Genomic DNA, 53,629 nt, shown 5'->3' with positions numbered 1-53,629 from the left:
GCCCTCGGACCTCGATTTTCTCATCGCCGAGATGGCCGCGCCCGTGAACCCCGAGGCGCTGGCTGCCGAAACCCCCGACGGGATGCAGCGCGAGGTCTATGCCGCGGCGCTGATGGCCATCGACCTCGATCATCCGGCAGAGCGGGCGCATCTGGCCCGCCTTGGCGCGGCGCTGAACCTGACCGCGGCCGACATGGCCGAGATCGAGGGGCAGGCGCTGCCCATGGCCTGACCTGGGATCAGGTAAAGCGGTTGTCGCGCGGGAAACCGTGCGGCGGCGCCTTGCCGATGGCGCCACGGCGGCCGATCCACGGGGACATATCCTTCTCCGTCCGGGTCGAGCCGCCGCCCTGCTTCCAGCTCAGCCCCTCGGCCAGCATGAAGGTCGCGGCATCGGCCAGCCCGCCATCCAGCTCCAGCCCGCCCTGACGGCCGCGCGCCATGCCGTATTTCTGCAGGCGAACGCCCTTGCCGCGGGCCATTTCCGGCACCTCAGTCAGCGGGAAGGCCAGGAACTTGCGGTTCTGCGAGACGACGGCCAGATGGTCGCCCGCCACCTTGCGGCACAGCTTCGCCTTCACGCCCTCGGCCACGTTCAGAACCTGCTTGCCTGCGCGGGTTTGCGCTACCATCTCATCGGCGGGCACCACGAACCCGTCGCCCTCGGTCGAGGCGACAAGGAATTTCTCGCCGGGCCGGAAGATCAGCATGTCGACCACCTCCGCCTCGTTCGGCAGATCCACCATCAGCCGCAGCGGCTCACCCATGCCGCGCCCGCCGGGCAGGTTGGCCCCGATCAGCGTGTAGAAGCGGCCATTGGTGCCGAAGACCAGAATGCGGTCGGTGGTCTCGGCGTGGAACACGAAACGCCCCTCGTCGCCATCCTTGAATTTCGCCTCGGCCTCCAGCGGCTGATGGCCCTTCAGCGCGCGGATCCAGCCCATCTTGGAGCAGATCACCGTGATCGGCTCGCGCTCGATCATCGCCTCGATCGGCACTTCCTCTACCACGCCCGCCTCGGCAAAGCCGGTGCGCCGCGCGCCGCCGGGGGCATCGCGGCCAAAGGCCTTCTGCACAGCCTTCAGCTCTGACGAGATCGTCTTCCATTGCAACTTGTCGCTGGCCAGCAGGTCGATCAGCCCGGCGCGTTCCTTGGTCAGCGCCTCATGCTCGCGCTTCAGCTCCATCTCTTCCAGCCGCCGCAGCGACCGCAGCCGCATGTTCAGGATCGCCTCGGCCTGCACATCGGTCAGATACACGCCCACCGGATCGCTTGGCGCCCAGTTCTCGGCCATCATCACCGCCTTGGCCTCATCCTCGGTGCGGATGATCTGGATCACCCGGTCAAGGTTCAGGAAGGCGATGATATAGCCTTCCAGCACTTCCAGCCGCGCGTCGATCTTCTCGACCCGGTGCTGGCTGCGCCGCTGCAGCACGTCGCGCCGGTGGTCCAGGAACGCCCGCAGCACCTCGCGCAGGCTGCAGACCTTCGGCACCTTGCCGTCGATCAGAACGTTCATGTTCAGGCTGAAGCGGATTTCCAGATCCGAGTTGCGGAACAGCATCCCCATCAGCATCTCGGGGTCCACCGTCCGTGCCCGCGGCTCCAGCACGATGCGCACATCCTCGGCGGATTCGTCGCGCACATCGGCCAGCGCCGGCACCTTGCGGGTCTGGATCACCTCGGCCAGCCGCTCGATCAGCCGGGATTTCTGCACCTGATAGGGGATTTCCGTGACCACGATCTGCCAGGTGCCGCGGCCCAGATCCTCGACCGACCAGCGCGCGCGCAGACGGAAGCTGCCGCGGCCGGTGCGGTAGGCTTCCATCACATTGCCCGCAGGCTCTACCAGCACGCCGCCGGTCGGGAAGTCGGGCCCCGGCACCAGATCGACGATATCCTCATCCGAGGCGTCGGGCTTCTGGATCATCAGCTGGCAGGCGTCGATCAGCTCATGCAGGTTGTGCGGCGGAATGTTGGTCGCCATGCCGACCGCGATGCCGCTGGACCCGTTGGCCAGCAGGTTCGGGAAGGCCGCCGGCATCACGATGGGCTCTTCCAGCGTGCCATCGTAATTCGGGCGGAAGTCCACTGCGTTCTCGGCCAGACCTTCCATCAGCGTTTCCGCAATGGCCGTCAGGCGGGCCTCGGTGTAGCGGCTGGCGGCGGGGTTGTCGCCGTCGATATTGCCGAAGTTGCCCTGCCCGTCGACCAGCGGGTAGCGGACGTTGAAATCCTGCGCCAGCCGCGCCATCGCATCATAGATCGCGGCATCGCCATGCGGGTGATAGTTGCCCATCACATCGCCGGCGATCTTGGCCGATTTGCGGAAGCCCCCGGTCGCCGTCAGCCGCAATTCCCGCATCGCATAGAGGATGCGGCGATGCACCGGCTTCAGCCCATCGCGCGCATCGGGCAGGGCCCGGTGCATGATCGTCGACAGCGCATAGGTCAGATACCGCTCGCTGATCGCCCGGCTGAGCGGTTCGGACGAGGTGGCGCCTCCGGGCGCTTCGGCGGGGATGTCGTCATCGGTGGTATCGGTCATGGTCCCCGTGTAGATCGGGGCGCAACGCAGGTCCAGATGCAACAAGGGCGCGAGGGTGCAGATGCCAAAGACGATCCTGATCACCGGCTGTTCATCCGGCATCGGCCATGACGCCGCGCATGGGTTGGCCCGCGCCGGCTGGCGCGTCTTCGCTACCTGCCGCCAGCAGAACGACTGCGACCGGCTGGTGGCCGAGGGGTTGGAGAGCTTCGTGCTCGACTACGCCAATGAGGACAGCATCGCCGCCGGTCTGGCAGAGGCGCTGTCGCGCAGCGGCGGCACACTCGATGCGCTCTACAACAACGGCGCCTTCGCCTGCCCCGGCGCGGTCGAGGATCTGCCCCGCGGCGCGCTGCGCGAGATTTTCGAGACCAACCTCTTTGGCGTGCATGACCTGACGCGCCGGGTGATCCCGGTGATGCGCGCGCAAGGCCATGGCCGGATCATCAACTGCTCATCCGTGCTGGGGCTGGTCGGCATCCGCTGGCGCGGCGCCTATGTGGCGACCAAGTTCGCCATGGAAGGGCTGACCGACGTGCTGCGGCTGGAAATGGCGGACACGCCGATCAAGGTGATCCTGATCGAGCCGGGGCCGGTGACATCCGACATCCGCCAGAACTCCGTCCCGCATTTCGAGCGCTGGATCGACTGGCGCAATTCGGCCCGGCGCGGGCAATACGAATCCGGGCTGCTGCAACGGCTGTACAAGGACCGCGGCAAGCCCGACCGGTTCGAGCTGCCGCCTTCCGCCGTGACCGCCAAGCTGCTGCGCGCGCTGACCGCCCCCAATCCGGCGCCGCGCTATTATGTCACGACGCCGACCTTTATGATGGGGCTGGCACGGCGCATCCTGCCCACGCGGGCGCTGGACTGGGTGGCAGGTAAGGGCTGATGCAGCGCCCTCACGGATTTTCGGTTCGCTTTTTGCCGAGACACCGCTAGATGCGGGGAAACCCGAAAGGATGCATCATGCTTGCCAAAGACCCGCTGTTCCTTGTCGTTGCCTTTGCCACGCTGGTGGTGCTGGCGATCCTGATGGTCGGGATCGGCGGCTTTGCCAAGGGCGGCGAGTTCAACCGCAAGCACGCCAACCGCATCATGCGCTACCGGATCAGCGCGCAGGCGGTGGCCATCGTGCTGATCCTGCTCTTCGTCTGGTTCCGGCAGGGGAGCGTCTGATGGTCGTCCTCAACCGCATCTACACCCGCACCGGCGACGCCGGCGACACCGCGCTTGGCAATGGCGCCCGCGTCGCCAAGCATTCGATGCGCGTCACCGCCTATGGCACGGTGGACGAGGCCAATTCCACGCTCGGCCTCGCCCGCCTTCATGCGACCGGCGAGCTCGACCGCCTTCTGGCGCTGATCCAGAATGACCTCTTCGACCTTGGCGCCGACCTCTGCCGCCCGGAAATGGAGCGCGACGCCGAAGCCCCCTATCCGGTGCTGCGCATGGTCGAGGCGCAGGTGGACTGGCTGGAGCGCGAGATCGACGCGATGAACGCCCGCCTGCAGCCGCTGCGCAGTTTTATCCTGCCCGGCGGCAGCCCGCTCGCCGCACACCTGCACCTCTGCCGCACCATCACCCGGCGGGCAGAGCGTTGCGTGGTGGAGCTTGCCACGATGGAATCGGTGAACGATGCCGCAGTGAAATACCTCAACCGCTTGTCCGACTGGTTCTTCGTCGCCGCCCGGATCGCCAATGACGAGGGCCGCGCCGACGTGCTTTGGGTGCCGGGCGCCAACCGCTGAGCCAAACGTGACGTTGCGGTGCTGCAGCGCGTCGATTTTATTCTGTCCTTGCACAGGCCGGCGGGATAACAAAACTGCGACATGGATGAATGGCCCCCTTCCCGGGGGCCGCAGACCTAGGGAGATACACGCCGATGAAGGTATTGGTGCCTGTCAAACGGGTGATCGACTACAACGTGAAGGTTCGCGTCAAGGCGGACGGATCCGGTGTCGATCTGGCGAACGTGAAGATGTCGATGAACCCCTTCGACGAGATTGCCGTCGAAGAGGCGATCCGTCTGAAGGAAAAGGGCGCGGCGACCGAGGTTGTCGTTGTCTCGATCGGCGTCAAGCAGGCGTCCGAAACGCTGCGCACGGCGCTGGCGATGGGCGCGGACCGGGCGATCTTGATCGTGGCCTCGGAAGACGTGAACCAGGATATCGAGCCGCTGGCAGTTGCCAAGCTGCTGGCCGCCGTGGTGGCCGAAGAGCAGCCGGGCATTGTGCTGGCCGGCAAGCAGGCCATCGACAACGACATGAACGCCACCGGGCAGATGCTGTCGGCCCTGCTGGGCTGGAGCCAGGCGACCTTTGCCAGCGCGCTGACCATCGAGGGCGAGATGGCGACCGTCACCCGCGAAGTGGATGGCGGGCTGCAGACCATCACCGTCAAGCTGCCGACGATCGTGACCGTCGACCTGCGTCTGAACGAGCCGCGCTATGCCAGCCTTCCCAACATCATGAAGGCCAAGAAGAAGCCGCTCGAGGAAAAGACCGCCGCCGATTACGGCGTCGATGTGACCCCGCGCCTGACAGTGGTGAAAACGGTGGAGCCTGCGGGCCGCAAGGCCGGCGTCAAGCTGGGTTCGGTCGATGAGCTGGTGTCGAAGCTGAAGAACGAAGCGGGGGTGATCTGATGGCGGTTCTTCTTCTGGGTGAGGTCACCGACGGCGCGCTGGCGCTGGATGCGACCGCGAAGGCCGTGACCGCCGCGCAGGCGCTTGGCGAAGTGACGGTGCTTTGCGCCGGTGCCTCGGCAGCGGCTGCCGGTGCCGAGGCCGCGCAGATCGCCGGCGTGGCGAAGGTGCTGGTGGCCGAGGATCCGACGCTTGGCCACCGCCTTGCAGAGCCCACCGCGGCGCTGATCGTCAGCCTCGCCTCTGGCTACAGCCACATCGTCGCCCCGGCGACGACCGATGCCAAGAACATCCTGCCGCGCGTTGCCGCGCTGCTGGACGTGATGGTGATGTCCGACGTGACCGCCGTGATCGACGCCGACACGTTCGAGCGTCCGGTCTATGCCGGCAACGCCGTGCAGACGGTGAAATCGACCGATGCGACCAAGGTGATGACCGTCCGCACCTCGACCTTCGAGGCGGCCGGCATGGGCAACTCTGCCCCGGTCGAAAGCATCTCGGCCGCCGCCGATCCGGGCCTGTCGTCCTGGATCGAGGACAAGGTGGCGGCCAGCGACCGGCCGGACCTGACCTCGGCCAAGATCGTGGTCTCGGGCGGGCGTGGCCTTGGGTCGGAAGAGAACTTCAAGATCATCGCGGATCTTGCCGACAAGCTGGGCGCCGCCGTGGGTGCCAGCCGCGCTGCAGTGGACTCGGGCTATGCCCCGAACGACTGGCAGGTCGGCCAGACCGGCAAGGTCGTGGCGCCGGACCTCTATATCGCCGTTGGCATCTCGGGTGCGATCCAGCACCTTGCCGGGATGAAGGACAGCAAGATCATCGTCGCCATCAACAAGGACGAAGAGGCGCCGATCTTCCAGGTGGCCGATTACGGCCTTGTGGGCGACCTGTTCACGCTGGTGCCGGAACTGACCGGCAAGCTGTAAGCTGAGCCGCAGAATTGGAAAGGCCCGCCGGTTTGGCGGGCCTTTTCGTTTGCGGCATTAGTCGAGCGACATCTGCGCCGCTCCCGTTTCGGGATCGATGGCGGCCGAGCAATGCTCATGCGTGATCCGCCACTGGCCACCCTGCCGCCGCAGCCCCAGCGTCCAGCGGGCCCAAAGCGCGTGATCTGCATCTTGCCGTGTGCCAGTGAAGCGGATCAAGGCATGGCAGAACGCGATTTTTCCGGCGGCATGGACCGTCAGGTCACGCGTGTCAAAGGCGAAGGGGCCGGTCCAGCCAGCAAACCACTCGTCCAGCCCAGCCTCATCCAGCGCATCGCGGCCGGTGGTGACGAGGGGCGCGGCGATGTCAAAGCGCACCAAGGCGGGATCGTAGAAGGCAATGACCGCGTGGGCGTCCTGCGCCCGCATCGCATTGGCATAGGCGGCAACGAGGCTTCGGATCTCGTTCTCGGGATCGCGCGGCATGTCTTCGCCGTCATCGTCCGCCGTCAGGTCTACGGCGAGCTCGGCAATCTGGTCTCTGTCGGGGGGTGTCTCGTGGCTGGGCATGGGGAGGTCTCCTTTTCAAGCCCAACGCACCAACGCCGCATTCGTTCACCGTCCCGTGCCAGTTCGCTCAGATCAGCCGCTCCAGCGCCGGCCGCAGGTCTGCCGCCACCTGCGCATGAACCGACGGGCCCGCCATCAGCCGTGCCACGGGTTCGTCCAGCGGCGCAAACACCATGCCTTCGGTCCCGGCATCGCGGGCCGCCGGTGCAGGATCGACGCGCACCAGATCGGTGGCGAAGGGCCGGATGGTCGCAACCATGTCCTCGTCTACCAGATGCGGCGCGGGGCCGAGCGGGTCGGGGGCAGAGCCATCCGTCCGGTGGTCCGTAAGCCACAGCAGCACGGTCTTCCCCTCGATCCGGTCCAGCAACAGCTTCATCCGCGCCACCCAGGCGGCCTTCAACTCCTGCTCGACGAGGTCGAACTTGTCGGGGGACACCGCCTTCAGTGCGGTCAGCATATGCCCGGTGAAGTGAAATTCGGCAAAGTCCACCTCGCGGAACAGCGTCTTCATCAGCGCCGAGGCGCGAAGGAACCGGTCATTGCGGCGCGGATGCACGGCATAGAAGCGGTTCGACAGGTTCTGCGCGCTGGTCAGTTGAATCACTGTCGCGCGCGCCCGTCCGGCCGCGTCGATCAGCGCGTGTTCGTTGATGAAGACATCCGGCCCGGCATTGGGGTACCCGAAATTCACCACCGGCAGGCCAAGCTGCTGCTCCAGCTGGTCGGGCCAGGGATGCGGGACAAATTTGCCATAGGTCTCGCTGCCGCCAAGCGCGGCAATGTAGCTGCCCTCCAGCTTGCGGCGCGGGCCGCGGAACAGCAGCTTGGACTTGCCATATCGGCACGGTCCATAGTCGAGCGCCCCGGCGCCCGGATTTTCAAAACTCATGATGCCCACCCAACCATTCGACTCACCCATCGCAACCATGCAGCGGGCGCCTTTCGAAATGCCTAAGGCGCAATCGCTGCGACGGCTTCGCCCTTGCCCGGCAGCGGTGCCCCGCCTAAGGTCTGGCCGTGCAGCAAACGGGGGCAGGCGATGGAAATCCAGAGCGTAGGAATTGTCGGCGCGGGGCAGATGGGCAACGGCATCGCCCATGTATTTGCGCTGGCCGGCTTCGACGTGCTGATGACCGACATCTCGCGCGAAAGCCTTGATGCCGCCGTCGCCCTGATCGACCGCAACCTGGAACGCCAGGTAACCCGCGGCAAGATCACCGCCGAGACGAAGGCCGCCGCGATGGCGCGGATCTCCACCACCATGACGCTGACCGACCTGGGCCAGACCGATCTGGTGATCGAAGCCGCGACCGAGCGCGAAACCGTCAAGCAGGCGATCTTCGAGGATCTGCAGCCGCATCTGAAGCCGACGACGATCCTGACGTCGAACACCTCGTCTATCTCGATCACGCGCCTTGCCAGCCGCACCGACCGGCCGGAAAAGTTCATGGGTTTCCACTTCATGAACCCGGTGCCGGTGATGCAGCTGGTGGAGCTGATCCGCGGCATCGCGACCGATGAGCCGACCTATCGCACCATGCTTGCCGTGGTCGAAAGGCTGGGCAAGACCGCCGCCAGCGCCGAGGATTTCCCGGCCTTCATCGTCAACCGCATCCTGATGCCGATGATCAACGAGGCGGTCTATACGCTCTACGAAGGCGTCGGCAACGTCCGCTCCATCGACGAGTCGCTGAAGCTGGGCGCGAACCATCCGATGGGCCCGCTGGAGCTGGCGGATTTCATCGGGCTCGATACCTGCCTTGCGATCATGAACGTGCTGCATGACGGGCTAGCCGATACCAAGTACCGCCCCTGCCCGCTGCTGACCAAATATGTCGAGGCCGGGTGGCTGGGCCGCAAGACCGGCCGCGGCTTCTACGACTACCGCGGCGAGGTTCCGGTTCCGACCCGTTAAGGCTGCAGCGTCAGCGTCCGCTCGCGCAGCCAGGCGAGGAAGCCGCGCGGGTTGCCCGACCAGCCTTCGATCTCGGCCGGCAGGATCGGCGCGCCGATCACCGGGCGCTGCGGTTTGTTCAACGCGGCGCGGATCTCATGCAGCAGCAACCCTTGGCGCAGCGTCGCCGACAGCTTGTTGGCGATCTGGTAGGTGCGGGTGTTCTGGCCCAGAAAGCGGATCGGCAGCACGGTGGCGCCCGACCGCATCACCATCTTGGCGGTGAAGGGGTTCCACTCCGCCTCGACCGCCGGGCCGAACCAGGTTTCCGAGGAAGCGACCTTGCCGGCCGGGAACAGCACGATCACGCCGCCTTTGTTCAGATGCGCCATCGACTCAGACCGCATCTGCAAACCCAGCTCGCGCGAATTGTCCTCATGCGGAAACGGCACCGGGATCAGGAATTCCGCGATCTCGGGGATACCGGTCAGCAGGGACCGGGTCAGGATCTTGTAATCGGTGCGCACCCGGCCGATCAGCTCGGCCATGATCATCCCGTCCACCAGCCCGTGCGGATGGTTGGCAACCACCACCAGCGGCCCGGTCGGCGGGATCTGCGCCACCTCGGCATCTGGGGTGGCAATGTCGATCCCCATCGCCTCCAGCGCCTCAGGCCAGAACGCTTGACCGGTGGGCGCACCCTTCTGTTCAAAATCGCGGATCTTGCGCAGCAGGGTCAGCTTGCCAGTCGCCCATTCGATGGCGCGGATCGTATTGACCTTGACGGGATTGCGGAAGGTGCCGGCATAGGACAGGCGGCGCTTGTCATAGGGCTTGGCAGCCGGCACCGGGGCAAACCTGTCGTCTTTCTCCACCAAGATCCGGCATTCCTTCGTTGGGCGCGGATCCCGATCGGGCCCGGACCGGGCTGGTGTCAGTAATCTTCGCCGAAGCGATCCGCCACAAGGGCTTCCAGCGCGAGCGCAAGGCCTTCGGCCTCGGCTCCGCTGGTTTCGACTTCAATAGTGGTTCCCTTGGAGGCTGCCAACATCAAAAGCCCCATGATCGAGTCCCCCGAGACGCGCATTCCGTCGCGCGTCACCTCGGCGCGGGCGTCGAAGCGTTCGACGACCTCCACGAACTTCGCCGAGGCGCGGGCATGAAGGCCCTTCTCGTTCACGATCTTCAAGGTTTTCTGCACTGATACCGCTGCCCCTGTCTGCTATCCGCTTGCGCCGGGCTGTCCCACCCCGCGCGGCTTACTTGCCGGTCTGTCCGGCTTCGCCGCCATGATAGCAGTTAATGTACTTGCGGCCAGCGTCCAGCGCAGAAGCGACGGCCTCCCCCACGGCAAGCTGCCGCGACTTGGCCAACTTGATCAGCATGGGCAGGTTGGCACCATAGAGGATCTGCCGGTCCTGCGGCGCGCAGGCCAGCAGGCTGAGGTTCGAAGGCGAGCCCCCGAACATGTCGGTCACCACCACCACGCCGGCGCCATCATCCACCGCATCGGCGGCAGCCGAAATCTCGGCCTGTTTGGCCGCGCGGTCGTGATCTTCCTCGATGGCGATTGCCCGAATGCCGGTCTGTTTGCCCACGACATGCTCGACTGCCGCGAGATACTCGCGCGCCAATCCCCCATGTGCGACGATCACGATCCCGATCACGCCTTGCCTACCTCAACGGTTGGTTGTCCCGCGCCGCTATCCGCTCGGCGCTCCAGTTCCCTGTGACGTTTAGACACCTGCCACCCGGACTGTGCAAGCGCGGCGCTGAGTTTTTCGGCCATGGCCACGGACCTGTGTTGTCCGCCGGTGCAGCCAAGCCCGATGGTCAGATGCGCCTTGCCCTCTTCGACATGCGCCGGCAGCACCATCAGCAGCAGGTCCAGCACCTTGTCGAAGAACGGCGCGAAGCGTGGATCGGCGGCAACGAAGGCCGCGACCTCGGGCGCGCGGCCATCCAGCGGGCGCAAGGCCGGCTCCCAATGCGGATTGCTCAGGAAGCGGCAGTCGAACATGATGTCGAGCCCGCGCGGCACCCCGCGTTTGTAGCTGAAGGAATGCACCCCCACCGTCAACCGCGCCTGCTGCCCGGTGTCGAACCAGCGCGCCAGCTCGGCCTTGAGGTCATGCGGCGACAGGTCCGAGGTGTCGATCAGCACATCGGCGCGGGCGCGGACCGGGGCCAGCAGATCTACCTCGCGGGCGATGCCGGTGCCCGGCTCCTCGTCGGGGGCCATCGGATGGCGGCGGCGGGTCTCGCCATAGCGGCGCAGCAATTCCTCTGCCCGGCAGTCGAGATACAGCACTTCGCAATCCACCTCGGGCATCCGGGTCATCCTGTCGATGCCTTCGATCAAGCTGCCGGCGGTGAAGTCGCGGTTGCGCACGTCGATGCCGAGCGCGATCGGGCGGCCGAGCGCCGGGCCGTCGAGCAGCCGCGGCACCAGGCTCAGCGGCAGGTTGTCGATGGCCTCATATCCCAGATCCTCCAGAACATGGATCGCGGTGGACCGGCCGGCCCCTGACGGGCCGGTGACCAGCACAACGCGCTGCACATCCTGATGGTCGTTTTCGTCGGTCATCCCGATTGTGGTTCCCACGGTCTCGCCGCCCTTGCCGGGGCGCCGGGCCCTCACCCTTGGTCACGCGACCCTGCCATTGGCCAGATAGTGCAGGACCGCAGCAGGAAAATGGGGGCTCTGCAGGTGGTGGACAAGCGCAATCGGCACACCCAGCCATTCGACGTGGCGGAGGGGGGGAAGTCGTTCAGTTTCGGCAACACCCAGATCAACTGCAAGGCACACGTCGACCAAGTCAATCGCCTCAGCGGCGAGTATGCCGACCCCCCGCGCCTCGATCCGGCCGCGGATCGAGGGGGGGCAGGAGGCGATCAGCCGGTCTTCGCGGCGGTGCAGAATCGTCTGGTCATCTGCAATCAGCACCGCCCCCATCGCCATGAGTTGCAAGGCGAGCCCGGACTTGCCCGAGCCCGAGGGCCCGAGGATCACCAGCCCGCGCCCCGCGCGGGCCACTGTCGTTGCGTGAATCGTCAGGCTGCCGGGCGGCTCCGTCACACCGGCAAGCCGACCACGAAGCGCGCGCCAAGCGGATCGGAAGTGATGTCGGCATCGGTGGGGCGGATGTTCTCGGCCCAGATCACGCCGCCATGCGCCTCGACGATCTGCTTGGAGATGGCCAGACCCAACCCCGAATGCTCGCCGAACTGGCCCGGCGGGCGTTCGGAATAGAAGCGCTTGAAGATATTGGTCAGCGCCTGTTCGGGGATGCCGGGCCCGGTATCTTCCACCACGATCAGCACCCTGTTCTCGCGCCGGCGGGCCCAGACCCGCACCGCATCGCCCTCTTCGCAGAACGAGATGGCGTTGGTGATCAGGTTCACGAAGACCTGCGCCAGCCGCGCCTCGAGCCCGTGGATCAGGATCGGCTCGGCCGGCAGGTCGGTGATGTAGTCCACGCCCTTCTTGCCAGCTTGCTCGCCCAGATATTCGTTGATGTTGCCGAGCGTCTTGAGAAGGTTGAACTCCTCCTCCTCCTCGCGCACCAGCTCGCTGTCGAGCCGGCTGGCGTTGGAGATATCGCTGACCAGCCGGTCCAGCCGGCGCACGTCATGCTCGATCACGTCCAGCAGCTTCTCGCGGTGATCCTCGCGCTTGATGCCGCGCAGCGTGCCCACGGCCGAGCGCAGGCTGGCCAACGGGTTCTTGATCTCATGCGCAACGTCGGCCGCGAACTGCTCATTCGCGTCGATCCGGTCATAGAGCGCGGCAACCATGCCCCGCATCGCGCCAGACAAGCGGCCAATCTCATCCGGGCGGGCAGTCAGGTCGGGAATGCGCACCCGCGCCGGACTCATCTTGCGGGCATGGCGGTCGCGCCCCAGCTCCGCCGCGATGGCAAGGTCCGACAGCGGGTTGGCGATGGTCGAGGCCAGCACCAGGCTAAGGCCGATCGACACCAGAATGGCGATCACGAACATCTGCAGCACCTGCTCACGCTCGGCCCGTACAAGCTGGTCGATCTCGCCGGCGACAGAGGTCAGCGCGGCGGCACCCAGCACGGCACCATCATGGCGGATCGGGGTCACCACGGCAAAAACCGCACTGCCGCTGGAATCCGTCACTGTTTCAAAGCGGGTCTTGCCGGTCAGCGCCTCGGCCAGCAATCCGCGCACCGTTGCCTCGGCATCCTGGCCAGGCATTTCGCGCTGGCGCGGGGCAAGCACCGACGAGATGCCCTCCCAGACCGAGTTCAGAAAATCGGTGATCGCGGTAGACCGCAGATCGGTCTTTACCCCGGCGACCGGCTCTGCCGGCGGGCGATCAGCGGCACGGGTCTCGGCCACCAAAGCCTGGGCCCGGTCGAACACGAAGAGGTCCACATCGGCCGGCACGTCCATCTGCGCAAGGGTACGGGTCACGTCGATCCCGTCGCCGTTGGCGAGGTCCACCGGCGCGCCTTGCGGCAGCTGCGCCTCGAACACGTTCGCGACCAGTTGCGCCTCGGCCACCAGCCCGCGCTCGCGCTGCACCACAAGGCTGTCGCGGAACGGATTCAGGAACAGGACCCCGGCCACCATGACCAGCATCGCCAGCAGGTTGAAGGTGATGATCTTGCGGGCCAGCGGCGAGCGATTGACCGAGATGAAGCCACGCTTCGCCCGTCCCGCCCGCAGCTCGCTATCGGCGCTGTCAGGCGAAACCCAATCCTCACCAAGCACGACGCCGGCCTCCCGGGCCGGCCTGGTTGCGCGCATGTCCGTTCCTTGGGCGATGGTCATTCTTCGTTGTAACGATAGCCGATGCCGTACAGCGTTTCGATTGCGGTAAAGTCGTCATCGGCCGTCCGCATCTTCTTGCGCAGCCGCTTGATATGGCTGTCGATGGTGCGGTCGTCGACATAGACCTGATCGTCATAGGCGACGTCCATCAGCTGATCGCGGCTTTTCACGAAACCAGGGCGCTGCGCCAGCGCCTGAAGCAGCAGGAATTCGGTCACCGTCAGCGACACGTCCTTGCCCTTCCAGCTGACGGAATGGCGCAGCGGGTCCATCGTCAGCTGGCCACGCACCATCACCTTGGTCTCTTCGGTCACCGCGACCTCGCCGGTGGCCACAGCCTCCTGCCGGCGCAGCAGCGCCCGGATCCGCTCCACCAGGAGCCTTTGCGAGAACGGCTTTTTCACATAATCGTCGGCGCCCATCCGCAGGCCGAGAACCTCGTCGATCTCATCATCCTTGGAGGTCAGAAAGATCACCGGCATCGAGGTCTTCAGGCGCAGACGCTGCAGCAGGTCCATCCCGTCCATCCGGGGCATCTTGATGTCCAGCACCGCCATATCCGGCAGTCGCTTGGTAAAGGCGTCCAGTGCGGACTGGCCGTCATTATAGGTCTCGACCTCAAACCCCTCGGCTTCGAGTGTCATCGACACCGATGTCAGGATATTCCTGTCATCGTCAACCAGCGCGATCCTTGACATCGGGGCCCCTCATAACTGCTCTGTTTGCCTGATTTTTGACACATTGTCCCTTGTCCGGTGATGGGAATCAATCTCTAACTGCGAATCGGGCGCTGCACCTGACTCACATCGGGTGAAAAAAACGAAGGTTCGACTAATTTGCCTCACCCGTTCGGCGTGGTTGCGCTAACCCGGGGTTGGTTGCGCTAACTGATACAAAGTTTCCATTTCTTCACCGATACGTCATGTTATAGCGGCCGTGTCGGGCATTTTCGGCCCGTCGGTGCCCTTTTGGCCCAGGGCGCCGCCTTTGAGGATGGAAAGCCGCTGGACGGCTACGGGAGCTTGCACATGACCATCGGACGCGTGAATCCGGCGCACCGCCTGGAAGATCAGGGTATCACCGGTCTCGGGACCGTCTATTACAACCAGATCGAACCGGCGCTGGTCGAAGCGGCCGTACAGCGCGGCGAAGGCCGTCTGGGCAAGGGCGGAGCGTTCCTTGTCTCCACCGGCGCCCGCACCGGTCGTTCTCCCAAGGACAAGTTCGTCGTGCGCACCCCGGCTGTCGAAGACAGCATCTGGTGGGAAAACAACGCTCCGATGACGCCTGAAGCCTTCGATCTGCTGCACGCCGACATGTTGGCCCACATGAAGGGCGGCGACTACTTCGTGCAGGATCTCTACGCCGGCGCCGACCCCCAGCTTCGGCTTGACGTGCGCGTTGTGACCGAACTGGCCTGGCATGGCCTGTTCATCCGTCACCTGCTGCGCCGTCCCGCCGCGGAAGAGCTGCCGGGCTTCGTGCCGGAATTCACCATCATCAACTGCCCGACCTTCAAGGCCGACCCAGCCCGCCACGGCTGCCGCAGCGAGACCGTCATCGCACTCAACTTCGAAAAGAAGCTGATCCTGATCGGCAACACCGCCTATGCCGGCGAGAACAAGAAGTCGGTCTTCACGCTGCTGAACTACATCCTGCCGGGCAAGGGCATCATGGCGATGCACTGCTCTGCCAACCATGCCATCGACAATCCCGAAGACACCGCCGTGTTCTTCGGCCTGTCAGGCACCGGCAAGACCACGCTGTCGGCCGACCCCTCGCGCACGCTGATCGGCGATGACGAGCATGGCTGGTCGGATCGCGGCACCTTCAACTTCGAAGGCGGCTGCTATGCCAAGACCATCAACCTGTCGGCCGAGGCCGAGCCGGAAATCTATGCGACCACGTCGAAATTTGGCACGGTCGTCGAGAATATGGTCTTTGATCCCGACACGCTGGAGCTGGACTTCGAGGATAACTCGCTGACCGACAACATGCGCTGCGCCTACCCGCTGGACTATATCTCCAACGCGTCCGACACCTCGCTTGGCGGGCATCCCAAGAACATCATCATGCTGACCTGCGATGCCTTCGGCGTGCTGCCGCCCATCGCGCGGCTGACCCCGGCGCAGGCGATGTATCACTTCCTGTCGGGCTTCACCTCGAAGACCCCGGGCACCGAGCAGGGCGTGGTCGAGCCGACCCCCACCTTCTCCACCTGCTTTGGCGCGCCGTTCATGCCGCGCCGCCCCGAGGCCTATGGCAAGCTGCTGCAGGCCAAGATCGCCGAGCATGGCGCCGATTGCTGGCTGGTGAACACCGGCTGGACCGGCGGCGCCTTTGGCACCGGCAAGCGGATGCCGATCCGCGCCACCCGCGCGCTGCTGACCGCGGCGCTGGATGGCTCGCTGAATGGCGCGACCTTCCGCAAGGACCCGAATTTCGGCTTCGAAGTGCCGGTCTCGGTTCCGGGTGTTGATGACAAGCTGCTCGACCCGCGCCAGACTTGGGCCGATGGCTCGGCCTATGACGCGCAGGCGCGCAAGCTGGTCGAGATGTTCTCGAAGAACTTCGCGCAATACGTGCCGCATATCGACGATGACGTGAAAGCCGCAGCCATCGGTTGAGGCGCGCTGGACGTATGACGACAAGGGCGCCCCTCGGGCGCCCTTTTTCGTGCGGGCACCTCTGCCCCTGCCCTAGCCCAGCGCCTCGCGCACAAGGTTCAACCCGGTCAGCACCAGCAAGCCCTGGGTACAGCGGCGGAACATCGGCCCTGGAAGGCGGTCATGGACCGCATAGCCAAGCGCCATGCCCGCCACCGCCGGCACCACCAGCGAGCCGGAGAAGACCAGCAGCGACGGCGTCAGCAGACCCGAGACGAGATGCCCCGCCAGCAGCACGATCGAGCCGAGGAAGAAGAACACCCCCTGCACCCGCATCGCCTCGCGCTTCTCGGCATTGATCGACAGCAGGTAGACGATCAGCGGCGGCCCCCAGATCCCGGCGATCCCCCCATAGAAGCCGCCGATGACACCCAGCACCACCTCGGCCCGCCCCCGATGTTCCAGCCGCAGCGCCAGCGGGATCCCCAGCAGCTGCACCAACGCGAACAGGGTGATCGGCACCCCCAGCAGCAAGGTCATCGCACGCTGAGGGATCGCATCGACGAACTGGGCCGAGACAAGTATGCAAACCAGCATCACCCCGATCATCCGCCGATACTGCCACGCCGTATCCGCAGCAGCCCGCCACCCGTCGCGCAGGCATTGCGACAGGTTGGTCACGAACACCGGCAGCATCACCGCGGCCAGCACCATGTCATGCGTGAGGAACGAGCTGAGGATCGACACCATAATCAGCGGCATCGCGAACCCTACCGCGCCCTTCACGAAGCCGCCGAAGAAGGTAACGCCAAGGGCAAGCACGAAGGCCCAGGTTTCCAGTCCATCCATCATGTCCGTCGCCCTTCCGTTTCTGCACCCCGGACTGCTTAGCGCAGGCCGGCGGGCAAGGGCCATGGCAAAACCGGCGCGCAATTTTGCGAAAGCAATTGGTGTATATTCCGAATTTTACTTGCGCGCCAAACTTGCGCGGCCTATCTGATGATGCAACTGCAGAAAGGGAGTCGTTCCATGCCTGATGGCGCCGAAATGCCCGTGACCGATCTGTCCGCCGACCTGCTGCCGCTGACCGCGGAAGCCCTGCCCGAGGTGGAAGGCCTGCTGGCCGAGGCGATGTCCGGCCTGCGCGCCGCCGTCACCGTGAATGGCCGCGTGTCCGGCGCGGCGCTGGAGGCGGAACAGTTCGCGGCTCACTCGCTGTCCTGGCTCGCGACCTATGTGGAATCGCTGCGGCAGATGCAGGCCTGGGCCACGCGCCTCCGGGCCGAAGGCCGCTTCGGCGAAATGGAGCAGCTGCTGCTGCAGATCGGCTTTGGCGAATACCTTTGTCAGATCGCCGGCGGCATTCCGATGAGCCAGGGCGAAACCGCCCGCCTTCAGGATCTGGGCGTCACTTGGCAGCCCGGCCCCGCCGCCGCCCGGCTGATGGCCGCAGGCAACACCCCCGCCGCCCGCACCCGGCTGGTCGCGCTGATGCGCGAGAACCACGGCCGCGCGACCTTTGGCGCGACCGGGCTGGATGATGAGCTAGAGATGATCCGCGACCAGTTCCGCCGCTATGCAGACGAGCGTGTGGTGCCGAACGCCCATGGCTGGCACCTGCGCGATGAGCTGATCCCGATGGAGATCATCGAGGAACTGGCGGAGCTTGGCGTCTTCGGCCTGACCATCCCCGAGGAGTTTGGCGGGCTTGGCCTTTCGAAGGCGTCGATGGTGGTGGTCTCGGAAGAGCTGAGCCGCGGCTATATCGGCGTCGGCTCGCTTGCCACCCGGTCCGAGATCGCGGCGGAGCTGATCCTGTGTGGCGGCACGCCCGAGCAGAAGGCGCAGTGGCTGCCCAAGCTCGCCAGCGGAGAAATCCTGCCGACGGCCGTCTTCACCGAGCCCAACACCGGGTCTGACCTTGGCAGCCTGCGCACCCGCGCGGTGCGGGACGGCGAGGACTGGACGGTCACCGGCAACAAGACCTGGATCACCCATGCCGCGCGCACCCATGTGATGACGCTGCTGGCCCGCACCGACCCCGAAACGACCGACTATCGCGGCTTGTCGATGTTCCTGGCCGAAAAGACCCCCGGCACCGATGCAGACCCTTTCCCCACGCCCGGCATGACCGGCGGCGAGATCGAGGTTCTGGGCTACCGGGGCATGAAGGAATACGAGCTTGGCTTCGACGGCTTCAAGGTCAAGGGCGAGAACCTTCTGGGCGGCGTGGAAGGCCAGGGCTTCAAGCAGCTGATGCAGACCTTCGAATCCGCCCGCATCCAGACCGCCGCCCGCGCCGTGGGCGTGGCGCAGGCGGCGCTGGAGGTCGGGATGCAATACGCACTGGACCGCAAGCAGTTCGGCAAGGCGCTGATCGAGTTTCCGCGCGTGTCGGGCAAGCTGGCGATGATGGCGGTCGAGATCATGGTGGCGCGGCAGCTGACCTACCATTCCGCCTGGCAGAAGGACCACGACAAGCGTTGCGATCTGGAGGCGGGCATGGCCAAGCTTCTGGGTGCCCGTGTCGCCTGGGCCGCCGCCGACAATGCGCTGCAGATCCATGGCGGCAACGGTTTCGCGCTGGAATACACCATCAGCCGGATCCTCTGCGACGCGCGCATCCTCAACATCTTCGAGGGCGCGGCGGAGATTCAGGCACAGGTGATCGCCCGCCGCCTGCTGGACGGCGGGAACTGAGGCTCAGCGGCGCGCGCCCAGTCTTGGGTGCAACCGCCCGGCCAGCGCCGCGGCCCCCAGCAGACCAGCCCCGCAGGCGGCGAATACGCCCGCCAGCGGGGCGACCAGCAGCACCGCCCAGGCGATGCCCGGCGTGACGATGCCCGACACGTCGCGGAAGCTGGAATAGACCGCCGCCATCTCGGCCCGTTCCGACGGCTTCACCGCCATCAGGAACGGCAGCCCGCCGCACATGTCGAGGAACACCAGGAAGAACGACGCCGCCCAGAGGGCGCCCACCGCCAGCGGCGGCCAGCCCTGTCCCAGTGTCGCCAGCAAAAACAGTAGCCCGGCCCCGATGAACCCGGTCTGCACCGCCCGCCGCACGGTTCGCCGCTGCAGCCAGCGCAGCATCAGCGGCGAGAGCAGCATCAGCGCATTCGAGGCAGAGAGGGCGATGCCCCCTGTCTGCTCCCCCAGCCCCGCCTCGATGCAGAAGATCGGCAGATAGACGACATAAACCCACCAGCCGCAGGAGCGGATCACCGCAAACAGCCAGCCCGCGATCAGCCGCGGCTGGCGGGCAAAGCGGCGCAGGTAGGAGAGCGGGTTCGGTGCGGGCGCGCGGGCCCGGGCGATCTGCTTGCCATTGCCGAGCCGCATCGTCCAGAACACCGCGCCAAGCGCCAGTGCGAAGGCGGCGGCAAGGATGAACGGCAGCGGCTCCCACAGATGCATCAGCCCCACGCCCAGCATCGGCCCGATGGTCCAGCTGAGCGCCGAATAGAAGATCTTCAGCGACTCGCCGCGGCTGAGATCGGCACGGGCGATGTAATCCATCACATAGGCGTTGAGGCAGATGAAGATCGTCACCGTGCCCGCGCAGGTCAGCAGATAGGCGAAGGGCACCAGCGCCGCCTGCCCGGTCATCGCCAGCGCCGGGCCGATCAGGTAGAGCGTGACGCCGCCGGTATAAAGCCAGCGCCGCGGGATGAAGCGCCCGGCCCAGGGCACCATCAGCCCGGTCAGCAGCGCCGCGATGCCGACCATGAAATACACTTGGCTGACCACCGCGGCATCGCCAAGCGCCCGGTACATCACCAGCGGCCAGACAGACACCAGAATGCCGCGCACGGCAGAATCCATCGCCGCGAGGACGGCGAAGCTCGACACGCCCGGCATCGGGACGTGGCGCAAAACGACGGGGATGTATCGGTTGGCCATGGCGCTCCTTGCCCCGCACAAGACGCGGGGACGAGGGGAAAGGCTTGGCGGAAAGCGACAGGGGGTGTCGGTTTGAGGGGCGGCAGTCTAGTCGCGGCCGGCGCGGGCCAGCGCCTCTACCAGCCGCCGCCTTGCCTCGGGCAGCGGGCGGTCGCCGAGGGCAGGCGCCACGCGATGTTCGAGGAAGTGGCCGGTGGTGCGGAGCCCGTCTGCCAGTTCAGCCGCGCTACCACCACCCTGCCCCATCAGCACCCCCGGCAAGGGCAACAGCCGCAACGCCCAGTCCCCGGCGCCTTCCCGGCTCACCGCCCGGCCCGTCTTGGGGCTGACGAACGCCAGATCCTCGCGCCCGCCGGTCACCGCGCAGCGCCCGAGGTCGAGCCCGAAGCCAAGCTCCTCCAGCAGCGCCATTTCCCACCGCAGGTAGCGTGGCACCCAGTCATCTCCTGCGGCCAGAGCATCCATCAGCGCGAGGCTGGTGACATAGAGCACCGGATGCGGCTCGCGTTCCGGCAGCACGAAATGAAGCAGCGCGCAGACCGCGTTCAACCCCAGCAGCGCCAGCCGGTCAGAGAGCACGCCGGTGCGCGACTGCAGCGGCTCCACCGTGAAGGCGCCGATATGATCCTCCAGCCGCGCGCGCCAGCTGACATCCAGCTGCGCCCCCGGCTGCAGGATCGGCGCGATCTTGCGCGACACGCCGCCGCGCACCACGCCGGCATGGCGGCCGTGCTGCGCCGTGAACACCTCGATGATCGCCGATGTCTCGCCATGGGTGCGGACCGACAGCAGCATTCCCTGATCGCGCCAGTCCATCCCCGCGCCCTTCGCAAGCCTCGGCAGCCAACCTATGTGCGCCCGCCCGAAACGGCCAGAGGCTCAGTCCGCGAGCCCCGGCTGGTCCAGCAGGGTGCGCCCCTCGCGGTTCTCGACCTCCAGCACCCAAAGGTCAGGATCGCGGGAGCGTTGGCGGGTCAGAGTGGCATCCACCTCCGCCTCCGGCCCTTCGGCCAGCAGCATCCAAGCGCGGGCGCCGGTGGCAAGGTCGTAGCTGCGCTGATACGCGGCCGCGCGCCCGTCCAGCGTGGCGCATTTCACCATCACCGTGCCCGCGGTCGGATCGCCCTTGGCGGTGACATAGACGGGAATATCAGCCAGCCGCAGCCGGGTCAGATAGGCGCCGACCCAGACATGGGTGGCGAGGCGGGCGTCAGTTGCCATCCTTGAAGTCGAGCCCCATTTCCGAGTAGCGCTCGGATTCCTCCAGCCAGTTCGGCCGCACCTTCACCTGCAGGAACAGATGCACCGGCCGGCCCATGAACTCCGCCAGTTCCACCCGCGCCGCGGTGGAGATGCCCTTGATCGTCTCGCCGCCCTTGCCGAGCAGGATGCCCTTATGGCCCTCACGCGCGACATAGATGATCTGGTCGATGCGAGCCGATCCGTCTTCCCGCTCTGTCCACTGCTCGGTTTCCACCGTCAGCTGATAAGGGATTTCTTCATGCATCCGCAGCGTCAGCTTTTCGCGGGTGATCTCGGCGGCGATCATCCGCATCGGCAAGTCGGCGATCTGGTCCTCGGGGTAGAACCAGGGGCCTTCGGGCAGCTGCTCGCCAAGCCAGTCGCGCAGGTCATCGACCCCATGGCCGCGCTCGGCCGAGATCATGAAGGTACGCACGAAGGAATAGCCCTCGTTCATCTGCTCGGCCAGCGCCAGCAGCGTCTCGGCTTTGACCCGGTCGATCTTGTTGATCGCCAGCGCAACCGGCCGCCCGCCGCCGCGTTCAACCAGCGCCTCGAGGATGCGCTTCACGCCCTCGGTCATGCCGCGATGCGCCTCGATCAGCAGCACCACGAGGTCGGCATCGGCCGCCCCGCTCCATGCGGCGGCGACCATCGCCCGGTCCAGCCGGCGGCGCGGCTTGAACAGGCCCGGCGTGTCCACGAACACGATCTGCGCCCGGCCTGCCATGCACACACCGCGGATGCGGGCGCGGGTGGTCTGGACCTTGTGGGTGACGATCGACACCTTGGCGCCGACCATCTTGTTCAGCAGCGTCGATTTGCCGGCATTCGGCTCGCCGATCAGCGCGACGAACCCCGCGTGGGTCGGGCCTTCGGCAACCGGCGCCGCCTGGTCCTGGTCATCAGTCATCGCCCGCCTCCATTCGCGCCAGAAGCGCCTGTGCTGCTGCCTGCTCGGCAGCACGTTTCGATCCGGCCTGCGCCGTCGCGGTCGCGTCATTCTCCAGCCGCGCCTCGATGGTGAACAGCGGCTCGTGATCCGATCCCGCCCGGTCCAGCACCGCATAGGCCGGCGGAGCCATTCCGCGCGCCTGCGCCCATTCCTGCAAGGCCGATTTTGCGTCGCGCGCCTTTTCGGCCGCGGCGGCGATCCGGTCGCCCCAAAGCCGCAGCACCATGTCGCGCGCGGTTTCAAACCCTGCATCGAGATACACGGCGGCAATCACCGCCTCCATCGCATCCCCCAGCAGCGCCTCTTTCCGGCGCCCGCCGGTCATCATTTCCGACCGGCCCAGCTTCAGCACATCGCCAAGCCCGACCTCGCGCGCCACATCGGCGCAGGTCTCTTGCCGCACCAGAGCGTTGAACCGCGGTGCCAGCAGTCCCTCGGCGGCGACGGCATCGGCCGAGAACAGCGCCTCGGCCATGGTCAGCCCCAGGACCCGGTCGCCCAGAAACTCTAGCCGCTCATTCGAGGGGCGGGTGACCGAGGACAGCGAAGAATGCGTCACCGCCCGAAGCAGCAATTCGGGCCGGCGGAACTGGTGCCCGATGCGGGCCGCGAAAGCCGCAAGGTCGCTGGACAGCTTCACTCGACCGCCTTGAAGAGGCGATCACTCCGCCAGGTCCAGATATAGAACAGGCTGGTGCCGGCGGAGGAGAACATGATCCGGTCAGCGCGGCCGATCAGGTATTCGGCGGGCACCATACCAACGCCGCCGGTGGCCAGCGCGAAGCGGCTGTCCTGGCTGTTGTCGCGGTTGTCGCCCATGAAGAAATAGTTGCCCGCGGGCACCGTGAAAACCGGGGTGTCATCCGCCCAGCCATCGCCGATGTTCAGGATGCTGTGGCGGGTGCCTTCCGGCAGCGTCTCGATCTGGCGCTCCTTGATGCAGATGCCGCCCTCTCCCACTGGATCGTTGGCGCAGCGGGGTGAGATCCGCTGCGGCCCTTGCGGCGCCTTCACCTCTTCGAACGTGCCGGCATCCTCTACCGCAACGGGCTGGCCATTGATGTGCAGGCGGCCCGCCTTCATCTGGATCGTGTCACCGGGCAGGCCGATCAGCCGCTTGATGAAGTCGGACCCGTTGGCGGGGTGGCGGAACACCACCACATCGCCGCGGTCAGGCTCTGACGCCAGCAGACGGCCGGTGATCGGGCAGATCGAGAACGGGCAGGAATAGCGCGAATAGCCATAGGCCATCTTGTTCACGAACAGGAAGTCGCCGATCAGCAGCGTGTCCTTCATCGAGCCGGAGGGAATCCAGAACGGCTGAAAGAACAGGGTGCGGAACACCCCGGCGATCAGCAGGGCATAAACCACCGTCTTGATCGTCTCGAGGATCCCCTCGCCCGCCTTGCCCGAAGCCTTCGATGCCATCTGCTGCCCTTGCCTGCCTGTTGCCCGCGCTTCATGCGTCCGGGGGCGCGGGGAGTCAAGTTTCGGCGGCGTGATCGCTTGGGGGCGCGGTCACCGGCCGCGCCTCGATCACCACGAAGGCCTGCGCCCAGGGGTGATCGTCGGTCAGCGTCACATGCACGATGGCCTCATAGCCCGGCGGGGTCATGCTGCGCAGCCGTTCGGCCGCCCATCCGGTCAGGTGCATCACCGGCTGGCCACTGCGCAGGTTGCCGACGCCCATGTCGCGCCAGGCGATGCCCATGCGCAGGCCCGTGCCAAGCGCCTTGGAGCAAGCCTCCTTGGCCGCCCACCGCTTCGCATAGGTGCCGGCCACATCGGCCCGGCCCTCGGCCTTGCGCTGTTCAAGTTCCGTGAAGACGCGGTTGCGGAAACGGTCGCCAAAGCGGGCCAGCGTGCCGGCGATACGCTCGATATTCGCAAGATCGGTGCCGATGCCAAGGATCACGGGGCTGGCTCCTGTGCAGCCTTAAGTGTTGGCGATATGGCGGTTTTGCAACCCCGGCGCAAGCGCGGGGGCGGCGTCAGGAGCAGGCAGATCGCGGGAAGGGCAGATCCGCCATCTGGTCGGGGGTCATCGCACGGATCGCCGGGTGGTCCAGCATATCGGCGGTCGGGGCCTTGGCGGGGCGGTCGCGCCCCAGGCGCAGGAATTTGCGCAGCATGTGAGTCTCCTTCATCAATACTGAACAAGATAGAGGGCCTCTGGGCATATTTTCAGTGCAGAACTTGTGAAGCGCGTTTAGATTATCTTCATGCCGCCACTGAACCGCATCCATCTGAACGGCCTGCGCGCGGTCGAGGCGGTCGCCCGGCTCGGCAGCCTGCGCGCGGCGGCGGAGGAGCTTGGGGTGACCATCGGCGCCGTCAGCCAGCAGGTGTCGCGCACCGAAGCGGCGCTTGGCCAGCACCTGTTCCTTCGCAAGGCCGACGGGATGGAGCTGACGGCCAAGGGCGCCGAGATCGCACCCTTGCTGCGCGGCGGCTTTGCGCAACTGGCTGCCGCCGTAGCCCGGGCCGACCCGGCGCGCGACAATGTCCTGACCATCTCTGTCGCGCCGATCCTCGCCTCGCGCTGGCTGATCTGGCAGCTGCCGGACTTTCAGGCTGCGCATCCGGGGGTGAAGGTGCGGCTGGACGCCGATACCGCGCTGGTCGACCCGAACAGCTCGGACGTGGATCTCTGCATCCGGGTCGGGCGCGGCGGCTATGCGGATGTGCGGTCGGAATGGCTGTTCCCGCAGCGGGCCGTGCCGGTCTGCGCGCCGGATCTGGCCGCGCGCATCCATACCCCCGCCGATCTTGCGCATGTGCCGATCATCCGAGAGCCACGGCCGATGTTCGGCTGGGAGGTCTGGCTGGCCCCGCTTGGCCTTAGCCCCGACATCCTAGGCGACGGGCCGGAGTTTTCCGATGCCTCGCTCTGCCTCGATGCCGCAATCTCTGGTGCCGGGGTGTTCCTGGCCTTCGAGGTGGTCGCCGAACATGCGCTGGCGCGGGGCACGCTGGTGGCGCTGCCGCCGGGGATGGTGGAGACGGGCCTGTCCTACTGGCTGATCACCGCGAAGGACCGCAGCCCCTCCCCGGCCGAGCAAAGCTTCCGGCGCTGGCTGAAGGCGCGGCTTGCCGCCTCGGGCTTCGCGCCCTGAGGGTCAGGCCCGGGCCGCGTCCATCAGCCGGCGCATCTCGCGGATCGCGGGGTCGAGGCCCCGGAAGATCGCCTCGCCGATCAGGAAATGGCCGATGTTCAGCTCCATCACCTCGGGGAAGGCAGCGACGGGTTCGACCGTGTCATAAGTGAGCCCGTGGCCGGCATGAACCTCCAGCCCCAGCTGGTGCGCGTAAGCCGCCATCTCGCCAAGCCGCGCGAGTTCGATGTCGCGCTCCTCAAACCGGCCCTCGGCGTGGAAGTCGCAATAGGCGCCGGTGTGCAGCTCGATCACCGCGGCGCCGATCCGGGCCGCGGCCTCGATCTGCCGCGCATCGGCGGCGATGAAGATCGACACGCGGCAGCCGGCCTCGCGCAAGGGCGCGATGAAATGCGCCAGCCGGTTCTCCTCGCGCGCGACCTCCAGCCCACCCTCGGTCGTCCGCTCTTCGCGCTTTTCCGGGACAAGGCAGACGGCATGGGGCTTGTGGCGCAGGGCAATCGCCTGCATCTCGGCCGTCGCCGCCATCTCGAAGTTCAGGGGCAGCGTCAGCGCCGCCATCAGCCCTTCGATATCGGCATCCGAGATGTGACGGCGATCCTCGCGCAGGTGGGCGGTGATGCCGTCCGCGCCCGCCGCCTCGGCCAGTTGTGCTGCGCGGATCGGGTCGGGATAGGCCGAACCGCGGGCGTTGCGCACGGTGGCAACGTGATCGATGTTGACGCCAAGGCGCAGCCGGCCGAGGGGTTGGGTCAGGGTCATGTCCGGCGTCCTCCGTGCAGCGCAGTTTCGCATGACGCTAGCGCGGCGCGCAGCGCGTCTCCAGCGCCAGATTGTATCAATGTCAAAGCGGCGGGATCAAAGCGGCGGGTCGGGCTCGTTCGTCTGCGCGGCGACGGCGGCGGCCGCAGCACTGGCCGCAACCTCGGCCCGCGCCCGGGCCCGCGCGCCAAGGCGCAGCTTTTCCGATCGCTCGCGCAGCTTCTTGGCGCGGCGCTTCTGATAGGCGCGGATGATCGGCAGCGTCAGGTAGTGGAAGATCACCGCCGCGATCAGGCCGGGAATGATGCCGCCCACCAGATAGGGCAGGAAGATGGTGTCGAAGAAATGCTTCAGGTCCAGCCAGCTGGTCGGCTCTGGCCCGAAGATCGCCTTGACGTTGGCCCAGATCTCGATGGCCGCATGGCTGAAGGCGCCGATGATCTCGTTGAAGCTGAGGCCGCCTTCGACTCCCAGCATCCAGCGACCGATTTCCACCGACAGCAGCGCGATGAACGGTGTCGTCGCCGGGTTGCCGACAAAGGTCGCCAGCAGCGCCGCGAGGATGTTCCCCCGGATCGCCCATGCAATCGCGGCGGCACCAAGAAAGTGGATGCCGAACAGCGGCGTGAAGCTGACGAACACCCCGGCCGCTACGCCGCGGCCGATCCGGTGTGGCTCATCCGGCAGACGGCGCAGGCGGTGCATCACATAGGTGACTGCCCGGCGCCAGCCACCCCGCGGGTAGAAAAACTCCGTGAAGATCCGCATGTAGCTGCGCGGGTTCCGACGTTTGAAGACCACGCGACCGTTCCTTCTGATGCTCAGCGGGCTATGCCCGCCCGGCTGATGCCCGTCAGGGCCTGCGACCGAGATCCCGATAGCGTTCCACCTGCGCCACATCGCTTTCGGCTTCAAGGGCCGTCAGCACCATGTGCAGATGTTCCACGTCCCGCAGATCCACCTCGACGATCAGCCGGTAAAAATCCGGTTTCCTGTCAGCGAAGTGCAGGTCCGAGATATTGGCCCGCTGCTGACCGATCAAGGTGCAGATGCGCCCCAATACGCCCGCATCGTTCGCAATCGTGAGATTGAGGCTGACGGTATGCACCGGGGGGTGCCGCCCGGCCTGCCAATGCAGGTCCACCCAGCGGGAGGGTTCGTCCTCGAACTCCGCCATGGCGGCGCAGTCGATGGAGTGCACGATGACGCCCTGACCGCGATAGAAGATGCCGACAATGCGCTCGCCCGGCAGCGGCTGACAGCACGACGCGCGACGGAACGACTGGTCGGGGGCAAGGCCGACGACCGGGCGCTGCGCATCGACCTCGTCCTTCTGGACGGCGGCAAGCTCGGGGTAGATCGCCTCCACCACCTCGCGCGCCGACAGCTCCGCGCTGCCGAGCCGCGCCAGCACCTCGACCTCATCCTGCAAGCCCAGCGTGCGCGCGGCGGTGCGCAGCGCCTTGTCGGTGGCCTTGCGGCCGACATGCTCGAAGGCCACCCGTGCCAGTTCCTGCCCCAGCTTGACGAAGCGCTCGCGGTCTTCCTCGCGCAGAGACTTGCGGATCGCGGCCTTGGCCCGGCCCGTCACCACGATGTCGAGCCAGGTCGCCTGCGGGCGCTGGCCGGCGGCGGTGATGATCTCGACCGACTGGCCGTTGCGCAGCCGCGTCCACAGCGGCACACGGATGCCATCGACCTTCGCGCCGACGCAGCTGTTCCCGATGCGGGTGTGGATCGCATAGGCATAGTCCAGCGGCGTCGCGCCCTTGGGCAACTGGATCACGTCACCCTTGGGCGTGAAGCAGAACACCTGATCGGTGTACATCTCCAGCTTCACATTCTCGAGGAATTCGTCGTGGTCGCCCTCGTCCAAGCGTTCGGTCAGCGTGGCGATCCACTTGGCCGGATCGACGGCAAAGGGGTTCCGTGACCGCACGCCCTCGCGGTAGGACCAATGCGCCGCGACCCCTGCCTCGGCCACCTCATGCATCTGGCGGGTGCGGATCTGCACCTCCACCCGCTTGCCGTCGCGGCCCGACACCGTGGTGTGGATGGAGCGGTATCCGTTCGATTTTGGCTGGCTGATGTAATCCTTGAACCGCCCCGGCACCGCGCGCCAGCGGGTGTGGATCACGCCCAGGATGCGGTAGCAGTCGGCCTCGGTCCGGCAGATAATGCGAAAGCCGTAGATGTCGGAGAGGCGCGAGAAGGCGAGGCTCTTCTCCTGCATCTTGCGCCAGATCGAATAGGGCTTCTTGGCACGGCCGAAGACGTCTGCCTCTATCTGCGCCTTGTCCAGTTCGGTCCGGATATCGGCGCTGATCTTCGGGATCGCATCGCCCGATTCGCGCTGAAGGGTCAGGAAGCGGCGGATGATGGAGTTGCGGGCCTCGGCATTGAGCACCTTGAAAGACAGGTCCTCCAGCTCTTCGCGCATCCATTGCATCCCCATCCGCCCGGCCAGCGGTGCGAAGATGTCCATCGTCTCGCGCGCCTTCTGGATCTGCTTGTCGGGGCGCATGGACTTGATCGTGCGCATGTTGTGCAGACGGTCGGCCAGCTTGACCAGGATCACCCGCAGGTCCTTGGACATGGCCATGAACAGCTTGCGGAAGTTCTCGGCCTGCTTGGTCTCGGTCGAGGAAAGTTGCAGGTTGGTCAGCTTGGTGACGCCATCGACCAGATCGGCCACGTCATCGCCGAACTTGCCCGCAATGTCCTTCCACGAAGCGCGGGTATCCTCGATCGTGTCATGCAGAAGGGCAGTGACGATGGTCGCATCATCGAGCCGCATCTCTGTCAGGATGGCGGCGACGGCGACAGGATGGGTGAAATAGGGCTCGCCGGAATGGCGGTTCTGCCCTTCGTGCATCCGGCGGCCATAGTCATAGGCCGCCCGGATAAGGTCTGCGTTGGTGCGGGGGTTATAGTTGCGGACCAGCGCGATCAGGTCTTCGACGTCGATCATTCCGCTCCGCAAACCCCCGGTATTCCGCGATCAGTCCTGACCCTGTGCTTCCATCAGCTGGCGCAGCAGGCGTTCCTCGTCCATGTCGTCGGCCGCGGGACGGTCCATCTCGCCGGCGCCGCCCATCAACAGCGACATCGCATCTTCTTCCGGCTCATCCACCTCGATCTGGGTCTGATAGCTGGAGATCATCCGCTCGCGCAGGTCTTCGGCGCCCTGCGTTTCATCCGCGATCTCACGCAGGCTGACGACGGGGTTCTTGTCGTTGTCGCGGTCCACGGTAATCACGGACCCGGCCGTTATTTCACGGGCACGGTGCGCTGCGAGCATCACCAGCTCGAAGCGGTTCGGAACCTTGTCAACGCAGTCTTCAACCGTCACGCGGGCCATCGGTAACTCCAATCCGGCTTGGAAGGTGAGATGCGCTATGTATGCGCTGCCATCCCTCTTGACAAGCAAGTTTCCCGTCACAACGGCCGCAGCGCCGCTTTGTCCGCATCGGGAAGTGCGGCAAGCATCGCGGCAACCCCCTGCCCGGTGGCCGGATGCACCCAGCCGGGCGCCACCTCTGCCAGCGGAACCAGCACAAAGGCGCGGCCCTCGATCCGCGGATGCGGCAGGATCAGTTGCTCGGGCGCGGCGCGTGTTTGCTCTGCCGCCGGCAACGCTCGCCAGGCTGCCTGCGTCGCCGCATCGGGCAGCACCGAATCGCCGTGGCTGAGCAGGTCGAGGTCCACAACACGCGCGCCCCAGCGCTCCAGCCGGGTCCGACCGATTCGCGCCTCGATTGTGTGGAGATGCGCCAGAAGGGCATCGGCACAAATCCGCACATCCAAAAGTGCCACCGCATTCACATAATCCGGGCCCGATCCGGCAGGGTAGGCGGGGGAGAGGAAGAACCGGCTAACTGCCCGAATATGAACCGTTTCGTTTGAAATTAACGCAAGGGCATGCCGCAGCGTCACCTCTGGCGGCTGGCCCCCAAGCGGGAGGTTCGCCCCGAGCGCAATCAGCGCCGCGGAATTGTTTCCGGATTGTACAGGCACTTGCGGCACCGCGAAATCATCCTATTTTTAACAGTCGTCGCGCTGCGTCATTTTTCATCCAGTGGTTCACTCCCACCCCTACACGGATCCGGGCAGCGAGGCGATTTGAAAGGAAAATCCATGTTTTACAAGGACGAACGGCTCGCTCTGTTCATCGATGGCTCCAATCTCTACGCCGCAGCCAAATCTCTGGGCTTCGACATCGACTACAAGCTGCTGCGCCAGGAGTTCATGCGGCGCGGCAAGCTGCTGCGGGCCTTTTACTACACCGCGCTGCTGGAGAATGACGACTATTCGCCGATCCGCCCGCTGGTGGACTGGCTGCACTACAATGGCTTCACGATGGTCACCAAGCCGGCGAAGGAATTCACCGACAGCCAGGGCCGCCGCAAGGTCAAGGGCAACATGGACATCGAGCTTGCCGTCGATGCCATGGAGCTTGCCCCCCGGGTCGATCACATCGTGCTGTTCTCGGGCGATGGTGATTTCCGCCCGCTGGTCGAAAGCCTGCAGCGGCAAGGCGTGCGCGTCTCTGTCGTCTCCACCATCCGCAGCCAGCCGCCAATGATCGCCGACGAGCTTCGCCGCCAGGCCGACAATTTCATTGAGCTGGACGAGTTGCGCGAAGTCATCGGCCGCCCCCCGCGCGAGCCGCGGCTGGAGCGTGAGGACGCCCCGGCGAGTACCGTCGAGACTTGACGGATGCCGGCGCCAGCGCGCCGCCATTGCCGTCTCCCCGCCAGCCATGTGGTCCCTTTCTCGGGGATGCGCAAAGCCAGCACCGCAGCCCGACAAGACCGCCCGCCAATTCGCTTGCGGACGCTGTGTCCTCTCGTATGCCTTGGTTTTCGGGGTGCGGGGCTGGACGCAGCGGGCGCTTGGCCTTACCTCTGGCCCATAACTCTTCGAGGCCGCGCATGACCCTTCCGCCCCTGACCCTGTATCTGGCCGCACCGCGCGGGTTCTGCGCCGGCGTGGACCGCGCCATCAAGATCGTGGAGATGGCGCTGGAAAAATGGGGTGCACCGGTCTTCGTGCGGCATGAGATCGTGCACAACAAGTTTGTGGTGGACGGCCTCCGCGCCAAGGGAGCCGTGTTTGTCGAGGAACTGGACGACTGCCCCGACGACCGCCCGGTGATCTTCTCTGCCCATGGCGTGCCCAAGGCGGTTCCGGCCGAGGCGGCGCGGCGGATGATGATCCATGTCGATGCCACCTGCCCGCTGGTGACCAAGGTGCACAGCGAGGCGGCGAGGCATCACGAGGCTGGCCTGCAGATGGTGATGATCGGCCATGCCGGCCACCCCGAGACGCTTGGCACCATGGGCCAGCTGCCAGACGGCGAGGTGCTGCTGGTCGAAACCGCCGAGGATGTGGCGGGCCTCTCGCCCCGCGATCCCGGGAAGCTCGCCTTCATCACCCAGACCACGCTTTCGGTCGATGACACTGCGGGCATCGTCGCCGCCCTGAAGCAGCGCTTCCCCGCCATCATCGGTCCGGCGCGCGAGGATATCTGCTACGCCACCACCAACCGGCAGGCCGCCGTCAAGGCGGTGGCGCCGAAGATCGACGCGCTGCTGGTGATCGGTGCACCCAACTCCTCCAACTCCAAACGGCTGGTCGAGGTCGGGCGCGCGGCGGGCTGCGCCTATGCGCAACTGGTGCAGCGCGCGGGCGATATCGACTGGCGCGCGCTGGACGGCATCCGCACCGTGGGCGTCACCGCCGGCGCCTCGGCGCCCGAGGTGCTGGTGGATGAGGTGATCGACGCCTTTCGCGCCCGGTTCGACGTGACGGTCGAGATGGTGGAGACCGCCATCGAGACCATCGAGTTCAAGGTGCCCCGCCTGCTGCGCGAGCCCGCGTGACCGGCGATCCCGCCAAGTTCAGTTTCTGTGGCGATCCCGCCACTGTCGATTTCTATCAGGCCAATGCCGAAACCTATGCCAACTGGTCACAGGGCCACGGCGCACCCAAGACCCTTCAGCGTTTTGCAGCAAGCCTGCCCGCCAAGGCCGCGGTGGCCGATCTGGGCTGTGGCGCGGGGTGGGCCTCGGCCTGGCTGCGGGACCAGGGCTTTGCCGTCACCGCCTTCGACCCGGTCCCGGCGATGGTGGCGCTGACCGCGGCCCGCGGCGTCACCGCGATTGCGGGCGGGGCCGAGGTGCTGCCCGTAGCGGCCTTCGACGGCCTTTGGTGCAACGCCGCGCTTCAGCACATCCCGCGCGCCGACCTGCCCGCAGCGCTGGCACGGATCGCCGCTGCCCTTCGACCCGGCGGGCGACTGTTCCTCTCGATCCACGAGGGTGACGAGACCCTGCGCGACCGGCTGGGCCGGCTCTACGTGCATCACCGCGAGGCGGACCTGCGCGCCGCGCTGGCAGCCTGCGGTATCGAAGTGCTGGAGGTCTCGCTCGGCTCCGGCCAAGGCTTCGACGGCCGGCCGATCACGATGCTGCGGCTGGACGCAACGCGCGAAGCCTGATCTTCTGGCGACGTCCCTTGATGGAGATCGCCATGTCCCCCGAATTCCTGCTGACCGCCTTCATCGTCTGCGTCTCGCCGGGCATCGGCGTGGTTTATACCCTGTCGATGACGCTGGGGGGCGGGCTGCGCGCCGGGATGCTGGCGGCGGTCGGCTGCACCATCGTCACCGCGCTGCATCTGGCGGTGGCGATGGCGGGGCTCGCCGCCGTGCTCCACGCCAGCGCGGTGCTGTTCCAGACGGTGAAATTCGCCGGCGTCGCCTTCCTGCTGTGGATGGCCTGGGCCACGCTGAAAGGCCATGGCGGCATGGACATCCGCGCGGCAGAGCCGGGCTCGGCGGCGCGCATCGTCTGGCGCGGCATCCTCTTGAACCTGTTGAACCCCAAGCTGCCGCTGTTCTTCGTGGCCTTCCTGCCGCAATTCGTTCCCGCAGACGGCGGCGCAAGGTTGCTGGTCGAGCTCGGCTTCGGCTTCACCGCCATGACCTTCGTGACCTTCGCCGCCTATGCCTTGGCCGCGGGCTTTGCCCGGCAAGCGATCCTCGGCAATGCGCGGGTGATGACCTGGCTGCGCCGCGCCTTCGCCGCCTCCTTTGCCGCGCTTGGCGCAAGGCTAGCGATGGAGCGCGCCTGAGGCCCCTCATGGTTGACGCCCCCTGCCCCGCTGCCTAGACCGGCGGCAACTGAAGGAGCGCCGATGCCAGACCTGTTCGCCTATACCGATGGAGCCTGTTCCGGCAACCCGGGCCCCGGGGGCTGGGGCGTGCTGATGCTGGCGCGTGAGGGCGAGGCGGTGGTCAAGGAGCGCACGCTGAACGGCGGCGAACCGGACACCACCAACAACCGGATGGAGCTGCTGGCGGCGATCTCGGCGCTGGAGGCGCTGGCGCGGCCGTCGGCGATCACCATCATCACCGACAGCGCCTATGTGAAGAACGGCGTCACCAGCTGGATCCACGGCTGGAAGCGCAATGGCTGGAAGACCGCCGACCGCAAGCCGGTGAAGAATGTCGATCTGTGGCAGCGGCTGGACGAGGCGCAGGCGCGCCATCAGGTGGTCTGGCGCTGGATCAAGGGTCATGCGGGGCACGCCGAGAACGAGCGCGCCGATGAGCTGGCGCGCGAGGGCATGGCGCCATTCAAGCCGCAAAAGGCTTTGCGATGACGCTGGTTTCGCTGCTCGACCACGCCTCGGTGCTCGTCTTCGCGCTGACTGGGGCGCTGGTCGCCAGCCGGTCGCAGCTGGATCTGGTCGGCTTCATCTTCATCGCCGCGCTGACGGCGGTGGGCGGCGGCACGGTGCGCGACCTGATCCTGGGGCGCGACCCGGTGTTCTGGGTCGCCGCGCCGCAATTCGTGCTGCTGGCGGCGGGGGCGGCGGTGGCGGTGTTCTTCACCGCGCATCTGCTGGAGAGCCGCTACCGCGCAATCCTGTGGCTCGATGCCTGTGCGCTGGCGGTTGCCGTGCCTGCCGGAGTGGGTGTGGCGATGGCGCTCGGGCATGGGCCGGTGATCGTGGTGATTGCGGGAGTTGTCACCGGCACCCTTGGCGGCCTGATGCGCGACGTGGTCTGCAACGAGGTGCCGCTGGTGCTGAAGCAGGGCGAACTGTACCTGTCGGCGGCCTTCGGCGGTGCGGTGGCGGCGCTTGCCTTTGTCGCACTCGGCGCGCCGGGCTTGCCCGCCCTGCTCGCCTGCGGTGTGGTGACCTTCGGGCTGCGCGCGGGAAGCCTTGGCTTTGGCTGGCGTCTGCCGGTCTACCGCCCCCGCCCGCCGCGGCAGTAGTCAGGGCACCACGGCCTGCGCTGCGCCGCCATCCATGGCCTTCACCGCGACCAGAACGGCGACGGCGATTACCACCCACCCGCCAGGCCGCATCAGCGCCCAGATCGTCAGCTTCAGCAGCCGCCAGGCCAAGAAGGCCAGGACAAGGCTGGCCAGCCCCCAAAACAGGGCGCGCAGGAGGGTCATGTGCGGGCCGCCCTGACGGGCGCTGCGCTTGTAAGGGTGGGTGCCATGCTCTGCCCGTGCCTGTTCCGGCGTTTTGGGCAGTGTGCCTTATTCACGCGGGGCAGGAAATCCCCAATGCGCAGTGGGGGGAACGCCTGCTCCAAGCCGTAGCCTCGAAGTGCCCCGCGCAACCGTTGCCTTGCAGAATTTGGCACCGGGAGCGCCTATGTCTCCACCCCTTGCCCTGCGGCTTGCGCCTCCGGGCAACAGTCGCGGTCGGCTTGCCACCCCGGCAAGCCGTCTGATCGCGCCGGGGCTCAGGATCGGGAAGCGTGGGGGAAATGGCCTGCGACTTTAGAGGGGGCTCGAACCAAGCGGCTGCGCACCCTCACCCCAGCCGTTCCGGCAGCGACAGCCCCCGCAGCATCTCCCCCGCCGGCATCGGCTTTTTCCCCTCGCGCTGCGCCAAGGTCACCTCCACCGCGCCGCTGCCGCAGGCGACGGTGAAGCCCCCCAGCACCGCACCCGCCTCCCCCTGCCCCGAAGCCAGGCGAGAGCGCAGCAGCTTGATCCGCTCGCCCGCCACCTCGCACCACGCGCCCGGAAAGGGCGATAACCCGCGGATCTGGCGGTCCACCTCCACCGCCGGGCGGGACCAGTCGATCCACGCCTCGGCCTTGTCGATCTTGGCGGCATAGGTCACGCCCTCGGCCGGTTGCGGCTGCGGCTCCAGAGTGTCCAGCCGGTCCAGCGCCGCGCAGACCAACCGCGCGCCCATGCCCGACAGCCGGTCGTGCAGGTCGGCCGCCGTATCCTCCGCCCCAATCGCCACCGCCTCGCGCAACAGCACTGCGCCGGTATCCAGCCCCTCCTCCATCTGCATGATGCAGATGCCGGTTTCGGCATCCCCTGCCAGAATCGCCCGCTGGATCGGTGCCGCCCCGCGCCAGCGCGGCAGCAAAGAGGCATGGATGTTCAGGCAGCCCCGCGCCGGAGCGTCCAGCACCTCGCGCGGCAGGATCAGCCCGTAAGCCACCACCACCGCCACATCGGCCCCAAGCGCGGCAAACTCCGCCTGCGCCGCGGCGTCGCGCAAGGATCGCGGGTGGCGCACCGGCAGGCCAAGCGCCTCGGCCCGCGCCTGCACCGGGCCGGGACGGTCCTTCTTGCCGCGGCCCGCGGGGCGCGGCGGCTGGCTGTAGACGGCCGCAATCTCATGCCCCGCCGCAATCAGCGCCTCCAGCACCGGCACCGAGAAGTCCGGCGTGCCCATGAACACCACCCGCATGGCTAGTCCCTCCGCTGCTTGCCGAGCTTCGCCACCAGCATCTTGCGGCGCAGCGGGCTGAGGTGATCGACAAAGACCTTGCCGTTCAGATGGTCGATCTGGTGCTGCACCGAGGTCGCCCAGAGCGCCACGAAATCACGCTCCTCGATCTCACCCGCCTCGTTCAGGAACCGCACCGTCACCGCCCGCGGTCGCTCGATGATCGCCGAGATGCCGGGCAGGTTCGGGCTCGCCTCTTCATGCCGGCGCATCTGGACCGAGGCGTGCAGCACCTCGGGGTTAGCCATCCGCACCGCCTGCCCGCGCTTGTCCGAGGCATCGACGACCGCCAGCCGCATCATGATGCCGATCTGCGGCGCAGCAAGGCCAACGCCCGGCATCGCATCCATCGTCTCGACCATGTCGTCCCAGATCATGCGGACGGTTTCATTGATCGCCAGCACCGGCTCTGCCGGGGTGCGCAGCCGCTTGTCGGGATAGGGCACGAAGGCACGGACACTCATTTCTGCGCCTCCAAAGCGGCCAAGTCAGGGGCAAGGATGGTGCGGATCTCGTCCGTGGTGCGGTCGATATGCAGGATCCCGTCCAGATGGTCGCGTTCATGCTGAATGCACGTTGCCTCGAAGCCCTCGAAATCACCCATCGAATACGTCCCATCCAGCCCCTGCCAGCGCAGGCGCAGTTTGGCGGGCCGCGTCACCGGCACCAGCAGGCCGGGCACCGACAGGCAGCCCTCATCGCGGGTGGCTTCGCCCTCGGACGTCACGATCTCGGGGTTCACGAACACCCGCGGGTCGGCGGTGCCGTCCTTCCAGTGGCAGTCCATGACGAAGATCCGCAGCATCGCCCCGACCTGCGGGCCGGCCAGCCCGCGGCCCGGCGCGGCATACATCGTGTCCAGCATATCCTCGGCCAGATGGCGCAGGCTGGCGTCGAACACCGCGACCGCGCCGGCCGGCTCGCTCAGCCGCCGATCCGGCCAGATCACGATGGGCAGGACGCTCATGCCGCGCCTTTCATGCGCGGGCCATCTCGCGCTTCAGCTTTTCCATCTTGCGGGTGATCATCTGCCGCTTCAGCGGGCCCAGGTAATCGATGAACAGCTTGCCGTTCAGGTGGTCGATCTCGTGCTGCACGCAGGTGGACCACAGGCCCTCGAACCCTTCCTCATGCAGCTTGCCATCCAGCCCCAGCCAGCGCACGCGCACCTCGGCGGGGCGAGTCACATCGGCATATTGCTCGGGGATCGACAGGCAGCCCTCCTCATAGGTGCTGGTCTCGGCCGAGGTCCAGGTGACCTCGGGGTTGATCAGCACCATCGGGCGCGGCTGCGCCTTGAGGTCCTTGACGCAGTCCATCACCAGCACCCGGCGCGTCACGCCGACCTGCGGCGCGGCAAGACCGACGCCCGGCGCGTCATACATCGTGGCGAGCATGTCATCCGCGAGCGCGCGCAATTCGTCATCGATCTGCGCCACGGGGTCGCAGACCTTCTTGAGGCGAGGATCGGGATGGATCAGGATATGGCGCAGGGTCATTGCCCGGATTTAGGCGATGGCGCGACGTTTCGCAACGGGGAGCACGTCCGCGCCCAAGAGGTAGTCGTGGAGATCCGAAATTCCGCAGGAATGGGCATTTCGCGGACAGTGGCGCGGAATACTACTCCAGATCAGGATGACTTCCCAAATCCCTCACGCTAACCAGAACGAACAACTTCCCCAAAGGACTTCCCATGAGCTTTGACGAGATCATCGAGCGCCGCGGCACCCATTGTGCAAAATGGGACATGATGCAGCCGATCTATGGCGTGCCCGCCGAGGACGGAATCGCCATGTGGGTCGCCGACATGGATTTCCGCCCCCCGCAGGTGGTGCAGGACGCGGTGGAGCGGATGGCCGCGCATGGGGTCTATGGCTATTTCGGCGATGACAGCGCCTATCTGGCCGCGATCCAGTGGTGGATGGCCAACCGGCATGGCTGGGAGGTCGCACCGGAGTGGATCTTCACCACCCACGGGCTGGTCAACGGCACCGGGCTTTGCGTCGATGCCTTCACGGCGCCGGGCGATGCGGTGATGCTGATGACGCCGGTTTATCACGCCTTTGCCCGCGTGATCACCGCCGCCGGGCGCACGGTGACCGAATGCCCGCTGACAGTGATGGACGGCGCCCACCAGATGGATTTCGCCGGCTGGGAAGCGCTGCTGACCGGGCGCGAGAAGATGCTGATCCTGTGTTCGCCCCACAACCCCGGCGGGCGGGTCTGGTCGGTGGAGGAGCTGCAGGCGGTCGCCGAGTTCTGCGTGCGCCACGACATGATCCTTGTGTCGGACGAGATCCACCATGACCTCGTCTTCCCCGGCGCCAAGCACACCGTCATGCCGCTCGCCGCGCCGCAGATCCTGGACCGGCTGGTGATGATGACCGCCGGCACCAAGACCTTCAACATCGCTGGCAGCCATATCGGCAATGTCATCATACCCGATCCGGGGCTGCGCGCGAGTTTCGGCAAGCGGATGGCGGCGCTTGGCATCTCGCCCAACAGCTTTGGCCTGCACATGATCACTGCGGCCTATTCGCCCGAGGGTGCGGCCTGGGTCGATGAGGTGGTGGCTTATCTCGACGGGAACCGGAAGCTCTTTGACGACGCCATCAACGCGATCCCCGGCCTGCGCTCGATGCCGCTGGAGTCGACCTATCTGGCTTGGGTGGATTTCGAGGGCACCGGGATGGCGCCCGCGGAATTTGCCGAACGGGTCGAGAAGGGCGCCAAGATCGCCGTCAACCACGGCGGCAGCTTCGGCAAGGGCGGCGAGAGCTTCCTGCGCTTCAACCTCGCCACGCCGCGGGCGGTGGTGGAGGAAGCAGTGGAACGGCTGCGCGTGGCCTTCGCCGATCTGCAATAGTCCGGTATCTGCCGCGGCGGCCTACGCCCGCGGCAGATAGCCCACTGGCGCCGACTCGTCCCGCTCGAAGTCCAGCGGGGCGCGGTCGGTGACGGGGGTGGCGCTTTTCACCAGGCAGATCAGCTCACCGTCCTCGACCGCCGAGGCGACTATCAGGTATTGCATCAGGTGCCGGCTGCCATCGTAGAGATCGACCAGCCCGCGCAGATGCGAGACCTGCGCCGCATCCAGCGCAAAGCCGCCGGGCCATTGCCGCAGCACCCGCCACAGATTGTCCCCGGCCTGCACCCGCAGCCGGGATGTGCGCTTCTGGCTGCGCCGGCGCGCCTCGTCCAAACCGGCGCGGATGTCTTTGGGCAGGTCTTCGATCATGTGCATCTCCCTGCCTGCCAGCATGACGGAGCATCGACAAAAATCAAGTTAACCAAGCCGTGATCGGTTGCGGGCACCCACAAGCCTGTGCGCACGAGCGAAGTTCCCGCTGCAACCTGTGCGCCTACGCAAGGGCGCTGCGCGGAGGCCGGCGTTCCGAGGGTCGCCGTTTCCCCTTATGTTGGCTGCAACAAGGAGGATCCCATGGGTCAACTCATCGACGGAAAATGGTCTTCGGAGTGGTATGACACCTCCAAGACCGGCGGCGCGTTCCAGCGTTCCACCTCAGGCTTTCGCAACTGGATCACCGCGGATGGCGCGCCGGGGCCAAGCGGCGAGGGCGGCTTTGCCGCCGAGGCCCGGCGCTATCACCTCTACGTCTCCTATGCCTGCCCCTGGGCGCATCGCACGCTGATCTTCCGGGCGCTGAAGGGGCTGGAGCCGCTGGTGGGCGTGTCGGCCGTGCATCCCGACATGCTGGACGATGGCTGGACTTTCTCCACCGATTTCCCCGGCGCCACCGGCGATCAGCTCTTCGGCCTGCCCTTCCTGCGCGACCTCTACACCCGCGCCGTGCCGGATATCTCCGGCCGCGTCACCGTGCCGGTGCTGTGGGACAAGGCGCAGGGCAGGATCGTGTCGAATGAAAGCGCCGAGATCATCCGCATGTTCAACTCGGCCTTCGACGCGCTGACGGGCAACACCCATGACTACTGGCCCGAACCCCTCCGCCCCGAGATTGAGGCGGTGAATGCCCGGATCTATGACACCGTGAACAACGGCGTCTACAAGGCCGGCTTCGCCACGGCGCAAGGGCCCTATGACAAGGCCGTCCACGCGCTGTTCGACAGCTTGGACTGGCTGGAGGACCGGCTGGCGGGCCAGCGCTATCTGCTGGGGGATACGCTGACCGAGGCGGATTGGCGGCTGTTCACCACGCTGGTGCGGTTCGATCCGGTCTATCACCTGCATTTCAAGTGCAACCGCCGGCGGCTGATCGATTACCCGAACCTCTGGGCCTATACCCGCGACCTCTATCAGGTGCCGGGCGTGGCGGCGACGGTGCGGCCCGACCATTACGTGCGCCACTACCACTACAGCCACGACACCATCAATCCGAACCGGATCATCCCGATCAACCCGGTGCTGGACTTTGACGCTCCGCATGGGCGCGAGCGGCTGTCCTGAACAGGTGTGGAGCGTCAGGCCGCCCGGCCGTGATGCTCCACCACCGCCGCCAGATCCGAGGGCGGCATCCGCGCCGGCAGGAAGGCGCAGGCATTGGGCATGTGCTGAAAGATCGACCCGTCGGCGAACACCGCATCGCGGGTGACCGACACCACCTTGGCACCGGGGCGGCGGTAGCTGGCATAATCGGCCACCGCCATCGCGCTGCCCTCGGCCAGCCCGAGGTCGAGCACGATCACCCGCACATCGTTGCGCTCCAGCACGGCAACGGCCGCGTCCTGCCCGCCGACCAGATCGACCTTGCGGCAGACCTCCTGCAGGTGCCGCTGCCAGATCATGCCAAGTTGGGGGTCGCTTACGACGATCAGGACATGCATCACGGGCTCCAGCGGGTGCGCGCGATGCACCCGATAAGATTCGCTCGATTTCCGTATGCGAACTTCATCTTTGATAAAGCCGGGTCTCGCAAGCGCGGCATGAACGATATCCACAGCATTCTGCCCAAGCGCCGCGCAAGCCGGTTGCCCCGCCCGGTCACGAAGCTAGACTCCCACAGATTGCCCAAGGAGTGACCTCATGTCCCGGCGCGCTGCCCTGTTGCCGACCATCGCGATTCTGGCCATCGGCCCCACCGCGGCGCTCGCAGATTGCGGCGGCCCGTTCCGCGCGTTCGTCGCCGGACTGAAGGCCGAGGCGATTGCGATGGGCCAGCCCGCCGCCACGGTCGATGCCTTCTTCGCCTCGGTCCGCGAAGACCCGGCCGTGATCCGCGCCGACCGCGCGCAGGGGGTGTTCCGCAAGGATTTCATCGAGTTCTCGCGCGCCGTCATCAGCCAGGACCGCATGACCCGCGGCACCGCCAATGCCGCGAAATACGACACGCTCTTTACCCGGATCGAGGCGGAGTATGGCGTCCCGCGCGGCGTGCTGCTGGCCTTCTGGGCGCTGGAGACCGACTTCGGCGCGGTGCAGGGCGACTTCAACACCGCCAATGCTCTCGTAACCTTGGCGTATGACTGCCGGCGGCCGGACCTGTTCCGCCCCCATATCTTCGCCGCCATCGAGCTTTTCGCCCGCGGCGATTTCGACCCGGCCACCGGCACAGGCGCATGGGCGGGTGAGATCGGGCAGGTACAGATGCTGCCCGGCGATATCCTCACAAACGGCGTCGATGGCGATGGCGACGGCCATGTACGGCTGAAGACCTCGCCCGCCGATGCGCTGATGTCGGGCGGCAAGATGCTGCAGCACCTCGGCTGGCGGCCGGGCGAGCCCTGGCTGCAGGAGGTGGTGGTGCCAGAGGGGCTCGACTGGTCGCGCACCGGGCTGCACACCGAACTCCCCGTCACCGAGTGGGCGGCGCTTGGCGTGCAGGCCCGAAACGGCGATCTGGCCGAGGGGCTGACCGGGTCGGTGCTGCTGCCGATGGGGCGCCACGGCCCTGCCTTCATGGCCTATCCGAACTTCCGCGTGTATTTCGAGTGGAACCAGAGCTTCGTCTACGTCACCACCGCCGCCTACTTCGCCACGCGGCTGGAGGGCGCGCCGGTCTATGACGCGGGCAATCCCGATCCGGGCCTGACAGTGGAGCAGATGAAAGTGTTGCAAGAACGGCTGGCCGCCCGCGGCCATGATGTCGGCAAGATCGACGGCATCCTCGGCGCGATGACCCGGGCTGCGGTGCAGAAGGAGCAGGCCCGGCTCGGCCTGCCCGCCGATGCCTGGCCCACCCCTGCCCTGCTGGCCGCGCTATGAGCATGCCCGCCACCCGCGCCGAACTGGACGCAGCCTTGCCGCATGTCCTCGCCGCGCCCAAGGACCAAGCCGAGATCCTGCAACTCTGCTTCCGCCCCGGCTATGGCCAGCGCCTGCATCCGCCGATGCTGCGGCTGACCAAGGCGCAGGGTATCCTCGATGCGGACGGCACCTCCGAACGCTGGCCCGTCGCCCCCTGGATGCGGCTGGAGGATGGCAGCCCCGACCCCCGCATCCAGGTCTCGATCCTGCCGATCCGGGTGATGGACCTTGTCTGGCGCGACCGCGAGGCCACCCCGCATCCCGGCGACACGATGATTGCCGATCTGGACACCAGCGAAGCGAATATCCCCACCGGCAGCCTGCTGCGCGCCGGGTCGGCGGTGCTGCGCGTCTCGGACGTGTTCAACGACGCCTGCGTGAAATGGAAGGTGCGTTACGGGACCGAGGCGAAAGACTGGATCACCGCCCCCGGCCACCCGGCCCTGCGCCTGCGCGGGCTGCTGTGCGAGGTGGTGGAGGATGGCGAGGTCCGCCCCGGTGACCTGCTGCACAAGGCCTAGGCGACCAGCGCCGCGGCCCGTTTCAGGTCCACACTGACCAGCTGGCTGACGCCCTGTTCCGCCATCGTCACGCCGAACAGCCGGTCCATCCGGCTCATCGTCACCGCATGGTGGGTGATGATCAGGAAGCGCGTCTCGGTGCGCCGGGTCATCTCGTCCAGAAGGTCGCAGAAGCGGGTGACGTTGGCATCGTCGAGCGGCGCATCCACCTCGTCCAGCACGCAGATCGGCGCGGGGTTGGCCAGAAACACCGCGAAGATCAGCGCCATCGCGGTCAGCGTTTGCTCGCCGCCCGACAGCAGCGACAGCGTGGACAGCTTCTTGCCCGGCGGCTGGCACATGATCTCCAGCCCCGCATCCAGCGGGTCATCGGATTCGACCAGCACCAGCTTGGCCTCGCCGCCGCCGAAGAGGTGGGTGAACAGGGTGCGGAAACTGTCATTCACCTGCTCGAAGGCGGTCAGCAGCCGTTCGCGCCCCTCGCGGTTCAGGCTGGCGATCCCGGCGCGCAGCTTGCGGATCGCCTCTTCCAGGTCGAACTTCTCGCGGGCCAGCGTGTCATGCTCGTCCTGCACCTCGCGGGCATCCTCCTCGGCGCGCAGGTTGACCGCGCCAAGCGCCTCGCGCTGACGGCGCAGGCGGGCCACATCGGCCTCCAGCACATCGGCGCCCGGCATCTTCTCGGGGTCGGCCCCCAGGCTGTCCAGCAGCTCCAGCGGCAGCTGTTCGGTCTCCTCGAAGATCCGGGTGGCGGCATGGGCGACGGTCTCGCGCGCCGCCTCGGTGCGGGCCTCGGCGCGGGCGCGGCCCTCGCGGGCCTCGCTGCCCAGCCGTTCAGCCTCGCGCTCGGCGCCCTGCACCGTGCGCAGCGCGGCCTCGGCCATGGCCAGCGCCTCGGCCGCACGGGCGCGGCGCGCATCGGCGGCCTCGATGGCCTCCGACAGTTCCTCATGCTTCGCCGCGATCTCCTCGGGCGCGGCCCCTGCCTCGTCCAACTCCTCGGCGGTCTCAGCCCGGCGCGCGGCGAGTTCGGCGCTGCGCTTTTCCGCCGTATCCAGCCGCAGCCGCCAGCCCGAGATTTCCTTGGTGATCTCCTGCCGCCGCCGGGTTCGCGCCTCGCCCTCGCGGCGGGTCTCGTCATGCGCGGCGCGGCGGGCCATCATCATCATCCGCGCGGCTTCCACGGTCTGCTTCACATCCTCGACCGCGGCGCGCGCCGTCTCCAGCTCCGGCAGATCCTCTATCGCGGCGCCGGCATCCTCCAGCCGGATCTGCGCTTCCTCGGCCTCTTCCTCATGCCGGGCGCGGGCGATGCGGGCGCTTTCCAGCTTGCCCGCGGCGATGGAGCGGTCGGCCTCCGCCCGGCTTTGCGCGCGGCTGGCCTCGGCCACGCGGCGGTCGGCGTCGCGGCGGGCCTCGCGCGCCTCCTGATCGGCGCGGGTCGCTGCCGCCAGCCGCGCCGTCAGCACCTCATGCGCCTGCCGCGCACCCTCGGCCCTGGCGCCCACCTCTTCCAGATCGCGCTTCAGCTCCACCAGCCGGTTCAGCTGCCGCAGCCGCAGCGCCGCCGCCGAGGGCGCATCCTCAGCCGCCGCGCGGAACCCGTCCCACCGCCACAGATCGCCCTCAAGGCTCACCAGCCGCTGCCCCGGCAGCAGCGCCGGCTGCAAGGCCGCGCCCGCCGCCCGGTCCACCAGCCCGATCTGCCCGATCCGCCGCAGCAGCGCCTCCGGCACCGTCACGAACGCCGCCAGAGGCGCCGCGCCCGCAGGCAACGCCTGCGCCGCATCATAGCCCGGCAGCAGCGCCCAGCCGGACCCCGCGCCAGCATCTACCACCGGCGCGCGCAGGTCATCGGCAAGCGCCGCGCCAAGCGCCGCCTCGTAGCCCGGCTGCACCTGCACCCGGTCGAGCAGTTGCGTGCCCGCGCGGCTCTCGCGGTCCACCAGCCGGGCCAGCCCCGCCACCTCGGCGCGCAGCGCATTGGCCTCGCCCGCGGCCTCGGAATACTGGGCGCGGGCGGCAGCCTCGCGGGTCTGCACCTCGGCGCGGGAAGTCTCGGCGGCGATCAACGCCTCTTCCGAGGCTTCGGCGATCTCGGCCGCCTCGGTCTGGGCGGCCTCCGCCTCGGCATGGGCCTCGGCGGCCCGGTCCTGCGCGGCGCTGGCCTCGGCCTCGGCGCGGCGGGCGGTCTCGGCAGCGGCCCGCGCCCGGTCGAGCGCGGTGCGTGCGTCGGCCAGCAGCCGCTGCGCCGACTGGTGCCGTGCCGACAGCCGCGCCACGTCCTCGGTCAGCTGCGACAGCGCCTCCTCGCGGTCGGCCAGCACGGCGGCCGCCTCCTTGGCCCCCTCCAGCGCCTCGGCCAGCCGCTCATCCTGCCCCTCGGCGGCCTTCAGGATCTGTGCCTGTTCCCAGTCGAGCCGATCAATCGTCTCACCCGCATCGCGGTTCAGCCCGGCCTCGCGCTCGGCATCGCGGTCGATCTGCTGCAGCCGCGCCGTCAGCGTCTCGATCAGCGCCCGCGCCCGGTCCTGCTGGTCGCGCAGCGCGTCGCGCTGCACCGTCAGCCGCTGAAGCACCGCGCCGGCAATCGCCTCCTCCTCGCGCAGCGGCGGCAGCGCATCCTCGCGAGCCTGCCGCTCCTTGGCGGCGGCCCGGGCCGCTGCCTCTGCCTGCGCGGCGATGCGAACGCGCTGCGCCAGATCCTCCTCGGCCGCCGCCCGCGCCTGATCGGCCTCGCGCCAGCGGCGATAGAGCAGCGTGCCCTCCGCCTTGCGCAGCTCCTCCCCGATCTCGCGGTAGCGAGCAGCCTGCCGCGCCTGCCGGGCCAGCGTGGTCAGCTGCGCCGCCAGCTGCTCCACCACATCGCCGACGCGGCTCAGGTTCTGCTCGGCCCCGGTCAGCCGCAGTTCCGCCTCATGCCGCCGCTGGTAGAGGCCCGAGATGCCCGCCGCCTCCTCCAGAATCCGCCGCCGGTTCTTGGGACGCGCGTTGATCAGCTCGGCGATCTGCCCCTGCCGCACCAGCGCCGGGGATTGCGCCCCGGTCGAGGCATCGGCGAACAGCATCTGCACGTCGCGGGCGCGCACATCCTTGACGTTGACCTTGTAGGCGCTGCCGGCATCGCGGGTGATGCGCCGCACGATCTCCAGTGTGTCGGCATCGTTGAAGCCAGAGGGGGCCAGCCGTTCGGAATTGTCCAGCGTCAGAACGACTTCCGCGAAGTTCCTCGCGCTGCGGGTGGCGGCGCCGGCGAAGATCACATCCTCCATCCCCTCGCCGCGCATCGAACTGGGCCGCGTCTCGCCCATCACCCAACGCAAGGCCTCCAGGAGGTTGGACTTGCCGCAGCCATTCGGCCCGACAACGCCGGTCAGCCCGTCATGGATGACCAGATCGGTCGGGTCCACGAAGCTTTTGAAGCCATTGAGCCTGAGGCGGGTGAAGCGCAAGGTGGGGTCCGATTCCGGGAGGTGCCGATGGCCTGCCATGGTCGGGGCAAGCGCGGCGGGAGTCAATCGCCGCCACCCGATATGGCGGAACGGCGGACCGATGTCTCAACATTTGGGGAAAAGATGCGACAACAGGATAGGGATGATGACTTCCGCGAGGTGCTGTCGCTGATCCGCACGGCCTTTGCCTATATGGACGGGCGGATCGACCCGCCCTCGTCGATGGAGCGGCTGACGGTGGCCGATCTGGCAAGAGCCGCGGCCGAGGGCGAGGTCTGGGTCTCTGGCGATCCGGTCCTTGGCTGCGTGGTGCTGACGCCCGGGGCGGATGCCCTGCACCTTGGCAAGCTCGCGGTGGCGGAGGCCGCGCGCGGCACCGGCCTCGGGCGCGCGCTGGTGGCCCGGGCCGAAGCCAGCGCCCGGGCGCGCGGCCTGCCGGCGGTGCAGCTGCAATGCCGGGTGGAGCTGACCGCGCTGCACAGCTTCTACCGCGCGCTTGGCTATGTCGAGGTGGGGCGCAGTGCGCATCCCGGCTTCGACCGGCCCACAAGCATGACCTTCCGCAAGCAGGTGTAACGCGCGCCGTATTGCCTGCCCCCTGCCGCCGCGGCATGAAGGCACATCACCCACCCGGAGGCCCGCCATGATCCCCGCCCTTGTCACCCTCCTCGGCTTCCAGCTTGCGGGCGAGGTTGCCAGCCGTGCCCTTGGCCTGCCGCTTCCCGGCCCGGTGCTGGGAATGGTGGCGCTGGTCATCGCCTTCAGCCTGTGGCCCGCGCTGGTCGAGATAGTGCGGCCGGTGGCGCAGGGGCTGCTGGCGCATCTGTCGCTGCTGTTCGTGCCGGCGGGCGTGGGCGTCGTCGCGCATCTGCCGGTGCTGGCGGCCGAGGGGCCGGCGATTGCGGTGGCGCTGGTGGGCTCCACCGTCCTTGCCATCGCCGCGGGGGCGCTGGCCTTTGCCGGCGTCGCGCGGCTGACCGGCAACAGCGAAGGCGAGCCGCGCCATGACGCGCCATGACTGATCCCGCCCTGATCTGGAGCTATCTGGCGCAAGGCCCGCTGCTGTGGCTGACCGTCACGCTGCTGGCCTATTGGGCCGGCGATACCGCCTCGCGCGCTGCCGGACGGCGGCCGCTGGTCAACCCGGTGCTGGTGGCGGTGATCTTGCTGGCGGCGGTACTGGGGGCAACGGGCACGCCCTATGCCACCTATTTCGAGGGCGCGCAGTTCGTGCATTTCATGCTGGGCCCGGCGACGGTGGCGCTGGCCCTGCCGCTCTACGCCAATCTGGCGCGGGTGCGGCGCGCGGCGCTGCCGATGTTGGCAGGACTGCTGGCCGGGTCGGTCACCGCCGTCGTCTCGGCCCTCGCCATCGCCCGGGCGCTTGGGGTGGAGGGATCGGTGCTGGCCTCGCTGGCGCCGAAATCCGCCACCGCGCCGGTGGCCATCGGCATTTCCGAGCGGCTCGGCGGGCAGCCGACGCTGACGGCGGTGCTGGTGCTGCTGACCGGGATCATCGGGGCCATCGTCGCCACGCCCTTGCTGAACGCGCTTCGCATCCGCGACTGGCGGGCGCGGGGCTTTGCCACGGGCGTTGCCGCCCATGGCATCGGCACCGCCCGCGCGTTCCAGGTTCATGAAACGGCGGGCGCCTTCGCCGGCATCGGCATGGGCCTCAACGCGGTGCTGACCGCGTTGATCGCCCCCGCCATCCTGCGGCTGTTCCTTTAAGGCCGCTTCTCGGCGCGGATCTCGGTCAGCGAGGCCCCGGCCGACAGCGCCTCGGGGTCCATCCTGAGCTCGATCACCGCCAGCGTGCCAGAGGCGCGGGCACGGGCGAAGGCTTCCGGGAAGTCCTCGCCCCGCTCCACCACCTCACCATGCCCGCCATAGGCGCGGGCGAGCGCGGCGAAGTCGGGATTGGCCAGCATGGTGCCGGACACGCGCTCGGGATAGTGCCGCTCCTGATGCATGCGGATCGTGCCGTATTGGCCGTTGTTCGCAACCACGACGATGGGCGCCGACCCGTGCTGCACGGCGGTCGACATCTCGTTCAGCGTCATCTGGAAGCAACCATCCCCGGCCATGCAGACCACGGCCCGGCCCGGAAAGCGGATGCCGGCGGCGACGGCGGCGGGGAAGCCATAGCCCATGCTGCCAGAGGTCGGGGCCAATTGGGTGCCATGCTGCTTGAATCGGAAATAGCGGTGCAGGAAGGCGGCGTAGTTGCCCGCGCCATTGGTCAGGATCGCATCCTCGGGCAGGTTGGCCGACAGCCAGCCGACCACAGCCTCCATCTTCACCGCGCCGGGGGTCTCCTTCGGCTGTTGCCAGCGCTCGTAATCCAGCCGCGCGGCGGTGGTCCAGTCGGCCCACCGCGCCGGGGCTCCCTCGGGCGCGGGCGCGGCGGCCAGCGCCGCCACCATGTCGGCGGCGGGCGCGACAATGCCCAGATCGGGGCGATAGACGCGGCCGAGTTCGGACGCATCGGGATAGACATGCACGATGGTCTTACCCGGCGCTGCGGGGTCCATCAGCTCATAGCCGCGGGTCAGGCTGTCGCCGATCCGCGCGCCCAGAACCAGGATGCAATCGGCCGCCTGCAGCCGCGCGCCGAGCCGCGGGTTCATGCCGATGCCAAGGTCGCCCGCATAATGCGCATCGCGGTTGTCGATATGGCCCTGCCGGCGGAAGGGCACTGCCACGGGCAGGCCCCATGCGGCGGCAAAGCGCGCGAGGTCGGCGGCGGCGGTAGCATTCCAAGCGGTGCCACCAGCGATGACCAGCGGGCGTTCGGCCCGGTCCAGCGCCTCGGTGATCGCGGCAAGCTCCGCGGTGCTGACAGAGGCGGGCACCGGAGCCGGGGCGGCAATGTCGGGCACATCGGCCAGCGATGTCAGCATGTCTTCGGGCAGCGACAGCACCACCGGGCCGGGGCGGCCCGATGTGGCGATGTGGAACGCCCGGCTCAGGTATTCCGGGATCCGCGCGGTGCTGTCGATCTCGGCCACCCATTTGGCCAGCGGGCTGAACATGGCGCGGTAGTCGACCTCCTGAAACGCCTCGCGGTCACGGTGGCCGCGGTCGATCTGGCCGATGAACAGGATCATCGGGGTGGAATCCTGCCGCGCGACATGCACCCCGGCCGAGGCATTGGTGGCCCCCGGCCCACGGGTGACAAAGCAGATGCCGGGCAGGCCGCGGCCCCCGCCAGCGTTCATGTCTGCGGCATTCATCTTGCCATCCGCCTCGGCCATCATCGCCGCGCCGCCCTCTTGCCGGCAGACGATGTTGCGGATGCCGGACCCGTGCAGCCCGTCCAGCACCGCAAGAAAGCTCTCGCCGGGGACAGAGAATACCCGGCTCACGCCCTGAAGCTTCAGCTGATCCACCAGGATCTGTCCGCCATGCCGCATCGCCATCGACCCGCTCCTTACGCCCGTGCCTTGGTTTCGGCGGGGACCTTGCCCCCGCAAGCGGCCCTGTGCAAGGGCCCGAACGTCACAGGCTGTCCTCGACCCGGAAGCCATCCGGGATCCCGTCGCGCCCCTCCAGCACCAGATCGGCCATCACCTCCGCCACCTTCGGCGCGATGCCGAAGCCGATCTTGAAGCCGCCATTGGCGACGAAATGTCCCGGCCGCCCGGGCCATGCCCCCAGCATCGGCGCGCGGGTTCTGGCGCGGGGGCGGGCACCGGCCCACCGCTCCACCACCAGCGCCTCGGCCAGCGCCGGGCAGAGGGCGCGGGCCTTGTCGATCAGCGCCTCCAGCTGCGCGTCCACACTGTCCGGGGCATCGAACTCCCGCTCGGAGGTCGATCCGATGGCGACGCTGCCATCGGCATGGGGCACGATATGCAGCGCCTCCGCGAAGATCTGCGGCAGCGTGGTCACGTCAAGCGCCGGGCGCAGCAGCGCCGACTGGCCCTTGACCGCTGCGCCGATGTTGCGCCCCAAATCGGCCGACAGCGCAGCCAGCCCGGCCGCCCCGGTCGCCCAGACCTGCAGGCCGACAGGGTCGCACCCGCCGCCCTCCACAATCTCGCCCCCCCGCGCGCGGATGGCCGCCGCCAGCGCCGCCGCCGCCCGCCGCGGAGCCATCCGCGCCGTCAGCGTGTCCTGCGCCACGAAGCCGGAACCAGACGCCGGGCACCAGCCTTCGCCCGCCTCGCCTACCGGGAGCACCCGCCATTCCGCCCGGCCCTGCCACAGCGCTTCGGCCCCCTTGGCGCGGGCGCGCGCCAGATCCACCGCCGCCGCATCCGTCAGCGGCTGCAGCCGCCCGGTGCGGGCATAGCCGGGATCGGTGCTCCCCACCGCCGCGACCTCGGCCCAGAAGCCTTCCGCCATCAGCAGCGCCTCAAGCTGAAACGCCTTCTTCGGGTTCCACTGCTCGGGCACATGCGGGGCCAGCGCGCCGACGAGGCCACCCGACGAGCCGGCGCCGATCCGCGCCGCCTCGATCACCCGCACCCGCGCCCCGCGCCGGGTGCATTCCCACGCCGTCGCCAGCCCGAAGATCCCCGCGCCATGCACCGTTACATCCGGCCTTGCGTGTGCCATTGAACTTCCCCCGCTGCCCCGTCAGGATCGCCGCGAACAGGACTAGGGCAGATGACCGGCGAGAACCAGAGCAGCGGCGTGCAATGGCGGGACGGGATCGTGCCGGTGTCGACCCGCTTCGACGATCCCTATTTCAGCCTTGGCAACGGGCTGGCGGAAACCCGGCATGTGTTTCTCGCCGGCAATGATCTGCCCGCCCGCTTCACCCCCGGCTTCCGGATTGCCGAACTGGGCTTCGGCACCGGGCTGAACCTGATGGCCACGCTGATCGCCCACCAGAGCCAGCCCGGCCCCTTGCACTACACCAGCTTCGAGGCCTTCCCCCTGCCCGCCGCCGACATTGCCCGTGCGCTGGATGCCTTCCCCGAGGCGCGGGCGGTCGCAGACCCGTTCCTGGACGCCTGGGCTTTGGGCGCGCGCCGCTTCGATCTCGGTGCCATCTCGGTCGAAGTTATCATCGCCGATGCCCGCACCGCCCTGCCCGACTGGCGGGGACAAGCCGACGCGTGGTTCCTCGACGGCTTCTCGCCCGCCAAGAACCCCGAGCTGTGGGGCGAGCCGCTGATGGCCGAGGTCGCCCGCCACACCGCGCCGGGCGGCACCTTCGCCACCTACACCGCCGCCGGTTTCGTGCGGCGGGGCCTCGATGCGGCGGGCTTTGCGGTTGAACGCCGCCCGGGCCACGGCCATAAGCGGCACATGAGCGTGGGCGTGCTCCGCCCCCCAATCTCCGCTCTCCCAGAAGCACCCCGCGAGGCGACATGACCGACCAGAACACCCGCCTTGGCATCTTGCTGATGGTGGCCACCACCTTCGTCTTTTCGGTGCAGGACGGAATCTCGCGCCACCTCGCCGCGGAATACAACATCTACATGGTGGTGATGATCCGCTACTGGTTTTTCGCCGCCTTCGTGATGGCGGTGGCTTCGCGGGCCCCGGGGGGCCTGCGCGCCGCGGTGCGCACCGCCCATCCGCGCGTGCAGATCTTCCGCGGGCTGCTGCTGGCGGCCGAGGTCTGCATCATGGTGCAGTCCTTCATCCTTCTGGGGCTGGTCGAAAGCCATGCCGTCTTTACCTGCTACCCGCTGCTAGTGGCGGCCCTCTCCGGCCCGGTACTGGGGGAAAAGGTCGGCTGGCGTCGCTGGACGGCCATCGGCATCGGCTTCGTCGGGATGCTGGTGATCTTGCAGCCCGGGGTGGCGGTCTTCTCGCCCGCCGCGCTGATCCCGCTGGTCTCGGCCTTCATGTTCGCGCTCTACGGGCTCCTCACCCGCTATGTCTCGCGCAGCGATGCCGCCTCGGTCAGCTTCTTCTGGACCGGGGTGTCCGGTGCGGTGATCATGACGCTGATTGGCGTGTGGTTCTGGGAGCCGATGACGCTGGTCGACTGGGGCTGGATGGCCTGCCTCTGCCTGACGGCGGCGGGCGCGCATTGGCTGCTGATCCGCGCCTATGAGGTGGCCGAGGCAAGCGCGATCCAGCCCTTCGCCTATCTGCAGCTGGTCTTCGTGACCCTGCTGGGGCTGACGCTGTTCGGCGAGACGCTGCGCGCCAATGTGGCCATCGGCGCGGTGATCGTGGTGGGGGCCGGGCTCTTTACGCTGTGGCGCGCCCGCAAGAAGGGCGCGGCGGTCTGAACTACCGCCCCGTCAGGTCCTTGGTCAGCTGGATCGGCCCCGCCTCGCCCGTCAGCCGCGCGCGGTAGATGGGCAAGCTTTCCGCCACCCGCATCACGTAGTTCTGCGTTTCGGTGAAGGGGATCGCCTCGATCCAATCGACCACGTCGACAGAGGCCGCGCGCGGATCGCCCAGATCGCGGATCCACTGGCGCGGGCGGCCCGGCCCGGCATTGTAACCCGCAGCCACCAGCGCAGTGGCGGGCCCGAACTCCTCGGTCAGCTGCGCGAGGTAGGCTGCCCCCAGCGAGGCATTGTAGCGCCAGTCCGAGGTCAACCGACCGGCCGCATAGGGCTGGCCGGTGGCGGTTGCCATCATCTTCGCCGTGCCGGGCATCACCTGCATCAGGCCAAGCGCGCCGGCATGGCTGACCACGTCGATGTCGAACTCGCTCTCGCGCCGGGCAATCGACAGCGCCAGTTCGGGGGCCACCGGCAGGTCCATCTGTTCCAACCCGTTCAGCGGGAAATAGGCGGCGGGCAGCACCAGCCCCTGCGCGGCGGCGGTCTTGGCGACCATCAGCGCCAGATGCGGCCGCTGCTGGCGCAGGGCATGGCCGGCCAGCCGTTGCAGATCGGCCGGCGCAAGGCTTTCCGCCAGATGCAGCAGGAACCGCTCGCCCAGATCGCCCTCGCCTGCGGCATAGAGCAGCTCGGCGGCCTCGAAGACCGACGTCGCGGCGAAGGCCGCGCCCTCCAGCGGCGGATAATCCTCGCGCCCGGCAAGGGCCGGGTCGAGCGGGAGACCCAGCCGTTCCGCGGCCATCAGCCCGTAGAAGCCGGTCTGATACTCGGCGGCGAAGGCATAGGCGGCGCGGGCTTCCTCTTCGCTGCCAAGCTCGTCATAGGCGCGGCCCTGCCAGTATCCGGCGCGGCCAAGGCTGATCGGGCTGGCCACGGCTGCGCGGAAACGGGCGAAATGGGTCAGGGCGGTATCCGGGTCATCCAGCTTGCGCAGCGCGATGTAGCCAGCCAGCCATTCGAGATCGGCGTAGCTGCTGCCGGCGGTCAGATGGTGAGTGGAGGCGATGCGATAGGCGCGGGCCGGATCGCCCACCCGCATTTCCCGCCGCGCCAGTGTCGCGCGCCAGCTGGCCCAGCCTTGCGGCGTGCCAAGCGCCTCGGCGCTGGTCGAGCGTTCCAGCAACAGGTCCGCCGCCTCGTCATAAAGATCGCGCGAGATGCGCCAGCGGAAGCGGTCCTTCGCCAACCCCGGCGAGGCGGCCATATGCTCTGGCACAGCGGCGATCAGCGTATCGACGCCGGGGGTCTTTGCCTGAAGCGCGATGCGCGCTGCGGCCACGGCCCGCGTGCCGGAGGTGACCAGTGGCAGCATCCGCCGCGCCTCGGCCAGCCGGCCCGCATCCAGCGCCGCGGCGAGCCGGCCGCCGTGGTGATCGGCCAGCACAGGGCCAGCGCGGGCCAGCAACGCTGTCTC

60 protein-coding genes (2 of these 60 only partly in view) are annotated in these 53,629 nt (G+C 67.5%); 25 read left to right on the top strand and 35 right to left on the bottom strand.

The annotated features are described in order from the left end of the window. On the top strand, positions 1-232 hold the 3' end of the coding sequence (locus tag Q8S30_RS15385; RefSeq protein ID WP_305666902.1) for a DUF533 domain-containing protein. 506 nt of this gene lie to the left of the window's left edge; only the last 232 of its 738 coding nucleotides appear in the window; the start codon falls outside the window, past its left edge; its stop codon occupies positions 230-232. A gap of 7 nt (positions 233-239) precedes the next feature. Here the strand turns inward: Q8S30_RS15385 and parC are convergent, their stop codons facing one another. Beyond that, positions 240-2,549 (bottom strand): DNA topoisomerase IV subunit A, encoded by a 2,310-nt coding sequence (parC, locus tag Q8S30_RS15380; RefSeq protein ID WP_305666901.1) that lies wholly within the window; start codon positions 2,547-2,549, stop codon positions 240-242. A gap of 61 nt (positions 2,550-2,610) precedes the next feature. On the opposite strand from parC, the gene Q8S30_RS15375 reads away from it, so the two are divergent. The 5 genes from Q8S30_RS15375 to Q8S30_RS15355 all read left to right on the top strand — a co-directional run bounded on the left by Q8S30_RS15375 (position 2,611) and on the right by Q8S30_RS15355 (position 6,122). Then, positions 2,611-3,441, top strand: a complete 831-nt coding sequence (locus tag Q8S30_RS15375; RefSeq protein ID WP_305666900.1) for an SDR family NAD(P)-dependent oxidoreductase — start codon at positions 2,611-2,613, stop codon at positions 3,439-3,441. A gap of 77 nt (positions 3,442-3,518) precedes the next feature. Further along, positions 3,519-3,728, top strand: a complete 210-nt coding sequence (locus Q8S30_RS15370; protein WP_305666899.1) for a twin transmembrane helix small protein — start codon at positions 3,519-3,521, stop codon at positions 3,726-3,728. Beyond that, a complete protein-coding gene (locus Q8S30_RS15365) occupies positions 3,728-4,300 on the top strand; it encodes a cob(I)yrinic acid a,c-diamide adenosyltransferase (protein ID WP_305666898.1) in 573 nt (190 codons plus the stop codon). Before Q8S30_RS15370 ends, Q8S30_RS15365 begins: the two co-directional genes overlap by 1 nt. 134 nt (positions 4,301-4,434) lie before the next feature. Next, the gene (locus Q8S30_RS15360) at positions 4,435-5,196 is read left to right on the top strand and encodes an electron transfer flavoprotein subunit beta/FixA family protein (protein ID WP_305666897.1); all 762 of its coding nucleotides are present in this window, start codon (positions 4,435-4,437) and stop codon (positions 5,194-5,196) included. Then, a complete protein-coding gene (locus Q8S30_RS15355) occupies positions 5,196-6,122 on the top strand; it encodes an electron transfer flavoprotein subunit alpha/FixB family protein (RefSeq protein ID WP_305666896.1) in 927 nt (308 codons plus the stop codon). The genes Q8S30_RS15360 and Q8S30_RS15355 overlap by 1 nt, the downstream gene beginning before the upstream one ends. Positions 6,123-6,179: 57 nt before the next feature. Here Q8S30_RS15355 and Q8S30_RS15350 read toward each other — a convergent pair whose 3' ends face one another. Next, positions 6,180-6,692, bottom strand: coding sequence for a nuclear transport factor 2 family protein (locus Q8S30_RS15350; RefSeq protein ID WP_305666895.1), 513 nt, complete (start codon positions 6,690-6,692; stop codon positions 6,180-6,182). Positions 6,693-6,759: 67 nt separating this feature from the next. Beyond that, the gene (locus Q8S30_RS15345) at positions 6,760-7,584 is read right to left on the bottom strand and encodes a DUF6473 family protein (protein WP_305666894.1); all 825 of its coding nucleotides are present in this window, start codon (positions 7,582-7,584) and stop codon (positions 6,760-6,762) included. A 150-nt stretch (positions 7,585-7,734) separates the two neighbouring features. Between Q8S30_RS15345 and Q8S30_RS15340 the strand changes: the two genes are divergently transcribed. Then, positions 7,735-8,610, top strand: a complete 876-nt coding sequence (locus tag Q8S30_RS15340) for a 3-hydroxybutyryl-CoA dehydrogenase (RefSeq protein ID WP_305666893.1) — start codon at positions 7,735-7,737, stop codon at positions 8,608-8,610. Here Q8S30_RS15340 and Q8S30_RS15335 read toward each other — a convergent pair. From Q8S30_RS15335 to Q8S30_RS15305, 7 genes are read right to left on the bottom strand one after another with little or no spacing between them, the layout of a single operon-like run. Beyond that, positions 8,607-9,467 carry a lysophospholipid acyltransferase family protein gene (locus tag Q8S30_RS15335; protein ID WP_305666892.1) on the bottom strand — a complete coding sequence of 287 codons (861 nt, stop codon included), beginning with the start codon at positions 9,465-9,467 and terminating at the stop codon, positions 8,607-8,609. The two genes, Q8S30_RS15340 and Q8S30_RS15335, sit on opposite strands and share 4 nt — an antisense overlap. A 56-nt stretch (positions 9,468-9,523) precedes the next feature. Then, the gene (locus Q8S30_RS15330; protein ID WP_305666891.1) at positions 9,524-9,790 is read right to left on the bottom strand and encodes an HPr family phosphocarrier protein; all 267 of its coding nucleotides are present in this window, start codon (positions 9,788-9,790) and stop codon (positions 9,524-9,526) included. Positions 9,791-9,848: 58 nt separating this feature from the next. Next, complete coding sequence (locus Q8S30_RS15325; protein ID WP_161343032.1) at positions 9,849-10,256, bottom strand: PTS sugar transporter subunit IIA; 408 nt, start codon at positions 10,254-10,256, stop codon at positions 9,849-9,851. Continuing rightward, complete coding sequence (gene rapZ, locus Q8S30_RS15320; RefSeq protein ID WP_305666890.1) at positions 10,253-11,176, bottom strand: RNase adapter RapZ; 924 nt, start codon at positions 11,174-11,176, stop codon at positions 10,253-10,255. Before rapZ ends, Q8S30_RS15325 begins: the two co-directional genes overlap by 4 nt. Before the next feature lie 60 nt (positions 11,177-11,236). Continuing rightward, positions 11,237-11,668: an HPr kinase/phosphorylase gene (locus Q8S30_RS15315; RefSeq protein WP_305666889.1), complete on the bottom strand. Its 432-nt coding sequence runs from the start codon at positions 11,666-11,668 to the stop codon at positions 11,237-11,239. Continuing rightward, complete coding sequence (locus Q8S30_RS15310; protein WP_305666888.1) at positions 11,665-13,368, bottom strand: sensor histidine kinase; 1,704 nt, start codon at positions 13,366-13,368, stop codon at positions 11,665-11,667. The genes Q8S30_RS15315 and Q8S30_RS15310 overlap by 4 nt, the downstream gene beginning before the upstream one ends. Positions 13,369-13,388: 20 nt before the next feature. Further along, the gene (locus Q8S30_RS15305; RefSeq protein WP_305666887.1) at positions 13,389-14,090 is read right to left on the bottom strand and encodes a response regulator transcription factor; all 702 of its coding nucleotides are present in this window, start codon (positions 14,088-14,090) and stop codon (positions 13,389-13,391) included. Between the two features lie 330 nt (positions 14,091-14,420). Here Q8S30_RS15305 and Q8S30_RS15300 point away from each other — a divergent pair, with 330 nt between their 5' ends. Continuing rightward, positions 14,421-16,019, top strand: coding sequence for a phosphoenolpyruvate carboxykinase (locus Q8S30_RS15300; protein WP_305666886.1), 1,599 nt, complete (start codon positions 14,421-14,423; stop codon positions 16,017-16,019). 72 nt (positions 16,020-16,091) lie between these two features. Here the strand turns inward: Q8S30_RS15300 and Q8S30_RS15295 are convergent, their stop codons facing one another. Further along, positions 16,092-16,850 carry a sulfite exporter TauE/SafE family protein gene (locus Q8S30_RS15295; RefSeq protein WP_305666885.1) on the bottom strand — a complete coding sequence of 253 codons (759 nt, stop codon included), beginning with the start codon at positions 16,848-16,850 and terminating at the stop codon, positions 16,092-16,094. Between the two features lie 177 nt (positions 16,851-17,027). Between Q8S30_RS15295 and Q8S30_RS15290 the strand changes: the two genes are divergently transcribed. Next, complete coding sequence (locus tag Q8S30_RS15290; protein ID WP_305666884.1) at positions 17,028-18,698, top strand: acyl-CoA dehydrogenase family protein; 1,671 nt, start codon at positions 17,028-17,030, stop codon at positions 18,696-18,698. Between the two features lie 3 nt (positions 18,699-18,701). On the opposite strand, the gene Q8S30_RS15285 is transcribed toward Q8S30_RS15290, so the two are convergent. The 8 genes from Q8S30_RS15285 to Q8S30_RS15250 all read right to left on the bottom strand — a co-directional run bounded on the left by Q8S30_RS15285 (position 18,702) and on the right by Q8S30_RS15250 (position 24,230). Further along, the gene (locus tag Q8S30_RS15285) at positions 18,702-19,901 is read right to left on the bottom strand and encodes an MFS transporter (RefSeq protein ID WP_305666883.1); all 1,200 of its coding nucleotides are present in this window, start codon (positions 19,899-19,901) and stop codon (positions 18,702-18,704) included. Between the two features lie 87 nt (positions 19,902-19,988). After that, positions 19,989-20,717 (bottom strand): DNA repair protein RecO, encoded by a 729-nt coding sequence (recO, locus tag Q8S30_RS15280; protein ID WP_305666882.1) that lies wholly within the window; start codon positions 20,715-20,717, stop codon positions 19,989-19,991. A gap of 63 nt (positions 20,718-20,780) precedes the next feature. Then, positions 20,781-21,122, bottom strand: a complete 342-nt coding sequence (locus Q8S30_RS15275; protein ID WP_305666881.1) for a DUF1491 family protein — start codon at positions 21,120-21,122, stop codon at positions 20,781-20,783. Continuing rightward, a complete protein-coding gene (gene era / locus Q8S30_RS15270) occupies positions 21,112-22,056 on the bottom strand; it encodes a GTPase Era (RefSeq protein WP_305666880.1) in 945 nt (314 codons plus the stop codon). The genes Q8S30_RS15275 and era overlap by 11 nt, the downstream gene beginning before the upstream one ends. Beyond that, positions 22,049-22,738: a ribonuclease III gene (gene rnc / locus Q8S30_RS15265; protein WP_305666879.1), complete on the bottom strand. Its 690-nt coding sequence runs from the start codon at positions 22,736-22,738 to the stop codon at positions 22,049-22,051. Before rnc ends, era begins: the two co-directional genes overlap by 8 nt. Next, positions 22,735-23,526, bottom strand: coding sequence for a signal peptidase I (gene lepB / locus Q8S30_RS15260; RefSeq protein ID WP_305666878.1), 792 nt, complete (start codon positions 23,524-23,526; stop codon positions 22,735-22,737). Before lepB ends, rnc begins: the two co-directional genes overlap by 4 nt. Before the next feature lie 55 nt (positions 23,527-23,581). After that, positions 23,582-24,013, bottom strand: a complete 432-nt coding sequence (gene acpS, locus Q8S30_RS15255; RefSeq protein WP_305666877.1) for a holo-ACP synthase — start codon at positions 24,011-24,013, stop codon at positions 23,582-23,584. Positions 24,014-24,089: 76 nt separating this feature from the next. Further along, positions 24,090-24,230 carry a hypothetical protein gene (locus Q8S30_RS15250; protein WP_305666876.1) on the bottom strand — a complete coding sequence of 47 codons (141 nt, stop codon included), beginning with the start codon at positions 24,228-24,230 and terminating at the stop codon, positions 24,090-24,092. A gap of 90 nt (positions 24,231-24,320) precedes the next feature. On the opposite strand from Q8S30_RS15250, the gene Q8S30_RS15245 reads away from it, so the two are divergent. Continuing rightward, positions 24,321-25,214, top strand: coding sequence for a LysR substrate-binding domain-containing protein (locus tag Q8S30_RS15245; protein WP_305666875.1), 894 nt, complete (start codon positions 24,321-24,323; stop codon positions 25,212-25,214). Between the two features lie 3 nt (positions 25,215-25,217). On the opposite strand, the gene Q8S30_RS15240 is transcribed toward Q8S30_RS15245, so the two are convergent. The 5 genes from Q8S30_RS15240 to folK form a co-directional block, all read right to left on the bottom strand. Further along, complete coding sequence (locus Q8S30_RS15240; protein ID WP_305666874.1) at positions 25,218-25,976, bottom strand: pyridoxine 5'-phosphate synthase; 759 nt, start codon at positions 25,974-25,976, stop codon at positions 25,218-25,220. Positions 25,977-26,072: 96 nt separating this feature from the next. Then, complete coding sequence (locus Q8S30_RS15235) at positions 26,073-26,777, bottom strand: DUF2062 domain-containing protein (RefSeq protein ID WP_305666873.1); 705 nt, start codon at positions 26,775-26,777, stop codon at positions 26,073-26,075. Positions 26,778-26,829: 52 nt separating this feature from the next. Then, positions 26,830-28,947 carry a bifunctional (p)ppGpp synthetase/guanosine-3',5'-bis(diphosphate) 3'-pyrophosphohydrolase gene (locus tag Q8S30_RS15230; RefSeq protein WP_305666872.1) on the bottom strand — a complete coding sequence of 706 codons (2,118 nt, stop codon included), beginning with the start codon at positions 28,945-28,947 and terminating at the stop codon, positions 26,830-26,832. Between the two features lie 30 nt (positions 28,948-28,977). After that, a complete protein-coding gene (gene rpoZ, locus Q8S30_RS15225) occupies positions 28,978-29,337 on the bottom strand; it encodes a DNA-directed RNA polymerase subunit omega (RefSeq protein ID WP_066809085.1) in 360 nt (119 codons plus the stop codon). Between the two features lie 77 nt (positions 29,338-29,414). Further along, positions 29,415-29,993 (bottom strand): 2-amino-4-hydroxy-6-hydroxymethyldihydropteridine diphosphokinase, encoded by a 579-nt coding sequence (gene folK, locus Q8S30_RS15220; RefSeq protein WP_305666871.1) that lies wholly within the window; start codon positions 29,991-29,993, stop codon positions 29,415-29,417. Between the two features lie 120 nt (positions 29,994-30,113). Between folK and Q8S30_RS15215 the strand changes: the two genes are divergently transcribed. From Q8S30_RS15215 to Q8S30_RS15190, 6 genes are all read left to right on the top strand, one after another. Further along, entirely contained in the window at positions 30,114-30,692 is a 579-nt protein-coding gene (locus Q8S30_RS15215; protein ID WP_305666870.1) for an NYN domain-containing protein, read from the top strand. A gap of 218 nt (positions 30,693-30,910) precedes the next feature. Continuing rightward, positions 30,911-31,861: a 4-hydroxy-3-methylbut-2-enyl diphosphate reductase gene (ispH, locus tag Q8S30_RS15210; RefSeq protein WP_305666869.1), complete on the top strand. Its 951-nt coding sequence runs from the start codon at positions 30,911-30,913 to the stop codon at positions 31,859-31,861. Continuing rightward, a complete protein-coding gene (locus tag Q8S30_RS15205) occupies positions 31,858-32,478 on the top strand; it encodes a bifunctional 2-polyprenyl-6-hydroxyphenol methylase/3-demethylubiquinol 3-O-methyltransferase UbiG (protein ID WP_305666868.1) in 621 nt (206 codons plus the stop codon). The genes ispH and Q8S30_RS15205 overlap by 4 nt, the downstream gene beginning before the upstream one ends. 32 nt (positions 32,479-32,510) lie before the next feature. After that, a complete protein-coding gene (locus tag Q8S30_RS15200) occupies positions 32,511-33,113 on the top strand; it encodes a LysE family translocator (protein ID WP_305666867.1) in 603 nt (200 codons plus the stop codon). 63 nt (positions 33,114-33,176) lie between these two features. Beyond that, complete coding sequence (rnhA, locus tag Q8S30_RS15195) at positions 33,177-33,644, top strand: ribonuclease HI (protein ID WP_305666866.1); 468 nt, start codon at positions 33,177-33,179, stop codon at positions 33,642-33,644. After that, positions 33,641-34,264, top strand: coding sequence for a trimeric intracellular cation channel family protein (locus Q8S30_RS15190; RefSeq protein ID WP_305666865.1), 624 nt, complete (start codon positions 33,641-33,643; stop codon positions 34,262-34,264). Before rnhA ends, Q8S30_RS15190 begins: the two co-directional genes overlap by 4 nt. Here Q8S30_RS15190 and Q8S30_RS15185 read toward each other — a convergent pair whose 3' ends face one another. The 5 genes from Q8S30_RS15185 to def (Q8S30_RS15165) all read right to left on the bottom strand — a co-directional run bounded on the left by Q8S30_RS15185 (position 34,265) and on the right by def (Q8S30_RS15165) (position 37,255). Continuing rightward, entirely contained in the window at positions 34,265-34,450 is a 186-nt protein-coding gene (locus tag Q8S30_RS15185) for a hypothetical protein (RefSeq protein ID WP_305666864.1), read from the bottom strand. It lies immediately after the preceding gene. A 367-nt stretch (positions 34,451-34,817) separates the two neighbouring features. Next, positions 34,818-35,717, bottom strand: coding sequence for a methionyl-tRNA formyltransferase (gene fmt / locus Q8S30_RS15180; RefSeq protein WP_305666863.1), 900 nt, complete (start codon positions 35,715-35,717; stop codon positions 34,818-34,820). Between the two features lie 2 nt (positions 35,718-35,719). Next, a complete protein-coding gene (gene def, locus Q8S30_RS15175; protein ID WP_305666862.1) occupies positions 35,720-36,220 on the bottom strand; it encodes a peptide deformylase in 501 nt (166 codons plus the stop codon). After that, entirely contained in the window at positions 36,217-36,723 is a 507-nt protein-coding gene (def, locus tag Q8S30_RS15170; protein ID WP_305666861.1) for a peptide deformylase, read from the bottom strand. Before def (Q8S30_RS15170) ends, def (Q8S30_RS15175) begins: the two co-directional genes overlap by 4 nt. Before the next feature lie 10 nt (positions 36,724-36,733). After that, a complete protein-coding gene (gene def / locus Q8S30_RS15165; RefSeq protein ID WP_305666860.1) occupies positions 36,734-37,255 on the bottom strand; it encodes a peptide deformylase in 522 nt (173 codons plus the stop codon). 194 nt (positions 37,256-37,449) lie between these two features. Between def (Q8S30_RS15165) and Q8S30_RS15160 the strand changes: the two genes are divergently transcribed. Further along, the gene (locus Q8S30_RS15160; protein WP_305666859.1) at positions 37,450-38,622 is read left to right on the top strand and encodes a MalY/PatB family protein; all 1,173 of its coding nucleotides are present in this window, start codon (positions 37,450-37,452) and stop codon (positions 38,620-38,622) included. A 21-nt stretch (positions 38,623-38,643) separates the two neighbouring features. Here the strand turns inward: Q8S30_RS15160 and Q8S30_RS15155 are convergent, their stop codons facing one another. Next, on the bottom strand, positions 38,644-38,994 hold the full coding sequence (locus tag Q8S30_RS15155; protein ID WP_305666858.1) for a hypothetical protein: 351 nt from the start codon (positions 38,992-38,994) through the stop codon (positions 38,644-38,646). 204 nt (positions 38,995-39,198) lie between these two features. On the opposite strand from Q8S30_RS15155, the gene Q8S30_RS15150 reads away from it, so the two are divergent. Beyond that, positions 39,199-40,182, top strand: a complete 984-nt coding sequence (locus Q8S30_RS15150) for a glutathione S-transferase family protein (RefSeq protein ID WP_305666857.1) — start codon at positions 39,199-39,201, stop codon at positions 40,180-40,182. Positions 40,183-40,196: 14 nt separating this feature from the next. Here Q8S30_RS15150 and Q8S30_RS15145 read toward each other — a convergent pair whose 3' ends face one another. After that, positions 40,197-40,559 carry a hypothetical protein gene (locus Q8S30_RS15145; protein ID WP_305666856.1) on the bottom strand — a complete coding sequence of 121 codons (363 nt, stop codon included), beginning with the start codon at positions 40,557-40,559 and terminating at the stop codon, positions 40,197-40,199. A gap of 199 nt (positions 40,560-40,758) precedes the next feature. On the opposite strand from Q8S30_RS15145, the gene Q8S30_RS15140 reads away from it, so the two are divergent. Both Q8S30_RS15140 and Q8S30_RS15135 read left to right on the top strand, forming a co-directional pair. Beyond that, complete coding sequence (locus Q8S30_RS15140; protein WP_305666855.1) at positions 40,759-41,937, top strand: lytic murein transglycosylase; 1,179 nt, start codon at positions 40,759-40,761, stop codon at positions 41,935-41,937. Positions 41,938-41,939: 2 nt separating this feature from the next. Beyond that, positions 41,940-42,500 carry a hypothetical protein gene (locus Q8S30_RS15135; RefSeq protein ID WP_305666854.1) on the top strand — a complete coding sequence of 187 codons (561 nt, stop codon included), beginning with the start codon at positions 41,940-41,942 and terminating at the stop codon, positions 42,498-42,500. Here Q8S30_RS15135 and smc read toward each other — a convergent pair. Continuing rightward, positions 42,497-45,952 (bottom strand): chromosome segregation protein SMC, encoded by a 3,456-nt coding sequence (gene smc / locus Q8S30_RS15130; RefSeq protein WP_305666914.1) that lies wholly within the window; start codon positions 45,950-45,952, stop codon positions 42,497-42,499. The two genes, Q8S30_RS15135 and smc, sit on opposite strands and share 4 nt — an antisense overlap. 123 nt (positions 45,953-46,075) lie before the next feature. Between smc and Q8S30_RS15125 the strand changes: the two genes are divergently transcribed. From Q8S30_RS15125 to Q8S30_RS15115, 3 genes are all read left to right on the top strand, one after another. Beyond that, on the top strand, positions 46,076-46,528 hold the full coding sequence (locus Q8S30_RS15125) for a GNAT family N-acetyltransferase (protein WP_305666853.1): 453 nt from the start codon (positions 46,076-46,078) through the stop codon (positions 46,526-46,528). Between the two features lie 67 nt (positions 46,529-46,595). After that, entirely contained in the window at positions 46,596-46,970 is a 375-nt protein-coding gene (locus Q8S30_RS15120) for a CidA/LrgA family protein (RefSeq protein WP_305666852.1), read from the top strand. Next, a complete protein-coding gene (locus tag Q8S30_RS15115) occupies positions 46,967-47,683 on the top strand; it encodes an LrgB family protein (protein WP_305666851.1) in 717 nt (238 codons plus the stop codon). The genes Q8S30_RS15120 and Q8S30_RS15115 overlap by 4 nt, the downstream gene beginning before the upstream one ends. On the opposite strand, the gene Q8S30_RS15110 is transcribed toward Q8S30_RS15115, so the two are convergent. Together Q8S30_RS15110 and Q8S30_RS15105 are read right to left on the bottom strand one after the other, a co-directional pair. Then, complete coding sequence (locus tag Q8S30_RS15110; RefSeq protein WP_305666913.1) at positions 47,680-49,368, bottom strand: thiamine pyrophosphate-binding protein; 1,689 nt, start codon at positions 49,366-49,368, stop codon at positions 47,680-47,682. The two genes, Q8S30_RS15115 and Q8S30_RS15110, sit on opposite strands and share 4 nt — an antisense overlap. Positions 49,369-49,453: 85 nt before the next feature. Continuing rightward, entirely contained in the window at positions 49,454-50,515 is a 1,062-nt protein-coding gene (locus Q8S30_RS15105) for an FAD-binding oxidoreductase (RefSeq protein WP_305666850.1), read from the bottom strand. Between the two features lie 51 nt (positions 50,516-50,566). Here Q8S30_RS15105 and mnmD point away from each other — a divergent pair, with 51 nt between their 5' ends. Continuing rightward, the gene (mnmD, locus tag Q8S30_RS15100) at positions 50,567-51,280 is read left to right on the top strand and encodes a tRNA (5-methylaminomethyl-2-thiouridine)(34)-methyltransferase MnmD (protein ID WP_305666849.1); all 714 of its coding nucleotides are present in this window, start codon (positions 50,567-50,569) and stop codon (positions 51,278-51,280) included. After that, complete coding sequence (locus tag Q8S30_RS15095; protein WP_305666848.1) at positions 51,277-52,152, top strand: DMT family transporter; 876 nt, start codon at positions 51,277-51,279, stop codon at positions 52,150-52,152. Before mnmD ends, Q8S30_RS15095 begins: the two co-directional genes overlap by 4 nt. A gap of 1 nt (position 52,153) precedes the next feature. Here the strand turns inward: Q8S30_RS15095 and Q8S30_RS15090 are convergent, their stop codons facing one another. Continuing rightward, positions 52,154-53,629, bottom strand: partial view of a lytic transglycosylase domain-containing protein gene (locus Q8S30_RS15090; RefSeq protein WP_305666847.1) — the 3' portion only. 603 nt of this gene lie beyond the right edge of the window; the window shows 1,476 of its 2,079 coding nt (coding positions 604-2,079); its start codon lies off the right edge, out of view; it ends in the stop codon at positions 52,154-52,156.

Source organism: Frigidibacter sp. (genome assembly GCF_030695035.1).
In the GTDB taxonomy this organism is placed as follows: domain Bacteria; phylum Pseudomonadota; class Alphaproteobacteria; order Rhodobacterales; family Rhodobacteraceae; genus Frigidibacter.
This window is presented reverse-complemented; position numbering and strand designations above follow the sequence as displayed.

Bases quoted from the DNA above. Each gene is read 5' to 3' on its own strand.
- parC (WP_305666901.1), bottom strand. From the start codon at position 2,549: ATGACCGATACCACCGATGACGACATCCCCGCCGAAGCGCCCGGAGGC.
- Q8S30_RS15375 (WP_305666900.1), top strand. From the start codon at position 2,611: ATGCCAAAGACGATCCTGATCACCGGCTGTTCATCCGGCATCGGCCAT.
- Q8S30_RS15370 (WP_305666899.1), top strand. From the start codon at position 3,519: ATGCTTGCCAAAGACCCGCTGTTCCTTGTCGTTGCCTTTGCCACGCTG.
- Q8S30_RS15365 (WP_305666898.1), top strand. From the start codon at position 3,728: ATGGTCGTCCTCAACCGCATCTACACCCGCACCGGCGACGCCGGCGAC.
- Q8S30_RS15360 (WP_305666897.1), top strand. From the start codon at position 4,435: ATGAAGGTATTGGTGCCTGTCAAACGGGTGATCGACTACAACGTGAAG.
- Q8S30_RS15355 (WP_305666896.1), top strand. From the start codon at position 5,196: ATGGCGGTTCTTCTTCTGGGTGAGGTCACCGACGGCGCGCTGGCGCTG.
- Q8S30_RS15350 (WP_305666895.1), bottom strand. From the start codon at position 6,692: ATGCCCAGCCACGAGACACCCCCCGACAGAGACCAGATTGCCGAGCTC.
- Q8S30_RS15345 (WP_305666894.1), bottom strand. From the start codon at position 7,584: ATGAGTTTTGAAAATCCGGGCGCCGGGGCGCTCGACTATGGACCGTGC.
- Q8S30_RS15340 (WP_305666893.1), top strand. From the start codon at position 7,735: ATGGAAATCCAGAGCGTAGGAATTGTCGGCGCGGGGCAGATGGGCAAC.
- rapZ (WP_305666890.1), bottom strand. From the start codon at position 11,176: ATGACCGACGAAAACGACCATCAGGATGTGCAGCGCGTTGTGCTGGTC.
- Q8S30_RS15310 (WP_305666888.1), bottom strand. From the start codon at position 13,368: ATGCGCGCAACCAGGCCGGCCCGGGAGGCCGGCGTCGTGCTTGGTGAG.
- Q8S30_RS15305 (WP_305666887.1), bottom strand. From the start codon at position 14,090: ATGTCAAGGATCGCGCTGGTTGACGATGACAGGAATATCCTGACATCG.
- Q8S30_RS15300 (WP_305666886.1), top strand. From the start codon at position 14,421: ATGACCATCGGACGCGTGAATCCGGCGCACCGCCTGGAAGATCAGGGT.
- Q8S30_RS15295 (WP_305666885.1), bottom strand. From the start codon at position 16,850: ATGATGGATGGACTGGAAACCTGGGCCTTCGTGCTTGCCCTTGGCGTT.
- Q8S30_RS15290 (WP_305666884.1), top strand. From the start codon at position 17,028: ATGCCTGATGGCGCCGAAATGCCCGTGACCGATCTGTCCGCCGACCTG.
- Q8S30_RS15285 (WP_305666883.1), bottom strand. From the start codon at position 19,901: ATGGCCAACCGATACATCCCCGTCGTTTTGCGCCACGTCCCGATGCCG.
- recO (WP_305666882.1), bottom strand. From the start codon at position 20,717: ATGGACTGGCGCGATCAGGGAATGCTGCTGTCGGTCCGCACCCATGGC.
- Q8S30_RS15275 (WP_305666881.1), bottom strand. From the start codon at position 21,122: ATGGCAACTGACGCCCGCCTCGCCACCCATGTCTGGGTCGGCGCCTAT.
- era (WP_305666880.1), bottom strand. From the start codon at position 22,056: ATGACTGATGACCAGGACCAGGCGGCGCCGGTTGCCGAAGGCCCGACC.
- lepB (WP_305666878.1), bottom strand. From the start codon at position 23,526: ATGGCATCGAAGGCTTCGGGCAAGGCGGGCGAGGGGATCCTCGAGACG.
- Q8S30_RS15250 (WP_305666876.1), bottom strand. From the start codon at position 24,230: ATGCTGCGCAAATTCCTGCGCCTGGGGCGCGACCGCCCCGCCAAGGCC.
- Q8S30_RS15245 (WP_305666875.1), top strand. From the start codon at position 24,321: ATGCCGCCACTGAACCGCATCCATCTGAACGGCCTGCGCGCGGTCGAG.
- Q8S30_RS15240 (WP_305666874.1), bottom strand. From the start codon at position 25,976: ATGACCCTGACCCAACCCCTCGGCCGGCTGCGCCTTGGCGTCAACATC.
- Q8S30_RS15230 (WP_305666872.1), bottom strand. From the start codon at position 28,947: ATGATCGACGTCGAAGACCTGATCGCGCTGGTCCGCAACTATAACCCC.
- rpoZ (WP_066809085.1), bottom strand. From the start codon at position 29,337: ATGGCCCGCGTGACGGTTGAAGACTGCGTTGACAAGGTTCCGAACCGC.
- Q8S30_RS15215 (WP_305666870.1), top strand. From the start codon at position 30,114: ATGTTTTACAAGGACGAACGGCTCGCTCTGTTCATCGATGGCTCCAAT.
- ispH (WP_305666869.1), top strand. From the start codon at position 30,911: ATGACCCTTCCGCCCCTGACCCTGTATCTGGCCGCACCGCGCGGGTTC.
- Q8S30_RS15200 (WP_305666867.1), top strand. From the start codon at position 32,511: ATGTCCCCCGAATTCCTGCTGACCGCCTTCATCGTCTGCGTCTCGCCG.
- rnhA (WP_305666866.1), top strand. From the start codon at position 33,177: ATGCCAGACCTGTTCGCCTATACCGATGGAGCCTGTTCCGGCAACCCG.
- Q8S30_RS15190 (WP_305666865.1), top strand. From the start codon at position 33,641: ATGACGCTGGTTTCGCTGCTCGACCACGCCTCGGTGCTCGTCTTCGCG.
- Q8S30_RS15185 (WP_305666864.1), bottom strand. From the start codon at position 34,450: ATGACCCTCCTGCGCGCCCTGTTTTGGGGGCTGGCCAGCCTTGTCCTG.
- fmt (WP_305666863.1), bottom strand. From the start codon at position 35,717: ATGCGGGTGGTGTTCATGGGCACGCCGGACTTCTCGGTGCCGGTGCTG.
- def (WP_305666862.1), bottom strand. From the start codon at position 36,220: ATGAGTGTCCGTGCCTTCGTGCCCTATCCCGACAAGCGGCTGCGCACC.
- def (WP_305666861.1), bottom strand. From the start codon at position 36,723: ATGAGCGTCCTGCCCATCGTGATCTGGCCGGATCGGCGGCTGAGCGAG.
- def (WP_305666860.1), bottom strand. From the start codon at position 37,255: ATGACCCTGCGCCATATCCTGATCCATCCCGATCCTCGCCTCAAGAAG.
- Q8S30_RS15160 (WP_305666859.1), top strand. From the start codon at position 37,450: ATGAGCTTTGACGAGATCATCGAGCGCCGCGGCACCCATTGTGCAAAA.
- Q8S30_RS15155 (WP_305666858.1), bottom strand. From the start codon at position 38,994: ATGATCGAAGACCTGCCCAAAGACATCCGCGCCGGTTTGGACGAGGCG.
- Q8S30_RS15150 (WP_305666857.1), top strand. From the start codon at position 39,199: ATGGGTCAACTCATCGACGGAAAATGGTCTTCGGAGTGGTATGACACC.
- Q8S30_RS15145 (WP_305666856.1), bottom strand. From the start codon at position 40,559: ATGCATGTCCTGATCGTCGTAAGCGACCCCCAACTTGGCATGATCTGG.
- Q8S30_RS15140 (WP_305666855.1), top strand. From the start codon at position 40,759: ATGTCCCGGCGCGCTGCCCTGTTGCCGACCATCGCGATTCTGGCCATC.
- Q8S30_RS15135 (WP_305666854.1), top strand. From the start codon at position 41,940: ATGCCCGCCACCCGCGCCGAACTGGACGCAGCCTTGCCGCATGTCCTC.
- Q8S30_RS15125 (WP_305666853.1), top strand. From the start codon at position 46,076: ATGCGACAACAGGATAGGGATGATGACTTCCGCGAGGTGCTGTCGCTG.
- Q8S30_RS15120 (WP_305666852.1), top strand. From the start codon at position 46,596: ATGATCCCCGCCCTTGTCACCCTCCTCGGCTTCCAGCTTGCGGGCGAG.
- Q8S30_RS15115 (WP_305666851.1), top strand. From the start codon at position 46,967: ATGACTGATCCCGCCCTGATCTGGAGCTATCTGGCGCAAGGCCCGCTG.
- Q8S30_RS15110 (WP_305666913.1), bottom strand. From the start codon at position 49,368: ATGCGGCATGGCGGACAGATCCTGGTGGATCAGCTGAAGCTTCAGGGC.
- Q8S30_RS15105 (WP_305666850.1), bottom strand. From the start codon at position 50,515: ATGGCACACGCAAGGCCGGATGTAACGGTGCATGGCGCGGGGATCTTC.
- mnmD (WP_305666849.1), top strand. From the start codon at position 50,567: ATGACCGGCGAGAACCAGAGCAGCGGCGTGCAATGGCGGGACGGGATC.
- Q8S30_RS15095 (WP_305666848.1), top strand. From the start codon at position 51,277: ATGACCGACCAGAACACCCGCCTTGGCATCTTGCTGATGGTGGCCACC.